This window comes from Rhodococcus sp. NPDC003348 (genome assembly GCF_053589375.1).
Window position 1 is genome coordinate 1 of record NZ_JBSFRT010000033.1, and the last position, 56553, is coordinate 56553.

Below are 56553 nucleotides of genomic sequence, written 5' to 3' on the forward strand. Positions count from 1 at the left end.
GGCGTGTTCGTCGGCTCCGGGATCTTCAAGTCCGGCAACCCGGCCGAGCGGGCCGCGGCGATCGTGAAGGCCACCACCTTCTACGACGACCCGGAAGTGCTCGCGAAGGTCTCGCGTGGCCTGGGCGAGGCGATGGTCGGCATCAACGTCGACGAGATCCCGCAGCCGCACCGGCTCGCCGAGCGCGGTTGGTGACCCGGCTGCATCGCACGCCGGGTCCGGGTCAGAGCATCAGCCTGATCAGGTCGGCCGTACGCACAAGTCCGGGCAGCGCCTCCGCCGTGGACCGGGGATGCAGGGCGTGCACGGCGAGCCGGAACATCAACGCCCGCAACAACATCTGCGGCCATTCGGGCAGTTCCTCCCAGCGCCCGATCAGTTCCTCGTCCGCCCCGCCCCAGGAGAGCGCGTCGACGACGACCACACCGGCCGCCCACGCCGCCGGTCTCCAGTAGGGGGTGATGTCGGTGATGCCCGGCGCTTCCGACCCCGAGAACAGCACGGTGCCGAACAGGTCGCCGTGCACCAACTGATCGGGGCCGTGCACCGGCTTGCGCAGGGTCGCGAGCTGCCCGATCAGCTCCACACTGGTGCGTCCGTCCGTCGATGCCGGCTCGAACTGCCCCTTGACGCCACGGAGCGGGACCTGCTCCCACGCGGCCCGGTCGGCCGCGACGAACACGTCGACGTCCTGCCACGGCGGCACCGGCGGCTGCACCAGGAACCGGGGCCGCTCCAGCGCAGCGGTCGCCGCATGCAGCCGCAGCGACAGCGACACCACCTCGTCGTGCCGCGGTTCCGGCGAACCCTCGATGTAGGTGTCGGCGCGCCACCCGGAGACCACGTACCGCCCGTCCGTCGCTCGCACCGGACGCGCCAACCGGACGCTGTCGGGGTTGAGGGTCTCGCGCACCTTCGCCGACCACGCCGCGCGCGCGTGATCCGCGACCGGCGAGAGCACGACGTCGCCGCAACGCCAGCCACCCTCCCAGTCCGGACCGAGCGCGACGGGGCTGGTCTCGCGCAGACCGAAAGTGGACCGCACGTGGGCGGGAGGTTCGACGGAGCTCACGCTCGTCACGCTACCGCCGAGGCCGGTCCCGACCGGCGCTGACGCGCCCTGAGGGTGATCTCTTTACCCCGGTAGAGGTGCGGATCACCCACAGGCGCTCCAGGCGCTAGTAGGTCGGAAGGCTCGGATCGACCTGGTTCGCCCAGGCGATGATGCCGCCGTGCAGGTGGGTCGCGTCGGCGAACCCGGCGCGCTTGAGCGCGGCGAGCACCTCGGCGGAGCGGATACCGGTCTTGCAGTAGAGCGTGATCGGGCGGTCCTGCGGCAGCTCCGCGAGGGCGTCGCCGGACAGGATGCGATCCTTGGGAATCAGCGTCGCGCCGGGCAGGTGCACGATGTCCCACTCGACGGGCTCCCGGACATCGATCAGCGCGACGTCCTTGCCCGCGTCCAGCAGGTCGGCGAGTTCCCTTGCGGTGACCGTCGACCCGGCCGCGGCACTCTGCGCGTCCCCATCGGCCCGGGACGGGTCGACCGGATCCTCAGCGACGACCCCGCAGAACGCGTCGTAGTCGATCAGTTCGGTGACCGGCTCCCGGCCGGGATCGCGCCGCAGCCGAATGGTGCGGTAGTTCATGGCGAGGGCGTCGTAGATCATCAGCCGCCCGAGCAGCGGCTCCCCGATGCCGGTGATCAGCTTGATCGCCTCGGTCGCCATGATCGAGCCGATCGACGCGCACAGCACGCCGAGCACGCCGCCCTCCGCGCAGGACGGCACCATGCCCGGTGGCGGCGCCTCCGGGTACAGGTCCCGGTAGTTCAGTCCGCGCCCGTCGGGTGCCGCCTCCCAGAACACCGACACCTGCCCCTCGAACCGGTAGATCGATCCCCACACGTACGGCTTGCCCGCCAGGATCGCCGCGTCGTTGACGAGGTAGCGGGTGGCGAAGTTGTCGGTGCCGTCGAGGATCAGGTCGTACTGCGCGAACAGATCCACCGCGTTGGTGTTGTCGAGCCGGTACTCGTGCAGCCGCACGTCGATGCGGTCGTTGATCTCGAGGACGGAGTCGCGGGCGCTGTGCGCCTTCGGCCTGCCGACATCGGAACGGCCGTGGATGACCTGACGCTGCAGGTTCGACTCCTCGACGTCATCGAATTCGACGATGCCGATCGTCCCGACCCCGGCGGCCGCGAGGTACAGCAGGGTCGGCGACCCGAGGCCACCGGCGCCGATCACCAGAACCTTCGCGTTCTTGATCCGCTTCTGCCCGACCATGCCGACGTTCGGGATGATCAGGTGGCGGCTGTAGCGCGCCACCTCCTCACGGCTCAACTCGGCGGCCGGCTCCACCAGCGGCGGCAGCGCACCCGTCGGTGTGGCGGAGGGCTGTACGGATGTCGACATGCCTCCCATTCTCCCCGTCGGTGCCGAACGGGTGTCGAGGACCCGGCATCGCACGGCCGCCATCGGCTACGGTCCTGGTCGCCGGTCCCTCAACATCTCGACGCCGACCTCCAGGAGCACGATGACCACGTCCGCCACGCCCGACGACGCCGTCCACCGGACGCGGATCTCCGTCCGATGGTCCGACATGGACGCGTTCAAACACATCAACCACGCCCGGATGGTGACGCTGCTCGAGGAGTCCCGGATCGACTGGCTGGCGTCCGTGGACCCGGAGGTGTCGGCGCTGCTGCAGAACTCGGTCGTGGCCCACCTGGAGGTCCGTTACCGCACTCCGCTCACCCACGCGGACACGCCGCTGCAGGTGTCGATGTGGCTCGAGCGGCTGCGCAGCGCGGACCTCACCGTGCGCTACGAGGTCCGGGCGGCCGACGCGGATCCCGGGTCGCGGCCCGCGGTGGAGGCCTCGACGCAGCTGGCACTCGGCGACCCGTACACGCAGACGTTGCGTCGGCTGACCGCAGAGCAGCGCGCACAGCTGGCACCGTGGGTGCGCCCGGACTGACGACCGGGCAGCCCGTGCCGGCTCAGCCGCGCGGCGCCTCAGCCGCGCGGGTACGGCCAGGGGTTGAACCGGCAGGTCTTGCCGTCCATCGGCACGACGCCCTCCGGGTCGAGCTTGGCGATGTCGTTGTTCGCCGTTCCGAAGGTCTGCTGCATCATCACCGGTGCCAGCCCGCCGTCCGCCTCGCACGGCTGGTGCGCCTGGTATCCGATGGCGTGTCCGACCTCGTGGTTGATCTGGTACTGCCGGTACGACCCGATGTCGCCCTGATACGCGACGGCACCGCGCACCCACCGCGGCTCGTTCAGCACGACGCGGTCGATGCCCGGGTTGTAGCAGGAAACCTCCAGCTGGATGTCGTACCCGCATGCCTCGCGGATCGTCATCTGCGAGGTCAGTGAGATCCGGAAGGTCGGGTCGCCGGTGTCGATGCGCTGGAACGCGAATCGCGGGTCGTGGGTCCAGCTCTTCGGATTCGCGAGGGTCTGGTCGACCATCCGGGCGAAGGACTCGTCTCCCCCGAATCCCGCGGTGTCGACGCCGTCCTCGACCTCGACCGTGTAGGTGAACACCTGCTCGGTGCCCTGCCCCGCCTTCGGGCCGGTGCCCGGGATCACCCGCCAGGTTCCCGCACCGGTCGCGGTGAACGGTCCCCCCTCGGGCAACGCACCGGACGGGATCGTCTCGGCGAAGTTGCCGTCGGCCAGCGGCGGAACCCCGATAACTCCAGTGCCCTCGCTGGTGCTGCGGGCACCGAACCCGGGATCGCCGTACGGGAGGGACTCGGGTTCCCCGACGCCCCGTAGCGCGTCGACGAGGACGAGGACGGTGACGACCGCCAGAACCGGGATGGCGTAGGCACGCCACCCGTAGGTGGCGACGAACTTGCCGAGTCGGCTCTGCTTGCGCACCTGCCGTTCGGGGCGGGAACTGCGCGGCCGACCGCGGTCCTCGCCGATCGGATCCCACTGCGCTCGCAGCGGCTGGTGTGACCCGACCTGGGTGCGGCTCCACCGGTCCGACGCGCTGTCCGCCTCGGGCCGGTCGGGGTTCGTGGTGTCCTCGCGCTCGCCGGGACGCGGGCCGTCCGGGTGACCTGTGCGCGCATCCGTCGAGTCGTCTGGACTCCAGGGGTGTCCACCCCGCAGTCGCGGTCCGCCTCCATCCGTCACCGGTCCAGCGTCTCACAACCGCGAACGTCCTCCGCCCGGGCACGCCGATCGGCGATCACCCGCCGCGGCCGACCGGAACCCGCTGCGACCTGCAGCGGGACCACCCCAGGCACACTGGACACCTATCGGCAACAGTGACCTGGAATACTCGGGGCAGGAGCATTCGCCATTCCGCGGATGGCCGGGCACAGGTCCGGTATCGTTCGATCACTTTGTGCACCCGGTGCCGTGAGCAACCTCACCCGCGCAGCACGAGGCACGGATGGTGACAACGCAAGATTGGGAGCACGATGACTGAACTCGCGGATCGTTCCGCAACGTCGACCGGGCGTCAGGGCGCCAAGCGCAGCACCCGACTGCCCCGGGACGCTCGCCGGCTCCAGCTGCTGCAGGCCGCCAGCGAAGTGTTCGTCAGCCGTGGCTACCACTCGGCAGGCATGGACGAGATCGCCGAGTGCGCCGGGGTCAGCAAGCCCGTGCTCTACCAGCACTTTCCCGGCAAGCTCGACCTGTACCTCGCGGTGCTGCAGAGCTACGTGGACAGCCTGATCTCCGGTGTCCGCCAGGCGCTGCGCTCGACCACCGACAACCGGCAGCGCGTCCGCGCCGCCGTGCAGGCGTTCTTCGACTTCGTCGACAACGACAACCAGGGCTACCGGCTGGTGTTCGAGTCGGACTTCATGGGCGACCCTCAGGTCCTCGCCCGCGTCGACCGCGCGACGGAGGCGTGTGTGGACGCCGTCTTCGACCTTGTCGCCCACGACTCCGGACTCGACCCGTACCGGGCGCGCATCCTCGCCGTTGGACTCGTCGGGACCAGCCAGTTCACCGCCCGCTACTGGCTGCAGGCGAACCGGCCGATCCCCAAGGAGGAAGCGGTGGACATCACCGTCCAGCTCGCCTGGGGCGGCCTCTCCCACGTGCCCATGCACAACTGAACGACCCGAACGCAAGAAAACGGGGCGCGCGGATCATTCTGCGCGCCCCGTTTCCGATTCGATGTCAGCTCGCGAAACCGACCTTGCGGCTGTCCGGCTGCCCGATCTCGACGTAGGCGACCTTCGAAGCCTGGATCAGGAACTTGCGACCCTTGTCGTCGGTGAGGGCGAGAACTCCCGATGCGTCGCCACCGATCGCCGCTGAGACGAGCTCGGTCACCTCTTCCGGGGTCTGCGCGCTGCTGAGGATCAGCTCGCGCGGGCTGTCAGAAATGCCGATCTTGACCTCCACGGCCAACCTCCGAACTCTCGTGCCATCACTACCTGATGCCAGGCTAATGCAGCCCGCCTCCACCCCACCCGCTGCCGGCGTGTGCTGAGAGCGAACACCTCCGGCGTGGCCGCACCCTGACCGTTGGCGCCGGACTCAGACGAGCCCGAGCACCGCCATCCGCTCCGAGTGCCGCTGCTGCATCCGGTCGAACAGCGCCGCGACGCCGTTGAGGTCCCCGCTCGCCGAGAGCATCAGATCCGTCAGCGCCTCCCGTTGCGCCATCACGTACTGCGCCTGCGTGATCGCCTCGCCGAGCAGGCGCCGGCCCCACAGCATGAGTCGGTCCTTCTCCTTCTTCGATGCCTGCACGGCGGCGCTGACCTCCTGCACCACGAACTCGGAGTGCCCGGTCTCCGCCAGCACCTCGCGCACCACAGCGCCGACGGACGGATCCAGCGAGCCCGCGATCTCGAGGTAGAAGTCGGCGGCGATCCCGTCGCCGACATGCGCCTTGACCAGGGACTCGAGCCACGTCGCCGGGTGGGTCGACGCGTGGTAGTCGTCGAGCGGCTTCACGAAGGGCGCCATCGCGGAGTACACCTCGAGGCCGCGGTCGGTGAGCGCCGACTCCAGCGTCTCGAAATGCCCCATCTCGGCGCCGGCCATGCGGGCCAGCGCCACCCTGCCCGCCATGGTCGGCGCCATCCGGGCGTCCTCGGCGAGGCGGTAGAAGGCGGAGATCTCACCGTAGGCCAGTACGGCGAACAGTTCGCTCACACCGGGGTGGTCGGCGGCGATCGAGGACGACAGCGAATCGGCAGAATTGGCTCCCATGCGGGACAGCGTAGACCGCGCCTACCTGCGAACTCGGCCACGGCAGTTACCATGGTTGCGGGTCGCCGCCCGATCGTCCGACCAATCGGACACATCGCATGGACGCGGCGACCCACAGATAATGTGCGCGCACCTGATCCGCAGGTCCTCCTCCCGCGCCGCGCCGAGACACCCGTCTTGCGCGCAGGGCAGCAGGAACAGTGACCATCGGACAAGGGCACCGGCGTCAGTCGGAAAAGGGCATCGCCCGGAGTTCGACTCGGGCACCGCCCGGGGTTTCGACTCGGGCACCGCCCGGGAGTTGGACACGGGCAGCACCCGGTGGCCGACCCCCGGCCCCGCCCAGCTCGTGCGCGCGTGCCGACGAGGAAGGCCAGAGCACTGAGCAAGATCACGATCGACCACGAAGACGACGCAAGCGAGACGACCCTGTCCGCCCAGCTCGACGAGACCCACACCGCCCCCACGTTCGCCGAACTCGGCGTCCGCGACGAGATCGTCCGGGCCCTGACGGAGATCGGCATCGAACGCACCTTCGCCATCCAGGAGTTGACGCTGCCGCTCGCCCTGGCCGGCGACGACCTGATCGGCCAGGCCCGAACGGGCATGGGCAAGACCTTCGGCTTCGGCGTGCCGCTGCTGCACCGGGTCTCGAGCACCGATTCCGGCACCGCGCCGCTCGACGGCACCCCGCGAGCGCTGGTGATCGTGCCGACCCGCGAGCTGTGCATCCAGGTGACCGACGACCTGGTCAACGCCGCCAAGCACCTGAAGGCCGGGAACCGCAGGCTCGAGGTCCTCTCGATCTACGGCGGCCGCCCGTACGAGACCCAGATCGAGGCGCTGCAGAAGGGCGTCGACGTCGTCGTCGGCACCCCCGGACGACTGCTGGACCTCGCCAAGCAGGGTCACCTGATCCTCGGCAAGGTCGGCGTGCTGGTCCTGGACGAGGCCGACGAGATGCTCGACCTGGGCTTCCTGCCCGACATCGAACGCATCCTGGGGATGGTGCCCGACGCCCGGCAGACGATGCTGTTCTCGGCGACGATGCCCGGACCGATCATCACCCTGGCGCGCACGTTCCTGACCCGGCCGACGCACATTCGCGCCGAAGAGCCGGAGTCGTCCGCGGTGCACGACCGCACCACCCAGCACATCTACCGGGCGCACGCCCTGGACAAGGCCGAGATGGTCGCGCGGATCCTGCAGGCCGAGGGCCGCGGCGCGACGATGATCTTCACGCGGACCAAGCGCACCGCGCAGAAGGTCGCGGACGAGCTGAACGAACGCGGCTTCTCGGTGGGCGCCGTGCACGGCGACCTCGGCCAGATCGCCCGCGAGAAGGCCCTCAAGAGCTTCCGCACCGGCAAGGTGGACGTCCTGGTCGCCACCGATGTGGCCGCCCGCGGCATCGACATCGACGACGTCACGCACGTGATCAACTACCAGTGCCCGGACGACGAGAAGACCTACGTGCACCGCATCGGCCGCACCGGCCGCGCCGGGCGCACCGGCACCGCGGTCACGCTCGTCGACTGGGACGACGTGCCGCGCTGGCAGCTGATCGACAAGGCCCTGAACCTGGGGGTCGCCGAGCCGGTCGAGACCTACTCCAGCTCCGAGCACCTGTACTCGGACCTGAGCATCCCCACCGACGCGAAGGGCTCGATCCGCAAGCCGAAGCCCGCCCGCACGCACGAGGTGTCCGCCGACGCCGAGCAGTCCTCGGATCGTCCCCGCCGCACCCGTACCCGCAAGCGCACCCGCGGCGGCCGGACCGCCGACACGGCGAGCACCGCACCCGCCGACACGTCGTCGGAAACCGTTGCGCCGGAACCCACCTCCCCCAGCGGTGAGGCGACCCCGGCACGTCGACGTCGGCGTCGCCGTCGTCCGGCCTCCGGCTCGACCGCCACCTCCACGGCGTCGACCACGGAGTAGCCACCCACCGTGCTCGCACCCGAGCGGCGCACTCGCGCCGACGTTCTGGCCGCCTGCGCGATCGCGGTGCTCGTGCTGGTCGCAGCCGCGGCGGTCTGGTTGACCAGCGACGCCGAGGGCACCGAGTCGGTGACCGCGACGACGCCGGCGCCGCCCGCGGAGACCGCACTGGCGGTTCCCGAGACGCTCACCGAGATCTGGCGCGCCGACAGTGACGCCACCCGCACCCCTGTGGTCGCGGGTGGCGCCGCCGTCAGCGGAGACGGCGACACCGTCGTCGGGCACGACCCGGCGACCGGCGACCCGATCTGGCACTACCGGCGCGACCGGACGCTGTGCGGGGTCATCGGAGCCTGGAACACCGCGGTCGCGGTCTACCCGGACGACCGCGGATGCGGTCAGGTCACCCAACTGGACGGGTCCACCGGGGTCCGGAAGGCGCAGCGGGCGAGCGACGCCGACCCCGCCGTGACCCTGTCGGAGGACGGGACGTACCTGACCTCACGCGGCGCGACCCGGATGGAGGTGTGGCGTTCGGACCTGGTGCGCACCCTCGAGTTCGGGCGGGTCGACGCGCCGGTCAATCCCGCCGCGCAACCCCGGACCGGGTGCACGCTGCTCTCCTCCGCGTCGAGCAGCAGCCGGGTCTCGGTGCTGGAGTCGTGTCCGGGCGAGGACGCGGTCCGGCTCAGCGTCCTCAACCCTGCACCGAAGGACAACTCCGAGCCCGAGGAGTACGGGTCCCGGGTTCTCGACGAGGCCGGACCGTCCGACACCGGCGCCCGCGTGCTCGCCGTCTCCGGCGAGCGGACGGCCGTCTACCTACCCGCCACCGGGACCGCGGGGGCGACGGTCGCCGTTTTCGACGGGACCGGAAACGAGACGTCCCGGTACCCCGCCCCCGCGGACGTCTCCCCCACCACCGTCGTGGAGCGCACCGGATCCTTCCTGAGCTGGTGGACCGGATCGAGCGTGATCGCCCTGCGGACAACGGATTTCACCCCCGCCTGGTCGGTCGGCGGCGCACTCGGCCCTGGCACCGCGATGGCGGGCCTGTTCCTCGTCCCGGTCGAAGGCGGCGTCGCGGTGATCGACGCGGCCACCGGCGCCGAAACCCGGCGCATCCCGATCGACCGGCCGGGCCTCGCACCCGCACAGCTCGGCGGCCGCCCGATCACGTCCGCGGTTCTCGGCTCCGTCCTCCTGGAACAGCGCGGCGACGAACTGGTGGCCCTGCGTTAGACGTCACTCACCGAAGGTGTTCAGTTCGGCACCCTCGTCCCAGTGCGCGACCAGGTTCGCGGCCAGCTCGCGGTACGCCTGCGCGCCCTTGTTGGCGCGACCGGACAGCACGGTGGCACCCGACGCGCTCGCCTCGGCGAACCGGACGGTGCGCGGGATCGGCGGCGCCAGAACCGGCAGGTCGTAGCGGTCCGCGACGTCGGCGAGCACGTCGCGGCTGTGCGTGGTGCGCGCGTCGTACAGCGTCGGCAACGCGCCGAGCAGGGCCAGGTCCGGGTTGGTGATCTCCCTGACCTCGGAGACGGTACGCAGCAACTGCCCGACGCCTCGGTGCGCGAGTGTCTCGCACTGCAGTGGCACCAGCACGGAGTCGGCCGCGGTGAGCCCGTTGAGGGTCAGCACGCCCAGCGACGGCGGGCAGTCGACGATCACGACGTCGAAGTCGTCACCGAGCGTCGCCAGCGCCCGCTTGAGCGTGAACTCGCGCCCCGGCCGCATCAGCAGCACCGCTTCCGCCCCGGCCAGGTCGATCGTCGCGGGCACCAGCGCGAACCCCTCCTCCGTGTCGAGGATCACGTCCCGGATCTGCATCTGCCCGGTGAGCACCTCGTGCACCGACGACTCGAGCCGATCGGGATTGTGCCCCAACGAGAACGTCAGACAGCCCTGCGGATCGAGATCGACCACCAGGACCTTCCGCCCGAGCGCCGCCAGCGCCGCGCCGAGCGAGGCCACCGTCGTGGTCTTCGCGACCCCACCCTTTTGATTCGCCACCGCGAGCACCGTCGTCACGGAGGTGATCTTTGCGTACTCGGAACGCTCCCGCGACCGACCGGCCTGAGATGATGCACAGGTGCCTCCCGCCGACCCGTCCATACCCGTCCCACCTCGCGACACCGGACGCATCGTGTTGCTGCGGCACGGGTCGACCGAGTGGGCGGCGACCGGCCGGCACACCGGCCGCACGGACGTGCCGCTGACGCCCGAGGGCGAGGAGCAGGCCCGTGGTGCGGGCCGCCGCCTCGAGTCGCTGGCCCTGCGGGACCCGGCCGTCCTGTCCAGCCCGCGCATCCGTGCGGCCCACACCGCCGAACTGGCGGGCCTGAGTGCCCGCGTGTGGGACGAACTCGTCGAGTGGGACTACGGAGACTACGAAGGTCTGACGAGCGCGCAGATCCACCACCAGGTGCCGCACTGGACGGTGTGGACGCATCCCTGCCCCGGCGGCGAGGAGGCCGACTCCGTGGAGTCGCGGGCGGACCTGGTGCTCGCCGTCGCCGAGTCCACCCTGCCGGGGCGGGACGTGGTGCTGGTCGGGCACGGGCACTTCTCCCGGGCGCTGATCGCCCGCTGGGCCGGCCTGCCACTCGTCGAGGGCCGCCGGTTCGCGTTGTCGCCCGGGGCGATCACCGTGCTCGGCTACGACCACGGCGTCCGGCTGATCGTCACCCACAACGCGTCCTGACCCGCCCCACGGACCCGCAACGTTCGACGAAAACGAAAGAGGTATCGCATGATTCGCCGCGTCTCCACCGCGGACGTGCCGGCCGTCACCGGCCTGGTGTACGAACTGGCCGAGTACGAGAAGGCCCGCCAGGAGTGCACCGTCACCGCCGAGCAGATGACGGCCGCGCTGTTCGGCCCGAACCCGGCCGTGTTCGGCCACGTCGCCGAGGAGGACGGTGTCGTGGTGGGGACCGCGCTGTGGTTCCGCAACTTCTCCACGTGGGACGGGGTGCACGGGATCTACCTGGAGGATCTGTACGTGCAGCCGGCCTTCCGCGGCCGCGGGTACGGCAAGGCCTTGTTGGCGACCCTCGCGCGCGAGTGCGTCGACCACGGGTACACGCGACTGGCGTGGTCGGTGCTGAAGTGGAACACGCCGTCGATCGAGTTCTACGACTCGCTCGGCGCGCAGGCCCAGGACGAGTGGACCGGCTACCGGCTCAGCGGCGACCCTCTGGCCCGCCTGGCGGCGACGGTCTGACGACCGCGGTCACTCCGGCTGTGCGGTGTCCCCGCCGTACTCCTCGGCCATCCAGCGCGACGTGGGCGCCGAGAACAGGCACACCAGCGCCGGCACCACGACCACTCCGAGGAGCACGCCGAGCACCGGCCGGTGCGAGTCGGTGAGCAGCGACCACACCACCGGCAACAGCAGCAGCTGCGCGACGACGGCGATGGCCCGGCCCCAGCGGCGGCCGCGCAGCAGCCCGAGGCCGGCGGCGAGCACGGCACCGCCGAGGATGACGAACCACGCCGCCGTGCCGTACGGGTTGGCGGCGTCCTGGTCGTGTCCGAGCAGACCCCGGATCACCAGGACGAGTGCGACGACGACCGCGACCGCCCCTTCGAAGGTGACCAGCCCTCCCGCCCATCGAACCGTGGCGGGGGTGGACAGGGGCGCAGCAGACTCGGGCACGGCGCCAGCCTATAGAACGCCGCGCCCGGGTCGGCGCGAACTCCCCGGCGCCCGGTCCCCGCTAGGCTGACGATCCGTGCGTGCGCTGCTGATCGTCAACCCGAATGCGACCTCGACCACCCCCGCGGCTCGCGACCTGCTCGCGCACGCGCTGTCGAGCCGGGTGCAGGTACGGGTGGTGCACACCACGCACCGCGGGCACGCCGCCGAGTTGGCCCGTCGCGCGGTCCTCGAGGGCATCGGGCTGATCATCGTGCACGGCGGCGACGGCACCGTGAACGAAGTCGTCAACGGTCTGCTCGGCGCCCCGGAGCCGGAGTCGATGAAGGCGCTGCCCATCGGACCGCCCCCCCTCGTGGCCGTGGTGCCGGGCGGATCCGCGAACGTCTTCGCCCGCTCGCTCGGCATCGACCCGGACCCCGTCGTGGCGACGAACCAGTTGATCGAACTGCTGGAGCTGCGGGAGAGGCGGAGGATCGGGCTGGCGCACTGCGACGGCCGCTGGTTCACCTTCAACGCCGGCCTCGGGCTGGACGCGCAGGTGTGCGAGGCGATCGACCTCGCCCGCGCGAAGGGCCACGCGGCGACCCCCTCCCGCTACGTCCGCACGGCGATCCGCGCGTTCCTGAGGAACCGGCGCCTGGAGCCCACGCTGACCGTCGAGATTCCGGGGCACGATCCGGTGGACGGCGTGCACTACGCGTTCGTGTCGAACTCGAGCCCGTGGACCTATCTGAACCACCGGCCGATCTCGGTGAACCCGGAGACGGGGTTCGAGACCGGTCTCGGGGTGTTCGCGATGCGCACGATGAGCGTCGCGGCCAGCCTGCCCGTCGTCCGACAACTCCTCACCCCCGGATCGAACCCCAAGTCGCGCAAGCTTTTTCGAGTCGACGACGCATCCAAGGTGCGAATCACGTCGAGCGCACCGATCGGACTGCAGGTGGATGGCGACTACCTCGGCAAGCGCACAGAGGTGGAGTTCGTCGCGGTGCGCGACGCGCTGACGCTGGTGGCGCCGAGCCTCGGTTGACGGGCCCGATCGAGCGAGGTCCCGGCGAGGGGCGGCGGGCGAACCGGCGGCTAATGGCTTATACACCGTTTCGGCGCCTGCCGAGGGTCAGTTCAGAACAGAACCGTACACCCATAGTGCATAAGTGCCGCGAGCGGGGTACAAAGTAATGCAGACCACACCGGGTGATTCGAAAGAGTGAGTTACCCCACGGACGGGCCATTTTCTATTGACTTCCTGCGCGTTCGTGAAAGCATTCACAAGCAACAGCGAGGAAACAATTCGCTCCCCGCGCATGAACGACGCGATACGACGCGGTGCATTCGCACCGAAAATACGACACGGTGCGACGCACCCGGTGAAGGAGTAGAAGGATGGACTGGCGCCACAAGGCAATCTGTCGGGACGAGGACCCGGAGTTGTTCTTCCCGGTGGGAAACAGTGGACCGGCCATCGCGCAGATCGCGGACGCCAAGCTGGTGTGCAACCGCTGCCCCGTGACCGCCGACTGCCTGTCGTGGGCCCTCGAGTCGGGCCAGGACGCGGGCGTCTGGGGCGGCATGAGCGAGGACGAGCGGCGCGCGCTCAAGCGTCGGAACGCGCGCACCCGTGCCCGCAGCGCGGTCTGACACCGTAATACTTCTCGTGAGGCCCGGCACCGAAAGGTGCCGGGCCTCACGCGTATTCGGCACCGATCACACGCGGGACGCGGCGCGCCGGCCCAGCGGAACCCGCAGCGCGGCCTCCGTGCCCCCACCCTGGGCGGGCCGCAGCCCCAGCGAGCCGTTCAGTTCCGCGGACACCAGGGTGCGGACGATCTGCAAACCGAGACTGTCCGACCGCTCGAGGCTGAACCCGTCCGGCAGGCCCGCGCCGTCGTCGTGGATCACCACGTCCAGCCAGCGCGCGGACCGGGTCGCGCGCAGCGTCACCGTTCCGCCCTGGCCGGGCTCGTAGCCGTGCTCGATGGCGTTCTGCACCAGCTCCGTCAGGACCATGACCAGCGGCGTGGCACGCTCGGCAGGGAACACCCCGAAACTGCCCTCACGGCGGATCTGCACGGTGCTGTTGACCACCGCGACGTCCGCCATGATCGGCACCAGCCGGTCCACGACCTCGTCGAGGTTGACCTCCTCGTCGACGGACATCGACAGGATGTCGTGCACGAGCGCGATCGACGTGACGCGACGCACCGACTCGGCCAGGGCCTGCCGCGCCTCGTCGTGCTGGGTACGCCGGGCCTGCAACCGCAGCAGCGCCGCCACCGTCTGCAGGTTGTTCTTCACCCGGTGATGGATCTCCCGGATCGTCGCGTCCTTGCTCAGCAGCGCCCGGTCGCGGCGCTTGACCTCGGTGACGTCCCGGATGAGCACCACCGCGCCGGCGGGCTGACCACCCGGCCGCAGGACCAGCGTGCGCATCAGCACCGTCGCCCCGCGCGCCTCGACCTCCATCCGCTTGCCCGCCTTGCCCGCCAGGGCCGCGCGGATGTCGGTGGCCACGTCCTGCGCGTCGAACGGGTCGGTGATCAGGGTGCGGGTCACCGACGCCAGGTCCCGCCCCTTGAGCGTCGTCGTGGTCAGACCCATCCGGTGATACGCCGACAGGGCGTTCGGGCTGGCGTAGACGACGGTGCCGTCGGAGTCGAGCCGGATGAAGCCGTCCCCCGCACGCGGGCTGGACAGGATCTCGCTGTGCTCCTCGGGGGTCGGGAAGGTGCCCTCGCTGATCATCTGGCACAGCTCGGCGGCGCAGTCCAGGTACGCGACCTCCAGCGGGCTCGACTGCCGCTGCTGCGTCGGGTTGGTGTCCCGGCTGAGCACCGCGATCACATCCCCGCTGCAACGCACCGGAATCGCCTCCCGCCGCACCGGGGCTCCCTCGGCGGGCGGGCCGTCCGGAACCCGCACGATCCGCCACTCGGCCAGTGCCTGGCGCACGTGCGGGTGTTCGACGTCCGAGGCAACCCAGCCGACCGCGTCCTCCGCGAAGGCTGTCGGCGCGGTCGTCGGCCGGCACTGCGCGACGCACACCAACTGGGGACCACCGGCCGGCTCGGCGACGCCGGCGTCGGTCGGCACCCACAGCAGGACGTCGGCGAACGACAGGTCCGCCAGCAACTGCCACTCCCCGACCACCCGCTGCAGGTGGTCGACGCCCTCCCCGGGCAGGTCGGTGTGTTCGGCGAGCAGATCGCTGAGCGTCGACATCGGACGGTCGGGTCAGGCGATGACGGCGATCAGGTCGCCCTGCTGGATGACGTCGCCGACGGTGACGTCGACGGAGGTGACGGTGCCGTCGATCTCCGCGATCACCGGAATCTCCATCTTCATCGACTCCAGGATCACGAGGGTGTCCCCCTCCTTCACCTCGTCGCCTGCTGACACCACCACCTGGAAGACGGTGGAGACCATCTCGGCGCGCACGTCTTCGGCCATCGAGCACCTCGCTTGTGTTGGAGACCTACCAGTGGAAGTACAGCCAACCACACGTGGAAGAATGTCCCCGAGCGAGATCGGATAGAAGGGAGACAACCATGGGTAAGCGTGGTCGCAAGAAGCGCAGCCGTAAGGGCAGTGCCGCCAACCACGGCAAGCGTCCCAACGCCTGAGCGCGTAGACGAAGCCTCACACAGGGCCGGATTCCTTCGGGGGTCCGGCCCTGTGTCGTACGCGGACCATTTCCACGGTTCGCCCCCACGACATGCCCTTCGCCCCTACGATTGCGCGCACGCGGTCGGGGGACCACTCGGTATGTTTCGGCTTGGTCGGGCACCGGCGCAGCTCGACCTCCGCCGCGGACACTCACCCAGCGGCACGAGGGACACCCGCCGATGCCGCCCCGACAGGAGGCTCATGCCCCACACACGCACGCCACTCCGGACAGTCTTCCGGCACACTCACCACCGCACACTCGCCCGCCTCGCCACCGCAACGGCCACCACCCTGATCGCGGGCGCGTTCGTCACCGGTGCCGCGACCGGCACCGCGGCCGCGGCACCGCTCGAGGACGATCGCAGCGTCACCGTCACGACCGACGAGTACCGCGTCGACAAGGAGGTCGTCGGCAGCAACGAGAAAGTCCCCGGATCGACTGTCACGTATCGGACGAGCTTCTCACCTACCGACGCGCCCGAGTACTTCAACTGGGTGAGTGATGAGTACGCTCCCGGTCTCACCTTCGTCACGGGCACCCTTTACCTGTCCGACACGAACGGCACGAAGACCGCGCTCGACACCTCCCCGTACGTCTCACCCGAAGGCGACACCCCACACGTGAGTTTCCGCCCGGGCGACATCTGGGTGGGCCCAGGTTGGGCCCTCGTATACGAGGTGACCTACATCATCCGGGCAGACAGATTCGAACCGGGTGACGTCATAGCGAGCGGCATCAGCGCGGGTGGATGGAACGACACTGCGGACTTCGATCGAAATCCGATCGGAGTGAACGTCCACGTGGTCTCACCCTTCGCCTCCGGCTCCGCAAGCTGAATCGAAAGGACGGTTACTCCGATGAATCGCGATACGCGCAACGCTTTTCGGCGACTCGCCCGTACCGTCGCCGGCGTCGGCCTGATGGTCGGCACACTCGCCACCGGTGGCGGCACCGCGGCAGCCGACGAGTTCGGCCCCGGGAGGTCGGTCACCGTGACCGCCGACAACGTACAGGTCGAAGGGGCTGTGGGCGGGTTGGGTACATCGACCAACGTCGTCACGAACTCCTCCATGGTGACCTATTACGCATCGCTGACGACCACAGACCGGACCGAGCGCCGCATCAACAGCGTCGCCTTCCATGTGCCACCCGAACTCCAGTACTTCACGGACAGCGCGGCGGTGACGCGGTTCACCCAGCCCTATGTCGAGGAGCACTGGAAGCTCACCCCTGTGTTCGACGCAGCGGCCAACACCGTCACTTTCGCCGATCCCGGCTTCTACATACCCGCTACCGAACACGGCCGTCTCTCGGTCTCGGTGTCCTTCTTCATCCCGCCGGACAGCTACGAAATCGGCTCGTCCGTCGACAGCGGGCTGACGGTCGACATCGACGGACTCGGCAAACAGACCTGGAATCCGATCGGGCTGCAGTTTCACATCCGCAGCTACGAGGCTGAGCCCTGCTTCCTCTGCGTCGACTACGGTGGCGGTGACTGGGACAACGGCTTCTGGGGCTTCGGTAGCGCCGACCTCGGGCGGGGAGACAACGAGACACTCAATCTCGTTTCAATGATGCTGGGCAGCTGACCCGTCCGGGTCGTTCGTGCAGCTCGACGACACCCGCTCGAACGCTTTCCGACAACCGTCGACAGGTCCCGTCCCGAACAGGCAGGGAGCGACCCCGAGGCTTCCTCGGGGTCGCTCGCTGTGTCGGTCCTACTGCCCCGGGTCGACCCGGGTGATGATCGTGGTCTGGCTCAGCTGGATGCGCAGGCGCTGGCGCAGGCTGTCCGGCGCGTGCTCCCCACCGCACTTGCGGGCGAGCAACGACTTCACCTTCGCCTCGATGCCGTACGCCTCGAAGCAGGAGCCGCAGTCCTCCATGTGCTGCTGCAGCCGGGCGCGGGTCCGGTCGTCGCATTCGTTGTCGAGCATCAGCCATACATCGGCAATCACGGCGGAGCAGTCGAGCCGCTCGAATTCGTTCTGCTCGCTCACCGGGACGCCTCCTGCTCCTGGCCTGTCGCGGCCGCGGCGGCGGCCCCTCGATTGAATCCTCGTTCGCGGGCCACGTCGGCGAGCAGTCCACGCAGTTGCTTGCGGCCGCGGTGCAGCCGCGACATCACGGTCCCGATCGGGGTGCCCATGATCTCGGCGATCTCCTTGTACGGGAAGCCCTCGACGTCCGCGTAGTACACCGCCATCCGGAACTCCTCCGGCAGTTGCTGCAGCGCGTTCTTGATGTCGTCGTCGGGCAGCGCGTCGAGCGCCTCGACCTCCGCGGAGCGCAGACCCTGCGAGGTGTGCTCGGCGGTCGCGGCGAGCTGCCAGTCGGTGATCTCGTCCGTCGGGTACTGCGCCGGCTGCCGCTGCTTCTTGCGGTACGAGTTGATGTAGGTGTTCGTCAGAATCCGGTACAGCCACGCCTTGAGGTTGGTGCCCTCCTTGAAGGACCGGAACGCGGAGTACGCCTTGACATACGTCTCCTGCACGAGGTCCTCGGCGTCGGCCGGGTTGCGCGTCATCCGCAGTGCGGCGCCGTACAGCTGATCGATCAGCGGCAGGGCGTCGCGCTCGAAGCGCTGCGTCAGCTCCGCCTCGGACTCGACGACCGGATCGGAGGCCAAGGGCTCCGGCGGGTCGATGTCGTGGGGTTCGCTCAGGTCGTTGGGCACGGTGATCCCTTCGCTCTTGTCAGAGATCCAGGCTACCGCCACACGGTTCCCCTCACGGCGACCAGCGGGACGCTCCAGGCACTTCACCGACACGGGCGGCTCCTTTCCAACACGGACCAACGTGCACGGTGCAACACCCACGAGGCGCCGAGTGTTCCCGCCGACAGCCGGCACGAGGCGCGGTTCTACAGTGTCGAGACATGGCAGGTTCCGCGACACCGGCAACACAGGCCCTGGTCAAGGCGAAGGTTGCGCATCGGGTCCACAGCTACGACCACGACCCCTCCAGCGCCTCCTACGGCACCGAAGCGGTCGACGCCCTCGCCGGCGAACTCGGTCTCGACGCCTCGCAGATATTCAAGACGCTGGTGATCAAGACCTCCGACGGCAAGCTCGCGGTCGCGGTCCTGCCGGTGCCGGCGAAGCTCTCGCTGAAGGCTGCCGCGGCGGCGTTGGGCGCAGGCAAGGCCGTGATGGCGGACCAGGCCGAGGCTCAGCGCTCCACCGGATACGTGCTGGGCGGCATCTCCCCGCTCGGCCAGCGCAAGAAGTTGCCGACGGTGATCGACGCATCGGCCACCGACTGGGACCGGGTGCTGTGCAGCGCGGGCCGGCGTGGACTGGAGATCGACCTCGATCCGCGGGACCTGGTGCGACTGACGGGTGCGGTTCTCGCCCCGATCACCGCCGGCTGAGGCACCCGGGGAACAATCAGCTCCGCGACGACTGTTGCACCTCACAACAAAGTCTGTTCGTGTCAGAAAGCGGGTACCTCGTGACCGTCCCCCTCTCCATTCTCGACCTCGCCCAGATCGGCGAGGGCGAGAGCGCCCGGGACAGCTTCCGCGCCAGCGTGCAGATGGCGCAGGCCGCGGAACGGCAGGGCTACCAACGGATCTGGTACGCCGAGCACCACAACATGCCGTCCATCGCGTCGTCCGCGACGAGTGTGCTGATCGCGCACATCGCCGCGAACACCGAGACCATCCGCCTCGGTTCCGGCGGCGTGATGCTGCCGAACCACTCCCCGCTGACCATCGCCGAACAGTTCGGCACCCTGGCCGAACTGCACCCGGGCCGCATCGACCTCGGCCTCGGCCGCGCACCGGGCAGCGACCAGCAGACGATGCGGGCGCTGCGCCGCGACCCGGCGTCCGCCGACTCGTTCCCCCAGGACGTGCTCGAACTGCAGGGCTACCTGACCGGGCCCTCCCGCATCCCGGGGATCGAGGCCACCCCCGGTAAGGGCACGAACGTGCCGCTGTACATCCTCGGCTCGTCACTGTTCGGCGCGAAGCTGGCCGCGATGCTCGGCCTGCCGTACGCGTTCGCCTCACACTTCGCGCCGAACGCCCTCGACGACGCGATCGCGATCTACCGTCGCGAGTTCCGGCCCTCCGCGCGGCTCGCGGAACCGTACGTGATCGCCGCCGTCAACGTCATCGCCGCCGACACCGAGGACGAGGCGCAGCGACTGTTCACCGCAACGAAGCGCAAGCGGGTCCAGTTGTTCGTCGGTCGCGGCCGCACCTTCACGCCCGAGGAGACGGACCTGGTGCTCGAGTCCCCCGCCGGTCAGCAGGTGCTGCAGATGTTGCGCTTCACCGCCGTCGGCACACCTACGCGGGTGCGCGAGTATCTGGACACCTTCACCGAACGAACCGGCGCCGACGAGCTGATGGTCGTCTCCTCCGCGACGGAGCGTGCGGCCTGGCTGCGGTCCCTGGAGCTGGTCGCCGAGGTCAGCGACCTCGCCGCCCTCGCCCGCTGACCCTGCTCGCAGGCCCGCCCCTGTCCTTCCCTCGTCTTCTTCCCGAATGGCCCATTCGGTCTGTTCAACCGACCGAATGGGCCATTCGGGACAACGGGCAGGGGTCGGACAGGGTGGCACCGGGCGGTTCGGGGTCAGAGCAGGCTGATCTGCTCCCCGACCGCCGAGCCGGGCGGCCCGGCAGGAGCGATCAGGTCGGGGCCGTCGTTGCGGACGCTGTTCACGCGATCCGAGACGAGTCGGATCTCGATGCCCGCGGCGACCTGCTCGTCAACACCGGCGAGCAGCTCGACCGGGACGTCGACATCGGGATCGAGCCACCGGTCCCAGTGCTCCGGAGTCACGATCAGCGGCATCCGGTCGTGCACCGACTGGAGGTCCCCGACCGCATCGGTCGTCAGGATCGTGCAGCTCAGCAGCGGCGCGGCGCGGGAGCCGGGCGCGTGCCACACCGACCACAGGCCGGCCATGAAGAACCGCGACCCGTCCGCGGGCGTCATGAAGTGCGGCACCTTGGCGACCTTGCCGCCGGGGCGTGGTTCGCTGGTCCACTCGTACCAGCCGTCCATCGGCACCAGTGCGCGCTTGGTCTTGAGCGCGGCCCGGAACGCCGGCTTCGTGGAGGCGGTGTCGGCGCGGGCATTGAACAGCGGCGCCGACCGCACCGGCGCACCGTCGTCGCCGGCCTTCGTCCACGGCGGCAGCAGTCCCCACCGCATCCGGCGGATCCGCCGGGTCGCCAAGTCCTCCGGATGTTCGCGATCGTGGCGGGCGACCACGGCCAGCACCGGGTCGGTCGGCGCGACGTTGTAGCGCTCCGACGGTTGGGGTGGCGCCGACCCCGTCTCGTCGATCGCGTCCAGCTCGACCGCGAGCAGGGCCGGGTCGACGGTCGTCGCGTATCTGCCGCACATGCCACCCATTGTGGGCGTGCCCACCGACATGCGCAGTGGGCGTGCCCACCGACAGGCATGCGTGCCCACCGACATGCGCTGTGTGCCCCTGCACCGGCTCGCGGCGCGATGCGGGAAGATGGAGCCCGTGAGTCTGTGGAGAGCGCCCCTCGCCGAATCGCCCGTGCACGCGACCGTGACCCTGCCCGGGTCGAAGTCGATCACCAACCGGGCCCTGATCCTCGCGGCGCTCGCGAGCGGGCCGTCCACCGTCACCGGGACCCTGCGCAGCCGCGACACCGATCTGATGATCGACGGCCTGCGGTCCCTGGGAGTCGACATCACCGAGGTCGGCTCCCCCACCACTCTGCGTGTGACTCCCGGCCCGTTGCACGGCGGGGCGGTCGACTGCGGGCTGGCGGGAACGGTGATGCGGTTTCTGCCGCCGGTGGCCGCCCTCGCGGACGGCGTCGTCGCTTTCGACGGGGACGAGCAGGCCCGCACCCGCCCGCTGGCCACGATCCTCGACGGGCTTCGCGGACTCGGGGTGGCGATCGACGGTGACGGTCTGCCGTTCACCGTCACCGGCCGCGGTTCCGTCGCCGGCGGTGAGGTGACGATCGACGCGTCCGGGTCGTCGCAGTTCGTGTCGGGCTTGCTGCTCTCGGCCGCCAGATTCAGCGACGGCGTGACCGTGCACCACGACGGCGCGTCGGTGCCGTCGATGCCGCACATCGACATGACGGTCGAGATGCTCCGCCGGGCCGGGGTCCGGGTGCACACGCCGGGCGCCGGTCAGCCGGCCACCTGGCGGGTCGAGCCGGGCCCTGTCGCGGCGGTCGACTGGGTCGTGGAGCCGGACCTGTCGAACGCGACCTCGTTCCTCGCCGCGGCGGCGGTGACCGGAGGCTCCGTGAGTGTGCCGCTGTGGCCTTCGGTGACCACCCAGCCGGGCGACGCGATCCGCGGCATCCTCACCGACATGGGGGCGACCGTGTCCCTGCGGGATTCCTTGCTGACGGTGGCCGGGCCGGAACGCCTGCGCGGCATCGACATCGACCTGCACGACATCGGCGAGCTGACGCCGACGGTGGCGGCACTGGCCGCCCTCGCCGACTCCCCGTCGACCCTGCGGGGCATCGCGCACCTGCGCGGTCACGAAACCGACCGGCTCGCGGCGCTGTCCACCGAGATCAACAATCTCGGCGGCGCGGTCACCGAGACCCCGGACGGCCTGCACATCGATCCCTGCCCCCTGCACGGCGGCGTGTGGCGTTCGTATGCCGACCACCGGATGGCCACCGCAGGCGCGATCCTCGGTCTGGTCGTGCCCGGTGTCGACGTCGACGACGTGGGCACCACGGCGAAAACCCTGCCAGGCTTCGAGAACCTTTGGGAGACAATGCTCCAGGACCAGATCGGGGCGCGCTCCTGAGCGCGCGCCGGTACGACGAGTCCGACGTCCGGATCCGCCCGGGCAAGGGCTCCCGGCCGCGCACCAAGACCCGGCCCGAGCACAAAGCCGCCGAGATCGCGATGGTCGTCTCGGTGGACCGCGGACGCTGGGGATGCGTGCTGGACGGCGACCCCGACCGGCCGGTGGTGGCGATGCGGGCACGCGAACTCGGCCGCACCCCGATCGTCGTCGGGGACCGGGTCGGCGTGGTCGGCGACGTCTCCGGCCGGGTCGACACCCTGGCCCGGATCGTGCGGGTCGAGGACCGGTCGACGGTGCTGCGCCGGACCGCGGACGACACGGATCCGTACGAGCGCGTGGTGGTCGCGAACGCCTCCCAGCTGCTGATCGTCGTCGCGCTGGCCGACCCGCCGCCGCGGACGGGATTCGTCGAGCGGGCACTGGTCGCCGCCTACGTCGGCGGGTTGGAGCCGATCCTGTGCCTGACGAAGGGCGATCTCGCGGATCACCGTGAATTCGCCGCCGCCTTCGAGGACCTCGACGTGCCGGTGGTGCTGGCGGGCACGTCCGAACCCCTCACCGCCGTGAAACACATTCTCGCAGGGAAGCTCACCGCCCTGATCGGCCACTCCGGAGTGGGCAAGTCGACGCTCGTCAATCGGCTTGTCCCCGAGGCGGATCGGGCCACCGGAGTGGTGTCGGGCGTCGGCAAGGGCCGGCACACGTCCACGCAGTCGGTGGCGCTGCCGTTGCCGAGCGCGGCCGACGCGCCGCGCGGCTGGGTCGTCGACACTCCGGGTATCCGCTCGTTCGGCCTCGCACACATCTCCCCCGACGACGTGATGGGGGCGTTCACCGATCTGGCGGCCGCGATCGAGGACTGCCCGCGCGGGTGCACGCACCTCGGACCTCCCGCGGACCCGGAGTGCGCGCTCGACCATCTCGAGGGGCAGGCGGCCCGCCGGGCGGGCGCGGTGCGGCAGCTGCTGGTGGCACTGTCGTCCAACGAGGCCTGGTGACCCTCGACCAGCGCCTTCGGGTCACGATTGGGTCAATTCGCTCGAGAACTCCTTGATCGTTACTCCACCGGTCTTACGCTGTACGGGCTCAACTCTGATTCGAATCAGCCCGCAAGTCACGACACAGGTGGGAGCCCTCCCACCGTCACGACCCAAGGAGTACTGATGAGTGATGCGTTTCTCGAAGCCGGTTCCGCCCTTCTCGGCAACTTCACCGACAGCATCAAGATCCTGCTGAACCTCGGTTCGTCGATCGTCGGATCCGACGAGTAGCAGCCCGAAACGCCGTTGGGCCCCGCCGTTTCCGGCGGGGCCCAACGAGGGTGACTCGACCCACAGAACACTCAGCGAGGCAGCAGTTTCCGGATGCCGCGCCGCTTCCGCGATTCCCGGATGGCGGTCTTCAGTCCGCGCGCGCGTCCGGTCGTGGGATCCACGGTGAGAACGGCCTCGCGCCCCTCCCACCTGCGTTCGGACGCCGTTTCCGGCGCATCGTCGACGGTGTCGTGGAGGTACTTGTTCGGCAGCGACAGCTTGGCGATCGTGCGCCACGCCTTGCCGTACTGCACCAGCAGCGGACCCGTGGTGTACGGCAGGTCGTACTTGTCACACAGTTCGCGCACCCGCACCGCGATCTCCGCGTAACGGTTCGACGGCAGATCCGGGAAGATGTGGTGCTCGATCTGGTAGCTGAGGTTGCCGGTCATGAAGTCCATCACCCGGCCGCCCGAGATGTTGGCGCTGCCCAGCATCTGCCGCAGGTACCACTGGGCCTGCGTCTCCTTGTCGACGTCCTCCTTGGTGAACTTCTCGGCACCGTCCGGGAAGTGGCCACAGAAGATGACGGCGTTGGTCCACACGTTGCGGATCACGTTGGCGGTCAGGTTCGCGGTCATGGTGGACTTCCATGCCTTGCCGGTCAGCGCCGGGAACACCACGTAGTCCTTGACGACCTGCTTGCCGATCTTCTCGCCGACCTCGCGCAGCTTGCGCTTGGTCTCCTCTCGGTCGTCGCGCCCCTTGGCCACCTTGCCGAGCTCGAGGTGCTGCGCCGCGACGCCGTACTGGAACGCCAGGGCGAGAACCGTGTTGTAGACCACGTTGCCGGCATTGAACGGCTTCCAGCGCTGGTCGCGGGTCACGCGCAGCAGGCCGTATCCCACATCGTCGTCCATGCCGAGGATGTTGGTGTACTTGTGATGCAGGTAGTTGTGGGTCTGCTTCCAGTGCGCCGACGGCCCGGCGTTGTCCCACTCCCAGTTCGCGGAGTGCACCTCGGGGTCGTTCATCCAGTCCCACTGCCCGTGCATCACGTTGTGCCCGAGCTCCATGTTCTCGATGATCTTGGCGACGCCGAGCATGCCCGCGCCGAGCAGCCACAGCGGGCGCTTCCGGCTGCCGAACAACACGGCCCGGCCGCCGATCTCGAGGGAACGCTGCAGCCGGATGGTGTTGCGCAGATACCGGGCGTCACGCTCGCCGCGGGACTCCTCGACGTCACGGCGGATCGCGTCCAGTTCCCGACCGAGGGCCTCGATGTCGGCCTCGGTCAGGTGCGCGTACTCCTTGATGTCTGAAATAGCCATGGCTCTCCCGGTCCTGAACTTCGAATTACCGGCTTACCGTACCGTAGGTTACGCCTGCGTAGGTTACCGATCCATTGCTGTGAGGTGAATCACAAACCGCGAAGTCGCCGCAACGCCGACCGCAACCCCGACCGCCGTCCGGTCACCGGATCGACGCGCGCCGAGCCGGAATCGCGGAACTTCCGTTCCGAGGAGGTCTCCGGCGCGTCGTCGGAGGTCGCCTTCAGAAGCCGGTCGGGTAGTGCCAGCTTGAGCACGGTCCGCAGGGACAACAGGTACTGACGCGAGAGCGGCCCGGTCGTGTACGGCAGGTCGTACTTGTCGCACAGCGCCCGAACGCGCACCGACACCTCACGCAACCGGTTGCTCGGCAGGTCGGGGAAGAGGTGGTGTTCGATCTGGTAGCTGAGGTTGCCGGTCATGAAGTCCATCACCCGGCCCCCGGAGATGTTGGCGCTGCCCAGCAACTGGCGCAGGTACCACTGAGGTTTCGTCTCCCGCTCGTGCTCCTCGATCGTGAACTTCTCGGCACCGTCCGGGAAGTGCCCACAGAAGATCACCGCGTGTGCCCACACGTTGCGGATCACATTCGCCGCCGCGTTCGCCGTCAGGGTGGTGCGCCAGGCGGGCCCGGTCAACGCCGGGAAGATGACGAAGTCCTTGACCACCTGCCGGGTCGCCTTGCGGGCGAACTCCCGATCCACCTCGCGGCGATGATCGTCGCCGCGGGCGGCCTCGGCCTCGCGGGTGATGTGCCAGTCGTGCAGCGCGATGCCCCACTCGAAGCCCACCGCGAGGACGACGTTCGCCACTGGCTGCAGCAGATTGACCGGCCGCCACGGCACGTCCCGGGTGATCCGGATGATTCCGAACTGGACGTCCTCGTCCATCCCGACGACGTTCGTGTACGTGTGGTGCGAGTAGTTGTGCGCCCGCTTCCACTGCGACGACGGACCGGTCTGGTCCCATTCCCAGGTGGTCGAGTGGATCTCCGGATCGTTCATCCAGTCCCACTGCCCGTGCACGATGTTGTGCCCGAGCTCCATGTTCTCGACGATCTTCGCGACGCCGAGCATCGCGGTCCCCGCCAGCCAGGCCGGCCGGTACCGGCTGCCGAACAGGATCGCCCGGCCGCCGATCTCCAGGGCCCGCTGCAGGCGGATCACATTGTGGACGTACCGCGCGTCGGCGGCGCCGCGCGAGTTCTCCACGTCCCGCCGGATCGCATCCATCTCCCGCCCGAGCGCCTCGATGTCGGCCTCGGTCAGGTGCGAAAATTCCTTGATGTCCGTGATGGCCATGATCGGCGCTACAGGTCGATGGTGCAGTCGCCGGCAGCGACCGAGATACAGGTCTGCACCCGTTCACCCTCGCCGTGCTCCCGACCGGACCGCAGATCCCGCACATGCCCGGACAGCAGCGGGGCAACACACGTCTGGCAGATTCCCATCCGGCAGCCGAACGGCATCTGCACACCAAGGTTCTCTCCGGCCTCCAGCACGGTCGTGGCGCCGTCGACCTCGGCGGAGCGCTCCGACTTGGCGAAGGTCACAGTGCCGCCCTGGCCTGACAAGTCGGCACGCGAGATCGTGAACCGCTCGGTGTGCAGCCGGTCCGCGATCCCGGCCTCGGCCCACACCTTCTCGACCTCGTCGAGCATCTTCACCGGACCGCACGCCCAGGTCTGCCGCTCCCGCCAGTCCGGGTACATCTCGTCGAGGTCGGCCAGCTTGAACCGGCCGCCGGTGCGGGTGTGCTGGACGTGCGAGACGAAGGTCGGGTGCGAGTCGTGCAGCGCCGCCAACTCCTCGCCGAACATCACATCCTGTTCCGTCGGCGCGGAGTGCACGTGCACCACGTCCGGCACCGTGCCCCGGCGCACCATCGACCGCAGCATCGCCATCACCGGCGTGACGCCGCTGCCCGCGGTGATGAAGAGGATCTTCTCCGGCGGCGGTTCCGGCAGCGAGAAGTTGCCCTGCGGCGCGGCCAGGCGCACCACGGTGCCCGCAGGCACGCCGTTGATCAGATGGCTTGACAGCCGGCCCTCGGGCATCGCCTTGACCGCGATCGTGATCAGCTTCCGGTCCCGGCTCGGCGGCGACGTGAGCGAGTACGAGCGCCAGTGGAAGCGGCCGTCGACGAGAAGGCCGATGCCGATGTACTGGCCGGGCTGGTAGTCGAAGTCGAATCCCCAGCCCGGCCTGATGACGAGGGTCGCCGAGTCGCACGTCTCCTTGCGAACCTCGACGATCTTGCCGCGGAGTTCGCGCGCCGACCACAACGGATTCGCCAGATGCAGGAAGTCGTCCGGCAACAGCGGGGTCGTGACTCGGGTCACCGCCCCGCGCAGCATGTTCACACTCGGCCGTCGCGGTGCCGACACATCTGCCGCCGGCGCCTCGAGCCACTTCCTCAAGCCCATCAAACTTCCGTCCACTCGGATAGGTTACGGGTCCGTAGGTTACCCGCAGGTGGCGCGGCCTGTCACGCAGTCCGCGGCTCTGTCAGAGCAGTTCGAGCAGGAAGGGCAGTTCCTGGGTGGCATACCAGGCCAGATCGTGGTCCTCCGCGTCACCGAGGACGAACTCGGCATCCGCGTCGCCGAGGTCCGCCGCGTCCACGACCGACGCGGCCCGCTCGATCGCCTGCTCGGCCTCCGACAGGTCCACGTGCACCGATGCCACCGCCGACAGCGGCAGCGGTGCCGCGAGCCGCACCACGGCGTCGTCGAGGTCCGGTCGCAGCGTCACCTCGTCCACATCGGCCGCGATCACGGCCCGCCGGTACACTACCGCCCCCGGCTCGGCGGAACCCGCCTCACCGGCCTCCACGTCGCCGGCCTCCGTCGCGATCAACCGCAGCGACGCCCGTGCGGCCTCGTTCATCGCGACCTCGGCAAGCTCGTCGTCGTCCCCGGCGGCGTATGCCTCGCGCAGTGTCGGCGTCACCGCGAACGCCGTCCGGCTGATCGGGTTCAGCTCCTCCTCGGCGACCAGCCGCTGCAGCATCGCGATCGTGGCGGGCACGTAAACCCTCATGCATTCCCCTTCACCGGCAGGCTTCAAGCAACTCGTCGAGCGCTTCGTACAGCAACCCGGTCAGCACGTCGACATCGGACATCGCATCCCGGTCACCGTTCAAACCGTAGTAGACGTGCCCGTCGTACGACGTCAGGCCGATGCTCACCGCCTGGTTTCGGATCAGCGGCGACACCGGATAGGTCTCGAGCAACTCGGCGCCGCCGAGGCACAGCGTCGACTGCGGCCCGGGCGCGTTGGTGATCATCACGTTGAACATCCGCTGCGACAGCCCACTCGCCATTCGCAGTCCCATCGCGTGCAGTGTCGCCGGCGCGGTCCCGGACACCCGCACCAGCGTCTGCGCCGCCACCGTCCGGTTCTGACGGGTGTGCGCCTCCGTTGCGTGCGCGATGTGCGACAGTCGCACAACGGGATTCGGCTCCCCCACCGGCAGGTCGATCAGCAACGACGAGGCGCGGCGCTCGTCACCGCGCGGCTCGTCGCCCGCGAGCCGCTCCGCCCCGCCCTCGACGTCGGTGGTCGGCGCTCCACGCTCGGTGTCGGTGATCGGCGCTCCGACGGCGCTGTCGGGCGACGACACGTCGATCGCGATCGGCACCATCGCTCGTACCGTGGAGAACGCGGTGACCGGCTCACCGCGCGAGAGCAGCCAGTTCCGCAACGCCCCGGTCAGCACCGCCAGAATCACGTCGTTCACCGTGCACCCGAACCGGCGGCGCACGGTCCGGTACTCCTCGAGCGAGGTCTTCGCGGTGGCGAATCGGCGATTACGCGAGATCGTCGCGTTCAACGGTGACGCCGGTGCGGCGGTCGCCGCGGTCCGCAACAACGCAGCGACGTTCCCGACCGCGCTGGTCGCGGTCCCGACCACGTCCCCGACGAGCGCCTTCACCGTCGCCGCCCCCTCGGCCGGCCGCGCGATCATCTCCGCGAGCGCACCGAGCACCAACTCGGCCTCCCGGGGTTCGCGCCCGGGCATCCACAGTTCCTCCGGCACCTCCCGCGGTTGGTCGCACCGGTCGAAGATCACTTGGCCGATCTCGAGCGCGTCGACACCGTCGACCAGCGCCGAGTGCGACTTGGTGAAGATCGCGATGCGGTCCTCCGCCAGTCCTTCCACCAGGTACATCTCCCACAGCGGCCGGCTGCGGTCCAGTGGCCGCGACGTCAGGCGCGCGACCAGGTCGTGCAACTGTTCGTCGGAGCCCGGCTTGGGCAGTGCCGAACGCCGCACGTGGTAGGTGATGTCGAAGTCGCGGTCGTCGACCCACACCGGCCGCGCCAACCCGAACACCACCTCGCGCACCCGTTGCCGATAGCGCGGGACCAGGGGCAACCGCTTCTCGACGTGCGTGAGCAGGTCCTCGTAGTCCAGGCCGCCCTCCGGTGCGCGCAGGATCGCCAACGATCCGAGATGCATCGGAGTGCTGCTCGCCTCCAAGAAGTAGAAGGACGCGTCCTGCGTGCTCAGCCTGCTGTCCATGCCACCCCCGTGTTCATGTGTCCCCCGTACCGGAGTTCGCGCTGTCGCCCGGCACGCCGGTGTCAGGGTCGAACAGTATCCGCAGTTCCGCCACCGTGACGTCCACGTCCACATGATGGACTCCGACCATGCCCGCCGCGACCGCACCGCGAACGTTGACCGTCAGGTCGTCGACGAACACACACTGCCCGGGCTCGATGTCGAGCAGTCGGGCCGCGTGCCGGTAGATCCGGGGATCGGGTTTGGCCAGGCCGACGTCACCGGACAGGACGACCTCGTCGACGAACCGCCCGCCGCCGAGATTCCGGAGCGCCGCGCCACCCGGACCACCCGGGTCGTTGCTGAGCAGCACGGTCCGCACCCCCCGCGCACGGAGCTCGTCGACCAGCCCGCGCAGCGGGTCCGGGTCGGGCTGTGCGCCGTCGAGGACGCCTCCGAAGTCGAGTACCAGACCCCTCATTGGGCCAACCCTAGGGCGTGTCTCCCGATCCCAGGCACCACCGCCCCCTCGTTCCGCGGAAACCGTGCGGTCGAGGACGATTCGTGCGATTCTCTCCCCGCCCGGACTCTCCCCGGGCTCGACCCACTCCCGCGCCTGTGGCGCACCCGTCGAGCGCGCCCCGGCACATCGGATCAGGCGCGAAGAGGAGAGCACGCATGAGGACCTATGTCACCGCCGCACCCCACGCGGAACCGCCGACCGCGCCCGAACCGGCAACCCGACCGCAGGCGCAGTGCGCGCGACGACCGGACCTGCACGCACCTCGTCGCGTCCCGCACACTGCCCGCACGGGGCACCGCACCACCGGCGATCCCGCCGGTGCCTGCGTCGGCCCGGACCGCCCGGCCGCGACCGGGGCGGACCGCCCGGACCTCGAGTGCCGACGATTCGCCGAGGTCACCCTGCGGATGATCCTCGAGGTACTCGACCACCGCCGCCAAGCGTCGGCACTGCGACCACTCCTGGCATCCACACCGTTCGACCTCGTGACCGCACTGACCCGTGCCGGCGCACCGGGGCGCCGGCTGGGCGCGGCCCGACTGAGACGGGTGCACCTGCACCCCGGTGGACCCGACCGTGCCGAGGTGTTCGGCAGCTACGCCCGCGGCGAACGCACCTTCGCGATCGCGGGTCGCCTCGAACGCACACCAGCCGCCCGCCGGCATTCCGAGGAAGCCGGGGGCGGCTGGGTGTTCACAGCACTACAGGTGGGCTGACACCGGCCCGACGGCACCGGGCGTGACGTCGGGCCGAGGTTTGGTCAGCGATTCTTCTTCGGCCGCGACTTCTTGCCGTCCCGCTCGGCCTGCCTGCGTTCCCGTCGGGTGGGGCCGACGGTGGACGCGGCGGAGCCGCCACTGGTCCGCACCGCCGCGGTGCCGTCCTCGGCCGGGCCCGAGAAGGTCAGCGGGCTCTCGTTCTGCTCGTCGAGACCCTTCGCCCGCAGCGCGGCGGGCGCGGCAGGCTGAGGCGCCGCCTGCTCGGCCCGCGCGGTCTGCTCGGCCGGTGCGGTCGCGGTCGCGGTCTGCGCCGCGGCGACCTCGCTGCGCGCGGCGGCGGCAGCGGTGGTCCACCCCGACTGCTGCGGCGCCGGAGCGGCCTCGACCTGCAGGTTGAACAGGAAGCCGACCGACTCCTCCTTCAGACCCTCGAGCATCGCGGTGAACATGTCGTAGCCCTCCCGCTGGTACTCGACGAGCGGGTCACGCTGCGCCATCGCCCGCAGGCCGATGCCCTCCTTGAGGTAGTCCATCTCGTAGAGGTGTTCACGCCACTTGCGGTCGAGGACGGACAGCAGCACCCGGCGCTCGAGTTCACGCATGCCGTTCTCGCCGGCGATCGCGTCGATCTGCTGCTCCCGCTGTGCGTAGGCGGAACGGACGTCGGCGAGCAGCGCGTCACGCAGCTCGTCGCGGGACAGGTCGCCCCGCTCGCCGTCCTCGGTCTCGCCGGTGAGCGCATGGTGATCGATGCCGACCGGGTACAGCGTCTTCAGTGCGGTCCACAGCTGGTCGAGATCCCAGTCCTCGACGTAGCCCTCGGAGGTGGCGCCGTCCACGTAGGCGGTGACCACGTCGGTGATCATCTTTTCGACCTGGCCCTCCATGTCCTCGCCCGCGAGGATCCGGCGACGCTCGTCGTAGATGACCGTGCGCTGCTGGTTCATCACCTCGTCGTACTTGAGGACGTTCTTGCGGATCTCGAAGTTCTGCTGCTCAACCTGCGTCTGCGCGCTCTTGATCGCCTTCGAGACCATCTTCGCCTCGATCGGCACGTCGTCCGGCAGGTTGAGCCGGGTCATGATCGACTCGAGCGCCGCACCGTTGAACCGGCGCATCAACTCGTCACCGAGCGAGAGGTAGAAACGCGATTCACCCGGATCGCCCTGACGGCCGGAGCGACCGCGCAACTGGTTGTCGATGCGGCGCGACTCGTGCCGCTCGGTGCCGAGCACGTACAGTCCGCCGGCCTCCCGAACCTGGTCTGCGTCCGCCTTGACCTGTGCCTGCACCTGCGCGAGCGCGTCGTCCCAGGCCGCCTCGTACTCGTCCGGCGTCTCGACCGGGTCCAGGCCCTGCTTGCGCAGCAGCACGTCGGCGATGATGTCCGGGTTGCCACCGAGGACGACGTCGGTGCCACGGCCCGCCATGTTGGTGGCGACGGTGACCGCACCGGTCCGGCCGGCCTCCGCGACGATCTGTGCTTCCTTCTCGTGGAACTTCGCGTTGAGCACGTTGTGCGCGATCCCGCGCTTGGTGAACTGCTTCGACAGGTACTCGGAGCGCTCGACGCTGGTGGTGCCGATCAGCACCGGCTGCCCATTGGCGTGCCGCTCGGCGACGTCGTCGACGACGGCGTCGAACTTCGCCTCCTCCGTCTTGTAGATCAGGTCGCCCTGATCGACGCGGATCATCGGCTTGTTCGTCGGGATCGGGATGACGCCGAGCTCGTAGGTTTGGTGCAGCTCGGCCGCCTCCGTCTCGGCGGTACCGGTCATGCCGGACAGCTTGTCGTAGAGCCGGAAATAGTTCTGCAGCGTGATCGTGGCGAGGGTCTGGTTCTCGGCCTTGATCTCGACCTTCTCCTTGGCCTCGATCGCCTGGTGCATGCCCTCGTTGTAGCGCCGGCCGACAAGGATGCGACCGGTGAACTCGTCGACGATGATGACCTCGCCGTCGCGGACGATGTAGTCCTTGTCCCGCTGGTAGAGCTCCTTGGCCTTGATCGCGTTGTTCAGGTAGCTGACCAGCGGCGAGTTGGCGGCCTCGTAGAGGTTGTCGATGCCCAGCTGGTCCTCGACGAACTCGACGCCCGCCTCGTGCACGCCGACGGTCCGCTTCTTGATGTCGACCTCGTAGTGGACGTCCCGCTTGAGCAGCGGCACGATGCGCGCGAACTCGCCGTACCACTTGCTGGAGGCGTCCGCCGGGCCCGAGATGATCAGCGGGGTCCGCGCCTCGTCGATGAGGATCGAGTCGACCTCGTCGACGATGGCGAAGCTGTGCCCGCGCTGCACCAGGTCGTCGAGGGTGTGCGTCATGTTGTCACGCAGGTAGTCGAACCCGAACTCGTTGTTGGTGCCGTAGGTGATGTCCGCGGCATAGGCGTCACGTCGCTGCGCCGGGGTCATCCCGGACAGGATCACGTTGGTCTCGAGACCGAGGGAGCGGTGCACACGGCCCATCCACTCGGAGTCACGCTTGGCCAGGTAGTCGTTGACGGTGACGACGTGCACGCCGTTGCCCGCGATGGCGTTGAGGTAGGCGGGGAGCACGCAGGTCAGGGTCTTGCCCTCACCGGTCTTCATCTCCGCCACGTTGCCGAAGTGCAGGGCCGCACCGCCCATGATCTGCACGATGTAGTGCTTCTGGCCGAGCACCCGCGAGGACGCCTCCCGAGCGGTCGCGAACGCCTCCGGCAGCAGGTCGTCGAGCGACTCCCCCTTCGCGTACCGGTCCCTGAACTCGGCGGTCTTGTCCCGCAACTGCTGGTCGGACAGGGCCTCGTAGTCGGGCGAGAGGGTATCGACGTGCTCGGCGATGTGCTTGAGCCGCTTGACCATGCGACCTTCACCAACACGGAGCAGCTTGGACAGTGACAGCGAGGGCACGGGCTTGAACGTCCTAGGGTCTCGGCGGGCAGGTGGCGATCCTGCCGTCACAGCAGGATCCGGTCGAGTGGAGTGAACCCCTCGACCGGATCCCATGGTAGGCGCTGTGGCGGCTGATCGAGTCGATCGACCGCTCATTCTTGTCTGTTACTCAGGCTTCCCCGGCATCTCCCGGGCCATTTTGTTGCCCGAATGTTGCCGAGTGCGCCGATTCAGGCGAGCCGGATCAGTCCGTAGTCGAAGGCGTGTCGCCGGTAGACGACGGACGGTCGGTCCGTCTCCTTGTCGTGGAACAGGAAGAAGTCGTGTCCGACCAGTTCCATCTCGTACAGGGCGTCGTCGACGGTCATCGGCGCCGCGGAGTGCACCTTCGTGCGGACTATCTGTCCCGGACCCTCCGGCTGCTCGGGCTCGAGGGACAGATCGGGCGAGATCCCGAGGGAGTCGTCCTCGGCCAGCGTCGCTGTCGCCTCTGCGACCGACACCGGCGTCTTGTCGCCGTAATGGACGCGACGACGATCCTTTGTGCGACGCAACCTGGCCTCCAGCTTGGAGGTCACGCTCTCGAAGGCGGCGTAGAAACTGTCGGCGGCGGCTTCCGCTCGAACGACGGGGCCCTTGCCGCGCGCCGTGATTTCCACCCGCTGGCAGTTCTTGGCCTGCCGGCGATTGCGTTCGTGTTGGAGTTCGACGTCGAAGTGGTAGATCGTCGGATCGAAGCGCTCGAGGCGAGCGAGCTTCTCGGATACGTAGACCCGGAAATGGTCCGGGACCTCGACATTGCGGCCCTTGACCACGATCTCGGAGCGTGGGGCTTCGGATTGCCCGGTGGATTCTGCAGCGTCCTGAACGAAGACAGATGCTGTCGAAGGGGTCGTCACGCGTACCTCCCGAATACGGCCGAGCCAAGAAATTGACCTGCGGCGGATGAGCTACGCCGGGAAGGGGACCGCCCGGCGTCAGGGTCTGGAACTATCACCTCCCACCCGTTTCGTCGGCTGTGTTGGCGACGGTAGTACGAGTTCGACCCGAGTGCCAGCATTGGCGCCGAACGCGTCATGCGGCGGTGATCACAAGGGCCGCATCGACCCGCACGCCCCCTGCCGTCAGCGCGCGAACCGACTCGGCCGCGGTCGCTCCGGTGGTGAGGACGTCGTCGATCAGCAGCACGCAATCAGACCTCCCGATCGCCGGTGTCGGGGCCACGCGGATGCGCCCTGCGAGGTTCTCCACCCGCTCCCGCGCCGACAGACCCACCGAATCCCTGACTCCCGCAGAGAATTTCAGGGACCGATCGACACGCACCGCTTCGGGCGCCAGGGCGGCGGCCGCCGCCCGTGCCGCCGCGTGCACAGGATCACCACCGCGAGCACGCGCCGCACGCGGCCGACTTGGCGCCGGAACCAGCACCAGACTCGCCAATTCGGGAGGGTCGATCTCGCCGCACGCACGCAGGCGCCGGACCGCGGCCGCCAGTCCCGCACCGAGTGGCCGCGCGAGGTCGCGCCGGCCGCGCTCCTTCGCGGCGATCACCGCTGCCCGGCGGGGCCCGCTGTGCGACCCGAGCGCCCACACCGGAACCCCCGGATCCACCCGGGGCGTCACCGCAACCGGCTCACCCGACAGCAGCGTCGAACATCGCGGACACCACAGGGTGCCTGCCGCACCGCAGCCGCCGCATTCGCGGGGCAGGACCAGATCCAGCAACGCACGCATACCGGCAGTGTGCGCGGGACCACCGACACGCGGCGCCGTCGCTGCCCGGCGGACGGCCTCCGGTCAGCCGGGCAGCACCGGGACGGCCTTCACCCCGGTCAGGCCGGGCACCTCGCGCCAGTAGCGGTCGCCGGTCGGGTCGGTGCTGTTCAGCTGGAAGACCGCCCGCGTGTCCGCGACGAACGTCGTCGTCGGACTCGCGTCCACCGCCGTCACCGGCGGGGTGAGGTTGCGGCTCGGCAGCGCGTCCATCCGGGAGCCGTCGACAGCGACGGTGACGACCGGGATGTCCGACGCCGCCCGTGCCACCACGACCGCGTCACTGCTGGACCAGTCCAGCGCCACCGCCGGGCTCCCGAGCCCGACCGCGATCGGCACCCCCGAGGACAGGCGGTAGCTGCCGTCCTCCCTGGGCACGACCGTCAGCATGAACACCTTGCCGTCGATGATCGCCGCGGCCCGGACCCCGTCCCGGGAGAGCCGCAACTCGGTGATCGTGGTGCCGAGAGCGGCGATGTCGGCGGTGTCCACCGGCTGCGCGGACATCTCCCCCGACGGCGCACGCGACACACGCACCACCTTCGACCCGTCCACGACCGTCCACACCGCCGAGTCCTCGAACGCCCACGTCGGCCGCGTGAGGGTCGCACCTTCGAGGACGGAGGTCGCGAGCCCGTCGATCGGTCCGATCATCAGTGCCGAGAGCTGGTCCGGCGCCGGGCGCAGGGGTGCGGCGACCGCGGCCGCGGAGTCGCCGTCCCGGGACACCGCGATCGACCGCAGGCCCGGACTGGTCCCGAAGTAGCCCGGGATGGATTCGACGCCGGAGTCGGAGACCCGGACCAGCGAACCGTCACGCAGGGCGTGCAGCCCGACCGTGTCCGCAGCCGAAGCCGCCGGATTCGTCGAGGACACGTCCGCCGTCGTCCACCCGTTCGGCAGTCGGTCGTCGAGTGGCTTCCCGTCGCCCATCAGAACGTACGGTCCCGGGATCTCGGCGTTCGCCAGCGTCCACACCACCTGGGCGGCCATCCGGTCCCGACTGACCACGTCCAGCGCGTCGGTGCCCTCGAACTCGATCCGCAGGCCACCGAACCCGACACCGACGCCCGCGCTGCGCCCGTCCGCCTTCGTGACCGGTTCCTTCAGCCGAACCTCGTCGAGCTGGTTCGACACCGCTCCCTTCAGCGTGGGCTTCGGCCCGGCGATCAGCATTTCGATCAGGGTGTCGGCCAGGTCCTGCGGAGTCGACGTGATCCACCGAAGGTCCGGGACGGCGGTCGACCCGGTCGGGTCCAGGAAGTAGAGCGACTTGCGCTGATAGGTCTTGAGGAACTGCGGGCGGTCGAGGGTGACACCCGGGGGCAGTTCGTTGATCCGCCATTCACCGGCGTCCAGGACCAGCCGGATCGTGGCCTCGTACGTCCCGTCCACCGCCTGATAGACGCCCTCCGGGTCGAGTTGCCCAACCCGGTTCGCCCGGATCGTGTAGTTGGCCTTGTCGCCGGACCGCGATTCCTCGAGCACGTCGACCTTGTCGACGATCGACGTACTGGCGGTGTCGTCCCACGCTGCGGCGGCGCCGGCGGTCATGAACTGCCGTGCCGCGGCGTGCTCGTCGGTCGGATCGGTGCTGGCCGCGAAGAAGTCCCGCAGCAGCAGGTTCGGATCTCGCCCGGGGATCGGTGCGGGCACCGTCGGGTTCGCCGGTTCCTGTGCGATCGTGCCGATCGCCTGCGGAGTGGACGAATCCGGCAGGCTGGCGCAGCCGCCGAGCAGTACGGCGACCGCTCCCGCCGCTGCACACACTCCGTACCGCCGCCTCATGTCCGTCGCTCCCGCAGAACCGGAATGCTGCTCGTCTCGTCGGGATCGAGCGGCTCGCTCTTCGCTCCGTCGGCGACGGGCGGCTCCGGGTGCTCGCCGGGGGCCCGGCCCTGGACGCGCTTGATCGTCGGCGGGCGCAGCGGCAGCGGACTGCTGGTCACCTTGTGCCCCCGCACCAGCGGCAAGGTCAACCGGAAGCAGGCTCCGACGCCGGGCTCACCCCACGCTTCGAGCCTGCCGTCGTGCAGTCGGGCATCCTCGACGCTGATCGCCAGCCCCAGACCGGTGCCGCCGGACCGGCGCACCCGCGACGGATCGGATCGCCAGAACCGGTTGAACACCAGCTTCTCCTCCCCCGGATGCAGGCCGATGCCCTGGTCGCGCACGATGAAGGCGGCCGCATCGTCGTCGGCGCGCAACCGCAGCAGCACCGGTTTGCCCTCGCCGTGGTCGATCGCGTTCGCGAGCAGGTTACGCAGGATCCGCTCGACCCGCCGCGGGTCGACGGTCGCGAACACCGGTTCCTCCGGCAGGTCGAGGATCAGTTCGGTGCCGGTTTCCCGGGCGAGGTGCCGGATCGTGGACACCGCCGCACGGGCACTCATCCGCAGGTCCAGCCTCTCGGCGGCGAGCTCGGCGACGCCGGCGTCGTGCCGGCTGATCTCCAGGAGGTCGTTCAGCAGCGACTCGAACCGGTCGAGCTCCGCAACCAGCAGTTCCGACGACCGCCGCAGCGCGGGGTCGAGGTCGGCGCTGCCGTCGTGGATCAGGTCGGCCGCCATCCGGACGGTGGTCAGCGGGGTGCGCAGCTCGTGGCTGACGTCGGAGGTGAACCGCTTCTGCAGGTTGCCGAACTCCTCGAGCTGGGCGATCTGCTTCGACAGCGATTCGGCCATGTCGTTGAACCACATCGCGAGCCGGGCCATGTCGTCCTCGCCTCGCACGGGCATGCGTTCGCGCAGCTTGCCCTCCGCGAACCGTTCGGCGATCCGGGACGCGGACCGGATCGGGAGCACCACCTGCCGCGCGACGATCAACGAGATCGCGGCCAGCAACACCAACAGCACCGCGCCGCCGATCAGCAGGGTGCTGCGCATCAGCGACAGGCTGCGGTCCTCGCCGGCCAGGGGGAACACCAGGTACAGCTCGAGGTCGGGGATGTCGGTGACCACCGGGCTGCCGACGATGAGAGCGGGCCCGGAGTAGCCGTCGGGATCGTTCACCGTCGAGAACTGGTAGCTGATCTGCCCGTTGTGCACGAACTCGCGCAGGTTCCGCGGGATCTGGTCGAACGGTCCCGCCGTGGGTTCCGCGGCCACCGGCTCGGTGTTGGCGATCAGCACCGGGTCGAACGTACCCGCCGCACCCGACGCCGGACCGGCGTCCACGTTGCGGTTCGTCAGCGACGCGCGCGCACCCTCCAACCGGGTGCCCACCGCCGTCGTCTCGTCCGTGCCGGCGAGGTAACTCTGCACCGCGCCACGGGCACGGTCCATCTCCTCGGTGGCCGCGGAGATCTTCGCCTCCAGCAGACGATCGGTGATCTGACTCGTCAGGACGACACCGAGGATGGTGATGACGACCAGCGACAGGGTCAGCGTGGAGACGACGACTCGCAGCTGCAGCGAACGACGCCACAGGTGCGCGAGAGATCGACTCAGATTTCGGAACCGGCGGAGCAGCGGTGTGAAGGTTCCGTTGATCCGCCGGCGCATACGGGTGGAACGGATCACGGCGGTCCGGCCTTGTAGCCGACCCCCCTGACCGTGAGTACCACCTGCGGATTCTCCGGGTCTCGCTCCACCTTCGCGCGCAGTCGCTGCACGTGCACGTTGACCAGGCGGGTGTCGGCCGCATGCCGGTAGCCCCACACCTGTTCGAGCAGCACCTCACGGGTGAACACCTGCCGCGGCTTGCGGGCCAGGGCCACCAGCAGGTCGAACTCGAGCGGGGTCAGTGCGATCAGCTGCCCGTCCCGGGTCACCTTGTGCGCGGGAACGTCGATGTCGATGTCGGCGATCGACAGCAGTTCCGCCGGCTCCTCCTCGGTGCGGCGCAGGCGGGCGCGCACCCGCGCGACGAGTTCCTTCGGTTTGAAGGGCTTCATCACGTAGTCGTCGGCACCGGACTCGAGTCCGAGCACCACGTCGACGGTGTCGGTCTTCGCGGTCAACATCACGATCGGCACCCCGGAGTCGGCGCGCAGCACCCGGCAGACGTCGATGCCGTTCATCCCGGGCAGCATCAGGTCGAGCAACACCAGGTCCGGACGGATCTCCCGCACCGCGGTCAGCGCCTGGGTTCCGTCACCCACCACGAAGGGCTCGAATCCCTCCCCCCGCAGCACGATGGTGAGCATCTCGGCGAGCGCCGTGTCGTCGTCGACAACCAGAATGCGTGGCTTCATGTCTCTATCGTGTCACTCCGGACGCCGCGTGACACTGATTAGTGACATCGGCGGCGAGTTGTGTGGGATCGACGTCGGGGCCGACGACCGTCCACGGCGCGATCCAACCGCGCGCGGCGAGCCCGTCGTACACCTCCCCCGTGCGGGCCTGCAGCCCCCCGTCGCGCTCGTAGGCGTCACGCTTCCGGTCCGCCTCGACTCCGGCGCGATCCTTCGCACGCTGGGCGGCCAGCTCGACGGGAACCCTCAGCAGCACCTGCCGGTCCGGCCGGGGTAGCCCGAAGCGACCGAACTCGAGTTCCTCGATCCAGGCGACCTCGGGACCGTCGGCGCCCTGGTGTTTGCGGGCCGCCGTGTAGGCAGCGTTCGACGCGACGTAGCGGTCGAGCAGCACGATGTCGTGGGTGGCGATCAGTTCCCGCAGTTCGTCGGCGGCCTCGCGGCGGTCGAGCGCCCACAGCAACGCCATCGCGTTGACGCTCTCGGCGGTGTCCCCGTGGCCGCCGTGCAGAGCCTCGGCGCCGAGGTCGGCGCAGGCGGAGACGCCGTAGCGAGGAAAGGCCAGCGTGGCGACCGTGCAACCGTCCGCTCGCCACGCGGCAACGAGGGCATTCGACAGCGTCCGCTTCCCGGCACCGTCGAGCCCTTCCAAAGCGATCAGGATTCCCACGATCGCCACAATATGCGCTGCCGCGCCGGTGAGTGAATTTCTCCCCCGGAGGGGACCCGGTCGGGGTGAAACTCACTCACCGGGCGCCAGGCGCGAAGCGCAGCGGAGCCGCCCCTCCGCGCAGGCGCGAAGCGCAGCGGAGCCGCCCCTCGGTACAGGCGGCGGAGCCGCTAGTACCGGTAGTGCTCGGGCTTGTACGGGCCCTCGACGTCGACGCCGATGTACTCGGCCTGATCCTTGGTCAGCTTGGTGATCGAGCCGCCGAGCGCCTCGACGTGGATCCGCGCGACCTTCTCGTCGAGGTGCTTGGGCAGGCGGTACACCTCGTTGTCGTACTCGTCCGGCTTGGTCCACAGCTCGATCTGGGCGATGACCTGGTTCGAGAAGCTGTTGCTCATCACGAACGACGGGTGGCCGGTGGCGTTGCCGAGGTTCAGCAGCCGACCCTCGGACAGCACGATGATCGACTTGCCGGACTCGAAGGTCCACTGGTCGACCTGCGGCTTGATGTTCAGCCGCGTCGCGCCCGAACGCTCCAGGCCGGCCATGTCGATCTCGTTGTCGAAGTGACCGATGTTGCCCAGGATCGCCTGGTCCTTCATCGCCTTCATGTGGTCGAGCAGGATGATGTCCTTGTTGCCCGTCGAGGTGATGACGATGTCGGCGTTGCCGATCGCCTCCTCGACGGTGACGACGTCGAAGCCGTCCATCAACGCCTGCAGGGCGTTGATCGGGTCGATCTCCGTGACCTGCACGCGCGCACCCTGACCGGCGAGCGACTCGGCACAGCCCTTACCGACGTCACCGTAGCCGCAGATCAGCGCCTTCTTGCCGCCGATCAGCACGTCGGTACCGCGGTTGATGCCGTCGAGCAGCGAGTGCCGGGTGCCGTACTTGTTGTCGAACTTGCTCTTGGTGACCGAGTCGTTGACGTTGATGGCGGGGAACGACAGCTCACCGGCCGCGGCGACCTGGTACAGGCGCAGCACGCCGGTGGTGGTCTCCTCGGTGACGCCCTTCACGGACTCCGCGATCGCGGTCCACTTCGACTTGTCGGCCTCGAGGGACTTGCGCAGCAGCGCGAGGAACACCTTGTACTCGTCGGAGTCGTGCTCGTCGTCGGTCGGCGGGACAACGCCTGCCTTCTCGAACTGCGCACCCTTGAGCACGAGCATGGTGGCGTCGCCGCCGTCGTCGAGGATCATGTTCGCGGGCTCGCCCGGCCACGTGAGCATCTGCTCGGCCGCCCACCAGTACTCCTCGAGGGTCTCGCCCTTCCACGCGAAGACCGGGGTGCCCTTGGGCTCCTCCGGCGTGCCGTGCGGGCCGACGACGATCGCCGCGGCCGCGTGGTCCTGGGTGGAGAAGATGTTGCACGACGCCCAGCGCACCTCGGCGCCGAGCGCGGTGAGGGTCTCGATCAGGACGGCGGTCTGGATGGTCATGTGCAGCGACCCGGAGATCCGGGCGCCCTTGAGCGGGAGAACCTCGGCGTACTCGCGGCGCAGCGCCATCAGGCCCGGCATCTCGTGCTCCGCGAGGCGGATCTCCTTGCGGCCGAACTCGGCGAGCGAGAGGTCCGCCACCTTGAAGTCGATACCGTTGCGGCTGTCCGCCACGAGCTTGTTCTCAGACACGCTGGTCGTCATCTGCCTCTCCTGGTTGGCAATATCTCCGATAGAGGCTATCGGTAGGTGCCGGACTACTGGTACTGCGAGGCAGGCATGATCGCCTCGACGAACGGCGTGAACACCCGGGCCAGCTCGTCGGCGACGTCGCGGTCCGATTCCGGTGGCATCGAGATGTAGCTGATCGCCAGCCGCGCGATCCCCCGCCCGAGGATCGCCGCGTCCGCCTCCGACGCCTGCACCCAGCTGCGCCGGAAGGTCTCCGCGAGCCGTGTGGCGGCGCGATCGATCAACGGCGCGCTGTCGGTGGTGATCAGGCGGAGCAGGTCCGGCTTGGCCTCTCCGGTGAGCAGTGACCGCACCAGCGGGTCGGCTGCGGACTGCCGGAAGAAGTTCGTGAAGCCCATGATCAGTGCCTCACGGGGCCGGCCGACGTTCGAGTACACGGCGTCGTCTACGGCGCCGACGAAGGTGTCGGCGAGCGCGAGTGCATAGGCCGCGGCGAGGCCCTGACGGGACTTGAACTCGTTGTAGAGCGTCTGCCGGCTCACCCCCGCCGCCGCGGCGACGTCGGTCATGGTGATCTCCGGCCAGTCCTTCGCGGTGAGCAGCTCCCGCATCGACCCGAGCACCGATTCCCGCAGGAGGGTGCGGGTGGCCTGCTGGTACGGGATTCGGGACGACGGCGCCATGGTGGCGAGGGTGGCATTCGGCCGGTGGCGCGTCAACGAGGCGCACCCGGCCGTGACGGGCGCCACAGCCACCTCGGCCGGATCCGGGCGGATCCGGCCCCCGGCCGGGTGTTCCGCACCGACGCCGGGACACTCACGGCCGGGCGACCTCCTCCATGTAGAAGTCGGCCTTGGCCGCGCCGCAGTCGGGGCAGCTCCAGTCGTCGGGAATGTCCTCCCACCGGGTGCCGGGCGCGATGCCGTCCTCGGGCCAGCCCAGTTCCTCGTCGTACTCGAATCCGCACTGGACGCAGCGGTACAGCTTCATGGCAGCTTCCCCTTCACGACGTCTTCCTCTCGAAGTCGATCTTCTCGCGTACACCACAGTCGGGGCAGCACCAGTCGTCAGGCACGTCGCCCCAAACCGTTCCCGCCGGGAACCCCTCCCGCGCAGCACCTTTCACCTCGTCGTAGACGTAGTCGCAGACGGGACACACGTAGGCGGCCATCTCACGCCACCCCGTATCGGGCGTGAACCTTCGCGCGCTTGGACGGCTGGACGTTCACCCTGGCGATGTCACCGTCGTAGTGGGAGAGCACACGATGATCCATGACGCGCCGCCAGACGGGCGGAAAGTAGGCGAGGGTGATCATGCTCGCGTAGCCGCTGGGCAGGTTCGGTGCACCGTCCATGCTGCGCAGCGTCTGGTAGCGCCGCGTGGGATTCGCGTGATGGTCACTGTGGCGCTGCAGGTGGTACAGGAAGATGTTGGTGCAGATGTGGTCCGAGTTCCAGCTGTGTTCCGGGGTGCACCGCTCGTAGCGTCCACTCGCGGTCCTCTGACGCAGAAGTCCGTAGTGCTCCAGGTAGTTGACCGTCTCGAGCAGCGAGAAGCCGTACACGCCCTGAATCACCAGGAACGGCAGCACCTCCCAGCCGAAGCCGGCGACCAGGCCACCCCAGAGCGCCACCGACATCAGCCAGGCGTTGAGCACGTCGTTACGAATCGTCCACGGCCCCTTGCCGAGTCGATGCAGTCGCGCCTTCTCCAGCTCCCAGGACGATCGCAGGCTGCCCCACACGCTGCGCGGCAGGAAGGCCCAGAAGGTCTCGCCGAATCGCGCACTGGCCGGATCCTCGGGCGTGGACACCCGCACGTGGTGGCCGCGGTTGTGCTCGATGTAGAAGTGCCCGTAGAAGGTCTGCGCGAGAGTGATCTTCGACAGCCACCGCTCCAGGTCGTCCTTCTTGTGACCGAGTTCGTGGGCGGTGTTGATGCCGATGCCACCCATCACGCCGATGCTCAGCGCGAGGCCGATCTTCGACACCAGCCCGAGCCCGCCCTCGATGCCGAGCCAGCCCAGGTTCTCGGACGTCCACAGGTAGCAGGCGAACACCAGGCTGGCGAGCTGGAAGGGGATGTAGACGTAGGTGCAGTACCGGTAGTAGCGGTCGTTCTCGAGCCGCTCCATGACCTCTTCGGGCGGATTCTGTCCGTCCGGACCGAAGAAGATGTCGAGCACCGGCAGCAGCCCGTACACGAGGATCGGCCCGATCCACCACCAGACCGGGGACACCGCCGTCCAGCCGAGTTCGTTGAAACCCCACACCAGCGCGGCCGCCAGGAAGACGGCGGTCGGCGGGACGAGACCCAGCAACCACAGGTGACGCTTCTTGTCCCGCCACTGCGCGGGGGCCTGCTCCCCCGCTTCGGATTGCACCCTCACGACTTCCTCCCGTTCACCACGCCACCCTGTGAGTCACACCACCTTTCGTTGGACAATATGCGCCATATTGTCCCGTGTCTAGACATTTGGATCGTTTTGTAAACGCACCTGGGCCGCACAGACCTGGACAGCGGGGCGCAGCACAGCGCCACGAAGCGACAGGAAGCCAACCGTCGTGACACACCGGTGTCCCGATCGCGCAGCCCGCGATCCGAGCCCGCGACGCAGCCGGCCCCGGAGACGTGCGGCTATCGGCCCCGATGCCTCGGTTCGTCCGGACCGCCGAGGTGGTCGAGCGCCTCCGCTTCCAGCCCGGGCTGCGGCCGCTGGCGCTTCCCGACCAGCGAGTGCCGGTAGCCGTAGCCGAAGTACACGACCACGCCGATCGCCATCCAGACCACGAACCGGATCCACGTCTCGACGGACAGGTTCAGCATCAGCCACAGGCAGGCGAGCACGGCCAGGATCGGGATCAGCGGGACGAACGGCACCCGGAACCCGCGCGGCAGGTCGGGCCGGGTCCGGCGAAGGATGACGACACCGATGCAGACGAGCACGAAGGCGAACAGGGTGCCGATGTTGACCATCTCCTCGAGGGTGCCCATCGGGAAGAACGCCGCGAGCGCGCCGGAGATCACACCGACGATGACGGTGATGCGGACCGGGGTGCCGTGCTTGCCGGTATGGGAGAGCGGCCGCGGCAGCAACCCGTCGCGCGACATCGCGAACGCCACCCGGGTCTGGCCGAGCAGCATCACCATCACCACGGTGGTCAGTCCGGCGAGGGCGCCGAGGTTGATCACCCACTGCGCCCACGTGATGCCGTGGGCCTCGAATGCCGTCGCCAGTGTCGAACTGTCACCGGCCAGTGCCGTGTAGGGCACCATGCCCGTCAGGACCAGCGTCACCGCCACGTACAGGACGGTGACGATCGCCAGCGAGCCGAGAATGCCGCGCGGCAATGCCTTTTGCGGGTTCTTCGTCTCCTCGGCCGTGGTGGCGACCACGTCGAACCCGATGAAGGCGAAGAACACCAGCGACGCGGCGGCGAGCAGGCCGTACCAGCCGAAGGTGCTGCCACCCGCTCCGGTGATGAACGAGAACAGGGACTGGTGGATGCCCTCCCCCGTCTCACCGGGCTGCGACGGCGGAATGTACGGCGAGTAGTTCGAGCCGGTGATGAAGAACGCGCCGACGATGATCACCAGCAGCACCACGCCGACCTTGATCGCGGTGATCGCGGCGGAAACCCGCGAGGACAGTTTGGTGCCGGTCACGAGCAGTCCGGTCAGCGCCGCGATCAGCAGGACCGCGCCCCAGTCGAATTTGACGGCGCCGATCTTCACCACGGTCGACTCGACACCGAGGACGTCCGCGAGGTACAGCGACCACCCCTTCGCCACCACCGACGCGGCGAGGGCGAACTCGAGGATCAGGTCCCAGCCGATGATCCAGGCGATGAACTCCCCGAACGTCGCGTACGAGAACGTGTACGCGCTGCCCGCGACCGGGAGCGTCGACGCGAACTCCGCGTAGCAGAGGGCGGCGAGACCGCAGGTGATCGCTGCGAGCACGAACGCGAGCGACACCGACGGCCCCGCGACGTTGCCCGCGGTCCGCGCGGTGAGCGTGAAGATGCCGGCACCGACCACGACGGCCACACCGAACACGGTCAGGTCCCACGCCGTCAGATCCTTGCGGAGTTTGCTGTCCGGCTCGTCGGTGTCGGCGATCGACTGCTCCACCGACTTCGTCCGGAACAGGCCGGCGCGCCGGCCTCCGCTGCCGCCCGATCCCTCGTGCACTGTCATCGCTGCCTCCTCGACAGGGGTACCGAGTGAGCCTATTGCGCCCGCGGGCCCGGGCCGCGAATTTCGCGGGCGCCGGTCGGCGTCGATTCGGCATCGCCCGTCGCGACCGCGCCCGCGGCCGACGCCGACGCGACTACTGCGTGACGACCCGGTACAGGTCCGGCTGCAGGTGAATCATCCGCACAATGGGCACGCCGCGCGCACGCGCGCCTCGACCTCTTCGATCGCCCATGACATCACCGGCGTCGGCACCGGGCAGCGGTGTCCTCCAGCAGCGCCGGTCAGCCGACGGTGGCGCCGAACACCTGCGCCGGTGCTCCCGCGTCCGTCGACCGCACCGTGACCGTCGGATCCGATGCGGCGATCCAGGCCGACTCGCCCCGGTCGAGAACCAGGGACTCACCACCGCAGCGGAGTGCGACGGATCCGGACGTGCACAGCAGGATTCGAGGCCCGGCCTGTTTCAGATCGACGCTCGGCGCCTCCGGCGTCAACTCGATCCGAGCCAGGGCGAACTCGGGAGCAGGCGTGTCGTAGACCAGCACGGGCTCCGCCGGGTCCACGGTGGAGGCGGTGCGGGCCGGGCCGGTCAGCGGCTCGAAGTCCAGCACCCGCAACAACTCGGGCACGTCGACGTGTTTCGGGGTCAGCCCGCCACGCAGCACGTTGTCGGAGTTGGCCATCACCTCGACGCCGAGTCCGTGCAGGTAGGCGTGCAGGTTGCCGGCGGCCAGGTACAACCCCTCCCCGGGTTCGAGGGTGATCCGGTTCAGCAGCATCGACGCGAGCACCCCGGCGTCGCCGGGATACGACTCGCCGAGCTCGAGCACCGTCTGCACTTCACGCGCGTACACCCGCGGGGCCGACGGGTCGGACAGGTACCGCACGCAGCCCTCGAGGATCTGCGGCAGCAACGCACCCAGGGCCGGCGGCGGCAGGGTGATCCACGTGGTGAACAGCGCCCGCAGTCCCGACGAATCCGGTTGCCCCTCGAGCAGTGCGATGTAGTGCTCGAGCGCGGGCACGTCGAGCGCCCGCAACAGGTCGACCGTGCGGTGCGGGTCCCGGAACCCGGCGAGTGCCTCGAACCGGGTCAGGGCCACAACGAGTTCCGGCTTGTGGCTGTCGTCGCGGTAGTTCCGCACCGGCGAGTCCAGCGGAATCCCGGCGGCCTCCTCACGGCTGAACCCCTCCTTCGCCTGCGCGGCGCTCGGATGCGCCTGCAACGACAGTGGCTCCTCCGCGGCGAGCAGTTTGAGCAGGAACGGCAGCCGGTCCCCGAATCCTGCCCTGGCCCGGTCCCCGAGCTGGCCGTCCGGGTCGTCGGCGATGGCGTCGAGCAACGACACCGTGCCGTCACCGACCCTCAGGCGGGACGGATTCGCGGGATGGGCACCGAGCCACAGCTCGGCTTCCGGATGGTTGGACGGGACCGGCCGGCCGCACAGTTCGGCGATCGCGGTGCGCGATCCCCAGGCGTAGGTGCGGAGCGCGCCCTGCAGGAGATGCACTTATCGCCCGCCGATCAGCCGCAGGTACACAGCCGCCATTTCCAGCCGGACGGCCAACACCGCCAGCTGCTCCGTCTCGGTACGGTCCCCCTGAGCGGAACCACTCGCGGCCCGACCCGTCATCTCACGATCACCCGTTCCGATTTCATCGACTTCCTCCGCAGTCGACAGCACCTCCGCGTCGGGAAGCACCGCGACTCTCCGCATCGTCACGTTCCGCGACTGCGATGTGGCCAGGACGAACACCCGTGCCGGGGTCACCGGAGACGGGCCGTCCAGCTCCTCGTCATGGAAGAGCGGGTCGTATCCGGGCGGCACGTCGCCGGTCCCGGACAGCAGCGCCGCGGACGCCACCACGTCCGCCAGGTCGGCGGCGGTCGCGGTCACCCCCGCCGTGCCGAGCAACATGTCGGTGCCGTGGCCGGCGAATGCGGTCGTCGCAGGCCCGTCGCCCGCGAGCACCACGCGGCGGCCCTGAAAACGCACCGCGAGCGACTTCGCCGGGTTGTGGAACACCTCCGCCGACGGATGGTTGCGGGCGGCCTCCGCGTCGAGGCGGTCGGCGAGGTCCGCGAGATCCGGCAGCTGCGCACCCCGGCCGGTGTCGAGGGCTCCGAGAACCCCGAGACCGCCCGCCAGGTACCGGAGGAAGCCGTGCCGGTCGGGCACGGGCACGCGCGGCGCGAGGATCGTTCCCCGCCCGGCCGCCGCACCGAGCGGTCCCTCCGCGCGGGCCACCACCACCAGTTCCGCCCCGCGGCGCAGGGCGGAATCGGCGGCGGCGACCAGGCGTGGATCGGCGGCGTCGTCACCGGCCACGACCACGACGTCCAGCGATCCGACCCACGGCGGGACCGTGGACAACTGCACGATCGGCAGCCCGAACTGCGGCCCGACGGAAGCGACGAGCACGGACGCGGCCCGGGCCGCGCGCCCACCCGAGGTCACCAGCACGACGCTGCGCGGACGCAGATCCCGGAGCCGGTCGAGGACCCCCTCGGTCACGGATTCGGCCACCGACCTGACCTGGGCTCCGCCCAGTGCCGCGGCGCGCATCGCACCCTCGGTGTCGGCGGCGGCGAGACCCGCGGCGTCATCGAGATCGAGAAGGGGTGACGGAGCCGTCATGGCAACCTTCCTTTCTCGCAACCGCTCAGGACTCTCGCAACCGCAGGGGACTCGGCCCATGAGCATTGCCCGACCCGACCATTCTCGCACTGCCGGGACCGCAGGTGTGTCCTCCTCAACGCGTACTCGTCTCGCTCGCCTCGCTCAGGCGCGCACCACCGCGAGCACCTCGGCGACGATGGCGTCGACCTCGGCACCGGTGCGGGCCTCGACGTTCAGGCGCAGTAGCGGCTCGGTGTTCGACGCGCGCAGGTTGAACCAGGCACCGTCGCCGAGTTCCACCGTCACGCCGTCGAGGTGGTCGACGGATGTGGTGCGGTCGGCGAACGCCGCGAGCACGGCCTCGGTGCGCTCGCCGGCATCGGCGACGGTCGAGTTGATCTCCCCGGATGCCGCGTACCGGTTGTAGCCGGCCATCAGCTCCGACAGTGGCTTGTCCTGCTCGCCGAGCGCGGCCAGCACGTGCAGTGCGGCGAGCATGCCGGAGTCGGCGCCCCAGAAGTCACGGAAGTAGTAGTGCGCGGAGTGCTCGCCGCCGAACACCGCGCCGGTCTCGGCCATCTGCTGCTTGATGAACGAGTGGCCGACGCGCGTGCGGACCGGGGTGCCACCGAGTTCGGTCACCAGTTCGGGCACCGCACGCGACGTGATCAGGTTGTGAATGACGGTGGCGCCCGGCTCCTTTGCCAGTTCGCGTTCGGCGACGAGCGCCGTGACCGCGGACGGCGACACCGGGTTGCCCAGTTCGTCGACGACGAAGCAGCGGTCGGCGTCCCCGTCGAACGCCAGCCCGATGTCGGCGCCGGTCGCGAGCACGTGCGCCTGCAGGTCGACCAGGTTCTTCGGGTCGAGCGGGTTGGCCTCGTGGTTGGGGAAGGTGCCGTCGAGCTCGAAGTACAGCGGCTCGATCGTCAGGGGAAGCGAGCCGAGGACGGCCGGGACGGTGTGCCCGCCCATGCCGTTGCCTGCGTCGGCGGCCACGGTCAGTGGACGGATCGCCGACAGGTTCACCAGGCCGCGCAGGAACTCGGCATAGTCGCCGAGCACGTCACGTTCGGTGACCGTGCCCGGCGTTCCGTCGTAGCCGGGCACTCCGGCGATGACCTCGTCCGAGATGGTGCCGAGCCCGGTGTCCTGGCCGACGGGCTTCGCTCCGGCGCGGCACAACTTGATTCCGTTGTAGCGGGCGGGATTGTGGCTGGCGGTGAACATCGCACCCGGGCAGTCGAGCAGTCCCGACGCGAAGTACAGCTCGTCGGTGGACGCGAGCCCGATGAGTACCACGTCGAGCCCCTGGGCGTTGACCCCCTCGGCGAACACCTTTGCCAGGTCCGGCGAGGACGCCCGCATGTCGTGTCCGATCACGATTCGGGTGGCCTGCTGGGTCGGGTCGTTGCGCATCAGGCGAGCGAACGCACCGGCCACGTCCCGCACGAAGTCGCTGTCGAGTTGTTCCCCGACGACACCGCGGACGTCGTATGCCTTGATGAGGGCATGGACGGTTTCGGCGCTTCGTGCCACTGCAGATTCTCCTCGGTTCTTCGACTCGGCTCGGTCATCGCGGTACGCGGTCGCGCGCGGGTTGCCGAGGGCGTACCCCGATCACCCTAGTGCCACGCGGCCCGCTTCCGCCCCACCGTCGATCACGACCGTGGGTGCGCGACAGCGATCCGCAGGATCGTCAGTTACCCGGGTCGGGCAATACTCGCAGGTGACCGCGACGACCGGTGCGGGTCGTGGTCGGTGCCGGAGCGGACCGATCGCCGGAGACCGAGTCACCACGTTCGCCGCGGCCGGCCTCCCGAACCGCCTCGGCGAGCGCCGTCAGGTCGTCCTCGTCGGGGGTCGAACTGGAGAACCCGCCCTCGTACCGGACCAGTTCCCAGCCCTTCGGTGCGGTGATCCTGGACGCGTGCGACTCGCACAGGTCCCAGGAGTGCGGCTCGTCGACGGTGGCGAGCGGCCCGACGACGGCGGTGGAATCGGAATAGACGTACGTCAGGGTCGCAACGGCGGGGTTCTTGCACCCGGGCCGGCAGCATCGACGCAGTCCTCTCACGAATGAGAGGGTAGCGCCCCCGTCCCGCCGCGCCTACTCGGACACACCGAAGACACCCGGACGTCGGTAGCATCGACAGTTATGCGCAGAGCCCGACCACTGACTTCCCGTTCCGCGGCTCGGCGTGGTCGCGGGATTCGCGGGCCCGTGCTCCCACCCGGAGTGCCGGCCTGGCGCACCCGCGCGGAACAGTTCGACATGCTTGTCCTCGAGGCGTTCGCGCCGATCGATGCGCGCTGGCGCGAGCGCATGACGAAACTCGACATCGCCGTCGACGAGGTACCGAAAATCCGTGCACTGGACCCGGATTCGGTCACCTGGCCGCCGGAGGTGGTGGCGGAGGGCCCCGTGCCGCTGTCCCGCCTCGTACCGGCAGGCGTCGACCGGCACGGCAATGCGACGCGGGCGCGACTGGTGCTGTTCCGCCGACCGCTGGAACTGCGGGCCAAGCGTCCGGACGACCTCGTCGACCTGCTCAACGAGGTCCTCGTGCGGCAGGTCGCGACCTACCTCGGGGTGGACCCCGAGGTCATCGATCCCGACCTGTCCGACGACCAAGGCGATTGACGGTCGTCGGGTCGACGGTCGCGGGAAGCGAACGGCCGACCGAACGACGACGGCGCCAAGCACAACGACGGTGTCGAATCGGTGACGGCGCCGAAAAACACACGCGCCGAACCTCTTCGAGATCCGGCGCGCTAGATGATGCCCTTCTTGAGACGGCGGCGTTCTCTCTCCGAGAGTCCGCCCCAGATGCCGAAGCGCTCGTCGTTTGCCAGCGCGTACTCGAGGCATTCGTCGCGCACCTCGCAGCCGAGGCAGATGCGCTTCGCCTCCCGCGTCGATCCACCCTTCTCCGGGAAGAACGCCTCGGGATCGGTCTGCGCACACAGTGCGCGGTCCTGCCACTGATCCTCGACGGCATCGAACATCTCGTCGAAGCCGCCCACGATCAGGCTGAGCATCGGGCGATCGTGATTCCCTTCGCCCTCGGATCGGCGGACGTCCCCCATTACGTCTGCCATGGAATCGGTCTGCGGTTCGTCGCCAAGCGCGCTCAATCGAGTCATCGATCCTCCGTGCTGGTTGGCCATCCGTTCCGCCTCCTTCACCTTATTGTTAGCGCACTGTTATCTGCGCTGTTGAATTTTCCTCCCCGGCACAGCCTTTCCGCAGCTCCCGAACCACCCCTACACCAGCAGGAACAAATGTTCGAAAGCGGTTGACCACAATCCTTCTCGGATGGTCACCGCGAAATGACATACACGTGATTACACACGGACCATTCGGTCGGGTCAAGCCGAAAGATGATTTGCTAGCGACAACGCATCCGATCGCAACCTTCGGCAGATTCCCGCCCGTCAACAGCGTGTCGCCGCATATTCCCCGCCATCCCGCGGCCACCCGGAAAAATAACTGGACGCTTGTGTGGGGTGCGCCGCCCCCGCCCCGGGCCTCGACGCCTAGGCTCGTGGACTGTGAAGGTCACAGTTTTGGTGGGTGGAGTCGGCGGGGCACGCTTCCTGATGGGGGTGCGCAGCCTGCTCGGCCAATCGGTTGGCAATTCTGCAGCAAATGAGATCACCGCGGTCGTCAATGTGGGCGACGACGTGTGGATGCACGGACTGCGCATCTGCCCCGATCTCGACACCTGCATGTACACCCTCGGTGGTGGAATCGACCCCGAGCGGGGATGGGGTCACGTCGGCGAGACCTGGAACGCCAAGGAAGAACTCGCCGCCTACGGCGCGAAACCGGATTGGTTCGGCCTCGGCGACCGGGACATCGCCACCCACCTGATCCGGTCCCAGATGCTCCGCACCGGATACCCGCTGTCCGCGGTCACCGAGGCACTGTGCAACCGCTGGCAACCCGGCGTTCGACTGCTCCCGGTGACCGACGACCGCAGCGAGACCCATGTGGTGATCACCGATCCCGCCGACGGCGAGCAGCGGGCGATCCACTTCCAGGAGTGGTGGGTGCGGCACCGCGCCCAGGTCCCCACGCACAGCTTCGCCCACGTCGGCGCGGACGCCGCCACGCCGGCACCCGGGGTGCTCGAGGCACTCGAGGACGCCGACGTCGTGCTGCTGGCCCCGTCCAACCCGGTGGTGAGCATCGGCGCGATCCTCGCGGTGCCCGGTATCCGCGGCGCGCTGCGCACGGGCCGCGCGAAGGTCGTCGGCCTCTCCCCCGTGATCGACGGCAAGCCGCTGCGAGGCATGGCAGACGAGTGCCTCGACGTGATCGGGGTCGAGACCTCCGCCGAGGCGGTGGGCCGGTACTACGGCGCGCGTTCGTCGACCGGCATCCTGGACGGCTGGCTGATCCACGACACCGACACCGCCGAGGTGCCGGGTGTCGAGGTTCGGGCCGTGCCGCTGCTGATGACCGACCCTGAGGCGACGGCCGAGATGGCGCGCGCAGCACTGAAGCTGGCCGGAGTGGACCTGTGAGCACCGACCACGGCACCAACGGAATGGTCGCCGACCACGGCGTGAACGGGGCGATCGACGACCACGGGGCGAGCGCGGGAATCGAGATCCTGCCCGTGCCGGGGCTGCCGGAGTTCCGGCCCGGCGACGACCTCGCGACCGCCCTTGCGGGCGCGGCGCCGTGGCTCGTGGACGGCGATGTGCTGGTGGTCACCAGCAAGATCGTCTCGAAGGTCGAGGGCCGAATCGTGGCCTCTCCCACCGACCCCGAGGAGCGCGACGCCGCGAGGCGCCTGCTGGTCGATCAGGAGGCGGTGCGGGTGCTGGCCCGCAAGGGCCGCACGCTGATCACCGAGAACCGCCTCGGCATCGTGCAGGCCGCCTCGGGCATCGACGGCTCCAACGTGCACCCGGCCGAACTCGCCCTGCTCCCGGAGGACCCGGACGCCAGCGCGCGGGCGTTGCGCGCGCGACTGGGCGAGCTGCTCGGGGTTCGGGTCGCGGTCGTGATCACCGACACGATGGGCCGGGCGTGGCGCAACGGGCAGACCGACGCGGCGATCGGATCGGCAGGCGTGCCCGTACTGCACGGGTACGCGGGATCGGTCGATGCCCAGGGCAACGAACTGATGGTCACCTCGGTCGCCGTCGCCGACGAACTCGCCGCCGCAGGTGATCTGGTGAAGGGCAAGACCGGCAGCATGCCGGTCGCGGTGGTGCGCGGACTGTCGCTGGGCGACGACGGGTCGAGCGCGTCGGACCTGATCCGGCGGGGCGAGGAGGACCTGTTCTGGCTCGGTGCGAACGAGGCGATCGAACGCGGCCGCGGCGAGGCCCTGCTGCTGCGTCGCTCGGTGCGCACCTTCGGTCCGGATCCCGTTGCACCCGAGCTGATCCAGGACTCCATCGCGGAGGCCTTGACGGCACCCGCCCCGCACCACACCCGGCCGGTGCGGTTCGTCTGGATACGCACCGGCGAGGTGCGGCTGCGGCTGCTGAACGCGATGCGCGAGAGATGGCGCGCGGACCTCACAGCGGACGGGTTGAGCGAGCAGGCGATCAGCACACGGCTCGACCGCGGCAAGATCCTGTTCGACGCCCCGGAGCTGGTGATCCCGTTCTGCGTTCCGGACGGTGCGCACAGCTACCCGGACGCCGCGCGCACCGCGGCCGAGCAGACGATGTTCACCGTCGCCGCCGGCGCCGCTGTGCAGGGACTACTGGTTGCGTTGGCCACCAGGGGAATCGGCAGCTGCTGGATCGGGTCGACGATCTTCGCACCGGACCTGGTTCGTACCGAGCTGGGACTGGCCGACGACTGGCAGCCGCTCGGTTCGGTCGCGATCGGGCACCCGAACGAACCGCTGTCGCCGCGGCCTCCGGTCGTTCCCGGCGAGCTGCTGGTGGAGCTGTGACCGCACAGTCGCTGCACCGGTCGGCGCACGCGGCGCTGTCGCACTGGCAGACGCCGAACGAGGCCGACGAGTCGCTGCGGCACACGATGCTCGCGTTCCTCGACGCCGCCCCGTTGGGGTGTCTGCGCGAACACGAGCCGGGTCACATCACCGCGTCGTCGCTGGTGCTCTCCGAGGACGGCACTCAGGTGCTGCTGACGCTGCATCCCAAGGTGGGCAGGTGGATTCAGCTCGGTGGGCACTGTGAGCCCGGCGACGAGACGGTGGTCGACGCGGCGCTGCGCGAGGCCACCGAGGAGTCCGGGATCGACGGCCTGCGCATCGAACCGGCGTTGTTGTCCGCGCACACCCATCCGATCACCTGCTCGCTCGGCAAGCCGACCCGGCACCTGGATCTGCGATTCCTGGTGTGGGCGCCGGTCGGCGCCGAGCCGGTGCGCAGCGAGGAGTCCGACGACCTGCGCTGGTGGCCCGTCGACGCCCTGCCCGACTCCGCCGAGCACGAGACGATCGACCACCTCGTCACGCTCGCCCGATCGCGGAGATAGACGCTCAGGCGTCGAGGCGCGCCTCGAGCCCGCGGCGAACGACGGGCCAGTCCTCGGCGATCACCGCGAACATGACGGAGTCGCGGATCGTGCCGTCCTCACGGCGGAAGTGCCGCCGCAGGGTTCCTTCGTAGCGGGCGCCGAGACGCGCGATGGCCTGCTGCGAGCGCTGGTTACGGGTGTCCGTCTTGAGCTGGACGCGGCCGGCGCCCAGGGTGTCGAACGCGTATCCCAGCAGGAGCAGCTTGGCTTCCGGGTTGACCACCCCGGCCCACACCGCCGGCGTGTAGAGGGTGTAGCCGATCTCGATCCTGGCGTCGTGCTGGTTCGCGTCGAGGTAGCCGCTCACACCGACGACCGCGCCGGCGGGTGTGTCGCCGACGGGAACTCGGGTGCGGACGGTCCACAGGTGCCAGTCCGCGCCGGCACTGCGGGCGGTGAGTATCTCCGCGAAGTGCTCGGCGTCGCGCGGTCGCCCCGGGACGTGGGCCCACACCGCGTCGTGGTCGAGCGCGCGGAACAACTCCGCCGCATCCGCCACCGGGTCCAGCGGCGCCAGCTCCACGGCCTTCCCGATCAAGGCGGTTCCGGGATCGACCGGCCACGTCATCTGCGGCCAGGGACCCTCTTCCGGGCGCGGGTCCGAGATCGGGACGAATCGGTCCGGCACTGAATTCTCCTGCACCCAACCACCTTACGGCTCCGAAACTCGACGGCGGCCGCCACCCCACCGGCAGAACCCCCGGTACACAACCCGGTTGCCGCACCCACACAACCCCTGGACGCCGAACACCCACGTGCGCACCGCAACACCCGTGTGCACACGCCCGTCCACCGACCGCCCCGCAGGGAATCGTCAGTCGGTGACGGAGATCGGAGCGAGAGCGGGCCTGCGCGGGGTCACCTCGTCGCCGGACGACTTGCCGGTGAGCCGGCGTCCGATCCACGGCATCAGGAATTCCCGGCGCCAGGTCGACTTGATCTTCTTCTCCTCGGCCGCGCTGCGGACCGGCGCGGGTCCGAGGTCCGGAACCACCAGACCGTGCGGGACCCGGAGCGCGTCGAGCACCTCGACGGCCATCCGCTGGTGCCCGTGGGTCGACATGTGGAGCCGGTCCCAGTCCCACATCCGGTCGTCGTCGTAGCCGTCGAACCGCCAGAAGTCGATCAGCGTGGCGCCGTGCCTGTCGGCGACACCACGAACGAGTTCGTTGTAGATCGCGGTCCGGCCGCGGAACATCTTGAACACCGAGTCCCAGCCGGCGTCGTAGGCCGTCCAGATCGCGACGGTCGCGCCGGCGGCGGTGAGCCTGCCGACCGCGTCGTCGTACCGGGCGACGAGTGCGTCGATGTCCACGGACGGGCGCATCAGGTCGTTGCCGCCCGCGTACATCGTCACGAGGTCGGGCGACATCGTCAGCGCCGCATCGAGTTGGTCGTCGAGCACCTGCCCGAGCAGCTTGCCGCGCACCGCGAGGTTTGCGTAGGCGAAGTCGTCGGTCCGGTCGGCGAGCTGCTCGGCGAC

General features: G+C 69.3%; 58 protein-coding genes and 1 pseudogene (1 of these 59 only partly in view). 21 read left to right on the forward strand and 38 right to left on the reverse strand.

Going from position 1 to position 56553, the window contains the following annotated elements; translation table 11 throughout:
- Nucleotides 1–195 (forward strand): annotated as a pseudogene (locus ACWDU4_RS20160) (pyridoxal 5'-phosphate synthase lyase subunit PdxS); the annotation flags it as partial.
- 28 nt (nt 196–223) lie between these two features.
- Here the strand turns inward: ACWDU4_RS20160 and ACWDU4_RS20165 are convergent.
- Both ACWDU4_RS20165 and moeZ read right to left on the reverse strand, forming a co-directional pair.
- Nucleotides 224–1072 (reverse strand): TIGR02569 family protein, encoded by an 849-nt coding sequence (locus tag ACWDU4_RS20165; RefSeq protein WP_450115696.1) that lies wholly within the window; start codon nt 1070–1072, stop codon nt 224–226.
- Between the two features lie 106 nt (nt 1073–1178).
- Nucleotides 1179–2417: an adenylyltransferase/sulfurtransferase MoeZ gene (moeZ, locus tag ACWDU4_RS20170; protein ID WP_450115697.1), complete on the reverse strand. Its 1239-nt coding sequence runs from the start codon at nt 2415–2417 to the stop codon at nt 1179–1181.
- 121 nt (nt 2418–2538) lie between these two features.
- Between moeZ and ACWDU4_RS20175 the strand changes: the two genes are divergently transcribed.
- Nucleotides 2539–2982, forward strand: coding sequence for an acyl-CoA thioesterase (locus ACWDU4_RS20175; protein WP_450115698.1), 444 nt, complete (start codon nt 2539–2541; stop codon nt 2980–2982).
- Between the two features lie 38 nt (nt 2983–3020).
- Here the strand turns inward: ACWDU4_RS20175 and ACWDU4_RS20180 are convergent, their stop codons facing one another.
- A complete protein-coding gene (locus tag ACWDU4_RS20180) occupies nt 3021–4154 on the reverse strand; it encodes a DUF3152 domain-containing protein (RefSeq protein WP_450115699.1) in 1134 nt (377 codons plus the stop codon).
- Between the two features lie 290 nt (nt 4155–4444).
- On the opposite strand from ACWDU4_RS20180, the gene ACWDU4_RS20185 reads away from it, so the two are divergent.
- On the forward strand, nt 4445–5092 hold the full coding sequence (locus ACWDU4_RS20185) for a TetR/AcrR family transcriptional regulator (protein ID WP_450115700.1): 648 nt from the start codon (nt 4445–4447) through the stop codon (nt 5090–5092).
- Between the two features lie 64 nt (nt 5093–5156).
- Here ACWDU4_RS20185 and ACWDU4_RS20190 read toward each other — a convergent pair whose 3' ends face one another.
- Both ACWDU4_RS20190 and ACWDU4_RS20195 read right to left on the reverse strand, forming a co-directional pair.
- A complete protein-coding gene (locus tag ACWDU4_RS20190; protein WP_450115701.1) occupies nt 5157–5384 on the reverse strand; it encodes a DUF3107 domain-containing protein in 228 nt (75 codons plus the stop codon).
- Nucleotides 5385–5519: 135 nt separating this feature from the next.
- Nucleotides 5520–6200, reverse strand: a complete 681-nt coding sequence (locus ACWDU4_RS20195; protein WP_450115702.1) for a ferritin-like fold-containing protein — start codon at nt 6198–6200, stop codon at nt 5520–5522.
- A 357-nt stretch (nt 6201–6557) separates the two neighbouring features.
- On the opposite strand from ACWDU4_RS20195, the gene ACWDU4_RS20200 reads away from it, so the two are divergent.
- Complete coding sequence (locus ACWDU4_RS20200) at nt 6558–8141, forward strand: DEAD/DEAH box helicase (protein WP_450115703.1); 1584 nt, start codon at nt 6558–6560, stop codon at nt 8139–8141.
- Nucleotides 8142–8150: 9 nt separating this feature from the next.
- Nucleotides 8151–9383: an Rv3212 family protein gene (locus ACWDU4_RS20205; protein ID WP_450115704.1), complete on the forward strand. Its 1233-nt coding sequence runs from the start codon at nt 8151–8153 to the stop codon at nt 9381–9383.
- 3 nt (nt 9384–9386) lie between these two features.
- On the opposite strand, the gene ACWDU4_RS20210 is transcribed toward ACWDU4_RS20205, so the two are convergent.
- Complete coding sequence (locus ACWDU4_RS20210; protein WP_450115705.1) at nt 9387–10175, reverse strand: ParA family protein; 789 nt, start codon at nt 10173–10175, stop codon at nt 9387–9389.
- 61 nt (nt 10176–10236) lie between these two features.
- On the opposite strand from ACWDU4_RS20210, the gene ACWDU4_RS20215 reads away from it, so the two are divergent.
- Together ACWDU4_RS20215 and ACWDU4_RS20220 are read left to right on the forward strand one after the other, a co-directional pair.
- Entirely contained in the window at nt 10237–10848 is a 612-nt protein-coding gene (locus tag ACWDU4_RS20215) for an acid phosphatase (protein WP_450115706.1), read from the forward strand.
- Between the two features lie 48 nt (nt 10849–10896).
- A complete protein-coding gene (locus tag ACWDU4_RS20220; protein WP_450115707.1) occupies nt 10897–11370 on the forward strand; it encodes an N-acetyltransferase family protein in 474 nt (157 codons plus the stop codon).
- A gap of 9 nt (nt 11371–11379) precedes the next feature.
- On the opposite strand, the gene ACWDU4_RS20225 is transcribed toward ACWDU4_RS20220, so the two are convergent.
- Nucleotides 11380–11805, reverse strand: a complete 426-nt coding sequence (locus ACWDU4_RS20225) for a hypothetical protein (protein WP_450115708.1) — start codon at nt 11803–11805, stop codon at nt 11380–11382.
- A 76-nt stretch (nt 11806–11881) separates the two neighbouring features.
- Between ACWDU4_RS20225 and ACWDU4_RS20230 the strand changes: the two genes are divergently transcribed.
- The gene (locus ACWDU4_RS20230; protein ID WP_450115709.1) at nt 11882–12838 is read left to right on the forward strand and encodes a diacylglycerol/lipid kinase family protein; all 957 of its coding nucleotides are present in this window, start codon (nt 11882–11884) and stop codon (nt 12836–12838) included.
- Between the two features lie 353 nt (nt 12839–13191).
- The gene (locus ACWDU4_RS20235; RefSeq protein ID WP_007537924.1) at nt 13192–13446 is read left to right on the forward strand and encodes a WhiB family transcriptional regulator; all 255 of its coding nucleotides are present in this window, start codon (nt 13192–13194) and stop codon (nt 13444–13446) included.
- A 66-nt stretch (nt 13447–13512) separates the two neighbouring features.
- On the opposite strand, the gene ACWDU4_RS20240 is transcribed toward ACWDU4_RS20235, so the two are convergent.
- Both ACWDU4_RS20240 and ACWDU4_RS20245 read right to left on the reverse strand, forming a co-directional pair.
- Complete coding sequence (locus ACWDU4_RS20240) at nt 13513–15027, reverse strand: sensor histidine kinase (RefSeq protein WP_450115710.1); 1515 nt, start codon at nt 15025–15027, stop codon at nt 13513–13515.
- Nucleotides 15028–15039: 12 nt separating this feature from the next.
- Nucleotides 15040–15255: a biotin/lipoyl-binding carrier protein gene (locus tag ACWDU4_RS20245; protein ID WP_450115711.1), complete on the reverse strand. Its 216-nt coding sequence runs from the start codon at nt 15253–15255 to the stop codon at nt 15040–15042.
- Between the two features lie 98 nt (nt 15256–15353).
- Here ACWDU4_RS20245 and ACWDU4_RS20250 point away from each other — a divergent pair, with 98 nt between their 5' ends.
- The 3 genes from ACWDU4_RS20250 (at nt 15354) to ACWDU4_RS20260 (ending at nt 17061) form a co-directional block, all read left to right on the forward strand.
- The gene (locus tag ACWDU4_RS20250) at nt 15354–15428 is read left to right on the forward strand and encodes a 50S ribosomal protein bL37 (RefSeq protein ID WP_095887907.1); all 75 of its coding nucleotides are present in this window, start codon (nt 15354–15356) and stop codon (nt 15426–15428) included.
- A gap of 244 nt (nt 15429–15672) precedes the next feature.
- The gene (locus ACWDU4_RS20255; protein ID WP_450115712.1) at nt 15673–16308 is read left to right on the forward strand and encodes a hypothetical protein; all 636 of its coding nucleotides are present in this window, start codon (nt 15673–15675) and stop codon (nt 16306–16308) included.
- A 21-nt stretch (nt 16309–16329) separates the two neighbouring features.
- Nucleotides 16330–17061 carry a hypothetical protein gene (locus ACWDU4_RS20260; protein ID WP_450115713.1) on the forward strand — a complete coding sequence of 244 codons (732 nt, stop codon included), beginning with the start codon at nt 16330–16332 and terminating at the stop codon, nt 17059–17061.
- Nucleotides 17062–17190: 129 nt separating this feature from the next.
- Here the strand turns inward: ACWDU4_RS20260 and rsrA are convergent, their stop codons facing one another.
- Both rsrA and ACWDU4_RS20270 read right to left on the reverse strand, forming a co-directional pair.
- Nucleotides 17191–17472 carry a mycothiol system anti-sigma-R factor gene (gene rsrA / locus ACWDU4_RS20265; protein WP_450115714.1) on the reverse strand — a complete coding sequence of 94 codons (282 nt, stop codon included), beginning with the start codon at nt 17470–17472 and terminating at the stop codon, nt 17191–17193.
- Nucleotides 17469–18119: a sigma-70 family RNA polymerase sigma factor gene (locus ACWDU4_RS20270; RefSeq protein ID WP_450115756.1), complete on the reverse strand. Its 651-nt coding sequence runs from the start codon at nt 18117–18119 to the stop codon at nt 17469–17471. Before ACWDU4_RS20270 ends, rsrA begins: the two co-directional genes overlap by 4 nt.
- A gap of 230 nt (nt 18120–18349) precedes the next feature.
- On the opposite strand from ACWDU4_RS20270, the gene ybaK reads away from it, so the two are divergent.
- Both ybaK and ACWDU4_RS20280 read left to right on the forward strand, forming a co-directional pair.
- Nucleotides 18350–18844, forward strand: coding sequence for a Cys-tRNA(Pro) deacylase (gene ybaK, locus ACWDU4_RS20275; protein ID WP_450115715.1), 495 nt, complete (start codon nt 18350–18352; stop codon nt 18842–18844).
- An 80-nt stretch (nt 18845–18924) separates the two neighbouring features.
- The gene (locus ACWDU4_RS20280; protein ID WP_450115757.1) at nt 18925–19920 is read left to right on the forward strand and encodes an LLM class flavin-dependent oxidoreductase; all 996 of its coding nucleotides are present in this window, start codon (nt 18925–18927) and stop codon (nt 19918–19920) included.
- Nucleotides 19921–20054: 134 nt separating this feature from the next.
- On the opposite strand, the gene ACWDU4_RS20285 is transcribed toward ACWDU4_RS20280, so the two are convergent.
- Nucleotides 20055–20834 (reverse strand): SOS response-associated peptidase, encoded by a 780-nt coding sequence (locus ACWDU4_RS20285; RefSeq protein WP_450115716.1) that lies wholly within the window; start codon nt 20832–20834, stop codon nt 20055–20057.
- A 118-nt stretch (nt 20835–20952) separates the two neighbouring features.
- Between ACWDU4_RS20285 and aroA the strand changes: the two genes are divergently transcribed.
- Nucleotides 20953–22248: a 3-phosphoshikimate 1-carboxyvinyltransferase gene (aroA, locus tag ACWDU4_RS20290; RefSeq protein ID WP_450115717.1), complete on the forward strand. Its 1296-nt coding sequence runs from the start codon at nt 20953–20955 to the stop codon at nt 22246–22248.
- On the forward strand, nt 22206–23249 hold the full coding sequence (gene rsgA, locus ACWDU4_RS20295; protein WP_450115718.1) for a ribosome small subunit-dependent GTPase A: 1044 nt from the start codon (nt 22206–22208) through the stop codon (nt 23247–23249). Before aroA ends, rsgA begins: the two co-directional genes overlap by 43 nt.
- Nucleotides 23250–23593: 344 nt before the next feature.
- Here rsgA and ACWDU4_RS20300 read toward each other — a convergent pair whose 3' ends face one another.
- The 6 genes from ACWDU4_RS20300 to ACWDU4_RS20325 all read right to left on the reverse strand — a co-directional run bounded on the left by ACWDU4_RS20300 (nt 23594) and on the right by ACWDU4_RS20325 (nt 29822).
- The gene (locus tag ACWDU4_RS20300) at nt 23594–24835 is read right to left on the reverse strand and encodes a fatty acid desaturase family protein (protein ID WP_450115719.1); all 1242 of its coding nucleotides are present in this window, start codon (nt 24833–24835) and stop codon (nt 23594–23596) included.
- Nucleotides 24836–24924: 89 nt separating this feature from the next.
- Nucleotides 24925–26136: a fatty acid desaturase family protein gene (locus ACWDU4_RS20305; RefSeq protein WP_450115720.1), complete on the reverse strand. Its 1212-nt coding sequence runs from the start codon at nt 26134–26136 to the stop codon at nt 24925–24927.
- 8 nt (nt 26137–26144) lie between these two features.
- Complete coding sequence (locus ACWDU4_RS20310; RefSeq protein ID WP_450115721.1) at nt 26145–27260, reverse strand: ferredoxin reductase; 1116 nt, start codon at nt 27258–27260, stop codon at nt 26145–26147.
- Nucleotides 27261–27342: 82 nt separating this feature from the next.
- On the reverse strand, nt 27343–27876 hold the full coding sequence (locus tag ACWDU4_RS20315) for a DUF6912 family protein (RefSeq protein ID WP_450115722.1): 534 nt from the start codon (nt 27874–27876) through the stop codon (nt 27343–27345).
- A 10-nt stretch (nt 27877–27886) separates the two neighbouring features.
- Nucleotides 27887–29362, reverse strand: coding sequence for a WS/DGAT/MGAT family O-acyltransferase (locus tag ACWDU4_RS20320; RefSeq protein ID WP_450115723.1), 1476 nt, complete (start codon nt 29360–29362; stop codon nt 27887–27889).
- Nucleotides 29363–29375: 13 nt separating this feature from the next.
- Complete coding sequence (locus ACWDU4_RS20325) at nt 29376–29822, reverse strand: HAD family hydrolase (protein WP_450115724.1); 447 nt, start codon at nt 29820–29822, stop codon at nt 29376–29378.
- Nucleotides 29823–30019: 197 nt separating this feature from the next.
- Between ACWDU4_RS20325 and ACWDU4_RS20330 the strand changes: the two genes are divergently transcribed.
- Entirely contained in the window at nt 30020–30580 is a 561-nt protein-coding gene (locus ACWDU4_RS20330) for an Rv3235 family protein (protein WP_450115725.1), read from the forward strand.
- A 44-nt stretch (nt 30581–30624) separates the two neighbouring features.
- Here the strand turns inward: ACWDU4_RS20330 and secA are convergent, their stop codons facing one another.
- The 17 genes from secA to ACWDU4_RS20415 all read right to left on the reverse strand — a co-directional run bounded on the left by secA (nt 30625) and on the right by ACWDU4_RS20415 (nt 50630).
- Nucleotides 30625–33426, reverse strand: a complete 2802-nt coding sequence (gene secA / locus ACWDU4_RS20335; protein WP_450115758.1) for a preprotein translocase subunit SecA — start codon at nt 33424–33426, stop codon at nt 30625–30627.
- A gap of 260 nt (nt 33427–33686) precedes the next feature.
- Nucleotides 33687–34355 (reverse strand): ribosome hibernation-promoting factor, HPF/YfiA family, encoded by a 669-nt coding sequence (hpf, locus tag ACWDU4_RS20340; RefSeq protein WP_450115726.1) that lies wholly within the window; start codon nt 34353–34355, stop codon nt 33687–33689.
- Nucleotides 34356–34530: 175 nt separating this feature from the next.
- Nucleotides 34531–35190 carry a ComF family protein gene (locus tag ACWDU4_RS20345; RefSeq protein ID WP_450115727.1) on the reverse strand — a complete coding sequence of 220 codons (660 nt, stop codon included), beginning with the start codon at nt 35188–35190 and terminating at the stop codon, nt 34531–34533.
- 63 nt (nt 35191–35253) lie between these two features.
- On the reverse strand, nt 35254–37017 hold the full coding sequence (gene lpqB, locus ACWDU4_RS20350; RefSeq protein WP_450115728.1) for an MtrAB system accessory lipoprotein LpqB: 1764 nt from the start codon (nt 37015–37017) through the stop codon (nt 35254–35256).
- Complete coding sequence (gene mtrB, locus ACWDU4_RS20355) at nt 37014–38732, reverse strand: MtrAB system histidine kinase MtrB (protein WP_450115759.1); 1719 nt, start codon at nt 38730–38732, stop codon at nt 37014–37016. Before mtrB ends, lpqB begins: the two co-directional genes overlap by 4 nt.
- A gap of 14 nt (nt 38733–38746) precedes the next feature.
- A complete protein-coding gene (mtrA, locus tag ACWDU4_RS20360; RefSeq protein WP_450115729.1) occupies nt 38747–39424 on the reverse strand; it encodes an MtrAB system response regulator MtrA in 678 nt (225 codons plus the stop codon).
- Nucleotides 39425–39428: 4 nt separating this feature from the next.
- On the reverse strand, nt 39429–40094 hold the full coding sequence (locus tag ACWDU4_RS20365) for a dTMP kinase (protein ID WP_450115730.1): 666 nt from the start codon (nt 40092–40094) through the stop codon (nt 39429–39431).
- Between the two features lie 170 nt (nt 40095–40264).
- Nucleotides 40265–41743, reverse strand: a complete 1479-nt coding sequence (gene ahcY, locus ACWDU4_RS20370; RefSeq protein ID WP_450115731.1) for an adenosylhomocysteinase — start codon at nt 41741–41743, stop codon at nt 40265–40267.
- A gap of 53 nt (nt 41744–41796) precedes the next feature.
- Nucleotides 41797–42414: a TetR family transcriptional regulator gene (locus tag ACWDU4_RS20375; protein WP_450115732.1), complete on the reverse strand. Its 618-nt coding sequence runs from the start codon at nt 42412–42414 to the stop codon at nt 41797–41799.
- Between the two features lie 133 nt (nt 42415–42547).
- Nucleotides 42548–42721 (reverse strand): rubredoxin, encoded by a 174-nt coding sequence (locus tag ACWDU4_RS20380; protein ID WP_387474511.1) that lies wholly within the window; start codon nt 42719–42721, stop codon nt 42548–42550.
- Between the two features lie 13 nt (nt 42722–42734).
- The gene (locus ACWDU4_RS20385; protein ID WP_450115733.1) at nt 42735–42902 is read right to left on the reverse strand and encodes a rubredoxin; all 168 of its coding nucleotides are present in this window, start codon (nt 42900–42902) and stop codon (nt 42735–42737) included.
- 1 nt (nt 42903) lies between these two features.
- Nucleotides 42904–44115 carry an alkane 1-monooxygenase gene (locus ACWDU4_RS20390; RefSeq protein ID WP_450115760.1) on the reverse strand — a complete coding sequence of 404 codons (1212 nt, stop codon included), beginning with the start codon at nt 44113–44115 and terminating at the stop codon, nt 42904–42906.
- Nucleotides 44116–44369: 254 nt separating this feature from the next.
- Nucleotides 44370–45932, reverse strand: coding sequence for an amino acid permease (locus ACWDU4_RS20395; protein WP_450115734.1), 1563 nt, complete (start codon nt 45930–45932; stop codon nt 44370–44372).
- Between the two features lie 281 nt (nt 45933–46213).
- Nucleotides 46214–47443, reverse strand: a complete 1230-nt coding sequence (gene manA, locus ACWDU4_RS20400) for a mannose-6-phosphate isomerase, class I (protein ID WP_450115735.1) — start codon at nt 47441–47443, stop codon at nt 46214–46216.
- Nucleotides 47444–48571 carry a tobH protein gene (locus ACWDU4_RS20405; RefSeq protein WP_450115736.1) on the reverse strand — a complete coding sequence of 376 codons (1128 nt, stop codon included), beginning with the start codon at nt 48569–48571 and terminating at the stop codon, nt 47444–47446.
- 144 nt (nt 48572–48715) lie between these two features.
- Nucleotides 48716–50092 carry a phosphomannomutase/phosphoglucomutase gene (locus tag ACWDU4_RS20410; protein WP_450115737.1) on the reverse strand — a complete coding sequence of 459 codons (1377 nt, stop codon included), beginning with the start codon at nt 50090–50092 and terminating at the stop codon, nt 48716–48718.
- 160 nt (nt 50093–50252) lie between these two features.
- Entirely contained in the window at nt 50253–50630 is a 378-nt protein-coding gene (locus tag ACWDU4_RS20415) for a DUF3499 domain-containing protein (protein ID WP_450115738.1), read from the reverse strand.
- Between the two features lie 81 nt (nt 50631–50711).
- Between ACWDU4_RS20415 and ACWDU4_RS20420 the strand changes: the two genes are divergently transcribed.
- Complete coding sequence (locus ACWDU4_RS20420) at nt 50712–51197, forward strand: metallopeptidase family protein (RefSeq protein WP_450115739.1); 486 nt, start codon at nt 50712–50714, stop codon at nt 51195–51197.
- A 131-nt stretch (nt 51198–51328) separates the two neighbouring features.
- Here the strand turns inward: ACWDU4_RS20420 and ACWDU4_RS20425 are convergent, their stop codons facing one another.
- The gene (locus tag ACWDU4_RS20425) at nt 51329–51595 is read right to left on the reverse strand and encodes a WhiB family transcriptional regulator (protein WP_450115761.1); all 267 of its coding nucleotides are present in this window, start codon (nt 51593–51595) and stop codon (nt 51329–51331) included.
- A 513-nt stretch (nt 51596–52108) separates the two neighbouring features.
- On the opposite strand from ACWDU4_RS20425, the gene cofD reads away from it, so the two are divergent.
- The 3 genes from cofD to ACWDU4_RS20440 are packed head-to-tail and all read left to right on the forward strand — an operon-like array spanning nt 52109 to nt 55028.
- On the forward strand, nt 52109–53086 hold the full coding sequence (cofD, locus tag ACWDU4_RS20430) for a 2-phospho-L-lactate transferase (RefSeq protein ID WP_450115740.1): 978 nt from the start codon (nt 52109–52111) through the stop codon (nt 53084–53086).
- A gap of 23 nt (nt 53087–53109) precedes the next feature.
- Nucleotides 53110–54480, forward strand: coding sequence for a coenzyme F420-0:L-glutamate ligase (locus ACWDU4_RS20435; protein ID WP_450115762.1), 1371 nt, complete (start codon nt 53110–53112; stop codon nt 54478–54480).
- Complete coding sequence (locus tag ACWDU4_RS20440; RefSeq protein ID WP_450115741.1) at nt 54477–55028, forward strand: NUDIX hydrolase; 552 nt, start codon at nt 54477–54479, stop codon at nt 55026–55028. The genes ACWDU4_RS20435 and ACWDU4_RS20440 overlap by 4 nt, the downstream gene beginning before the upstream one ends.
- 4 nt (nt 55029–55032) lie before the next feature.
- Here the strand turns inward: ACWDU4_RS20440 and ACWDU4_RS20445 are convergent, their stop codons facing one another.
- Both ACWDU4_RS20445 and ACWDU4_RS20450 read right to left on the reverse strand, forming a co-directional pair.
- On the reverse strand, nt 55033–55713 hold the full coding sequence (locus tag ACWDU4_RS20445; protein WP_450115742.1) for a GNAT family N-acetyltransferase: 681 nt from the start codon (nt 55711–55713) through the stop codon (nt 55033–55035).
- 171 nt (nt 55714–55884) lie between these two features.
- Nucleotides 55885–56553, reverse strand: partial view of an SGNH/GDSL hydrolase family protein gene (locus tag ACWDU4_RS20450; protein WP_450115743.1) — the 3' portion only. The gene runs 117 nt beyond the window's last position; the window shows 669 of its 786 coding nt (coding positions 118–786); the start codon falls outside the window, past its right edge — the gene reads right to left on this strand; its stop codon occupies nt 55885–55887.

Excerpts from the sequence above, each read along its gene's own strand:
- moeZ (WP_450115697.1), bottom strand. The coding sequence starts at position 2,417 with ATGTCGACATCCGTACAGCCCTCCGCCACACCGACGGGTGCGCTGCCG.
- ACWDU4_RS20175 (WP_450115698.1), top strand. The coding sequence starts at position 2,539 with ATGACCACGTCCGCCACGCCCGACGACGCCGTCCACCGGACGCGGATC.
- ACWDU4_RS20185 (WP_450115700.1), top strand. The coding sequence starts at position 4,445 with ATGACTGAACTCGCGGATCGTTCCGCAACGTCGACCGGGCGTCAGGGC.
- ACWDU4_RS20195 (WP_450115702.1), bottom strand. The coding sequence starts at position 6,200 with ATGGGAGCCAATTCTGCCGATTCGCTGTCGTCCTCGATCGCCGCCGAC.
- ACWDU4_RS20220 (WP_450115707.1), top strand. The coding sequence starts at position 10,897 with ATGATTCGCCGCGTCTCCACCGCGGACGTGCCGGCCGTCACCGGCCTG.
- ACWDU4_RS20235 (WP_007537924.1), top strand. The coding sequence starts at position 13,192 with ATGGACTGGCGCCACAAGGCAATCTGTCGGGACGAGGACCCGGAGTTG.
- ACWDU4_RS20240 (WP_450115710.1), bottom strand. The coding sequence starts at position 15,027 with ATGTCGACGCTCAGCGATCTGCTCGCCGAACACACCGACCTGCCCGGG.
- ACWDU4_RS20245 (WP_450115711.1), bottom strand. The coding sequence starts at position 15,255 with ATGGCCGAAGACGTGCGCGCCGAGATGGTCTCCACCGTCTTCCAGGTG.
- ACWDU4_RS20255 (WP_450115712.1), top strand. The coding sequence starts at position 15,673 with ATGCCCCACACACGCACGCCACTCCGGACAGTCTTCCGGCACACTCAC.
- ACWDU4_RS20260 (WP_450115713.1), top strand. The coding sequence starts at position 16,330 with ATGAATCGCGATACGCGCAACGCTTTTCGGCGACTCGCCCGTACCGTC.
- ybaK (WP_450115715.1), top strand. The coding sequence starts at position 18,350 with ATGGCAGGTTCCGCGACACCGGCAACACAGGCCCTGGTCAAGGCGAAG.
- ACWDU4_RS20285 (WP_450115716.1), bottom strand. The coding sequence starts at position 20,834 with ATGTGCGGCAGATACGCGACGACCGTCGACCCGGCCCTGCTCGCGGTC.
- aroA (WP_450115717.1), top strand. The coding sequence starts at position 20,953 with ATGGAGCCCGTGAGTCTGTGGAGAGCGCCCCTCGCCGAATCGCCCGTG.
- ACWDU4_RS20300 (WP_450115719.1), bottom strand. The coding sequence starts at position 24,835 with ATGGCTATTTCAGACATCAAGGAGTACGCGCACCTGACCGAGGCCGAC.
- ACWDU4_RS20305 (WP_450115720.1), bottom strand. The coding sequence starts at position 26,136 with ATGGCCATCACGGACATCAAGGAATTTTCGCACCTGACCGAGGCCGAC.
- ACWDU4_RS20310 (WP_450115721.1), bottom strand. The coding sequence starts at position 27,260 with ATGGGCTTGAGGAAGTGGCTCGAGGCGCCGGCGGCAGATGTGTCGGCA.
- ACWDU4_RS20315 (WP_450115722.1), bottom strand. The coding sequence starts at position 27,876 with ATGAGGGTTTACGTGCCCGCCACGATCGCGATGCTGCAGCGGCTGGTC.
- ACWDU4_RS20320 (WP_450115723.1), bottom strand. The coding sequence starts at position 29,362 with ATGGACAGCAGGCTGAGCACGCAGGACGCGTCCTTCTACTTCTTGGAG.
- ACWDU4_RS20325 (WP_450115724.1), bottom strand. The coding sequence starts at position 29,822 with ATGAGGGGTCTGGTACTCGACTTCGGAGGCGTCCTCGACGGCGCACAG.
- ACWDU4_RS20330 (WP_450115725.1), top strand. The coding sequence starts at position 30,020 with ATGAGGACCTATGTCACCGCCGCACCCCACGCGGAACCGCCGACCGCG.
- secA (WP_450115758.1), bottom strand. The coding sequence starts at position 33,426 with ATGGTCAAGCGGCTCAAGCACATCGCCGAGCACGTCGATACCCTCTCG.
- ACWDU4_RS20345 (WP_450115727.1), bottom strand. The coding sequence starts at position 35,190 with ATGCGTGCGTTGCTGGATCTGGTCCTGCCCCGCGAATGCGGCGGCTGC.
- lpqB (WP_450115728.1), bottom strand. The coding sequence starts at position 37,017 with ATGAGGCGGCGGTACGGAGTGTGTGCAGCGGCGGGAGCGGTCGCCGTA.
- mtrB (WP_450115759.1), bottom strand. The coding sequence starts at position 38,732 with ATGCGCCGGCGGATCAACGGAACCTTCACACCGCTGCTCCGCCGGTTC.
- mtrA (WP_450115729.1), bottom strand. The coding sequence starts at position 39,424 with ATGAAGCCACGCATTCTGGTTGTCGACGACGACACGGCGCTCGCCGAG.
- ahcY (WP_450115731.1), bottom strand. The coding sequence starts at position 41,743 with ATGACGACCAGCGTGTCTGAGAACAAGCTCGTGGCGGACAGCCGCAAC.
- ACWDU4_RS20375 (WP_450115732.1), bottom strand. The coding sequence starts at position 42,414 with ATGGCGCCGTCGTCCCGAATCCCGTACCAGCAGGCCACCCGCACCCTC.
- ACWDU4_RS20380 (WP_387474511.1), bottom strand. The coding sequence starts at position 42,721 with ATGAAGCTGTACCGCTGCGTCCAGTGCGGATTCGAGTACGACGAGGAA.
- ACWDU4_RS20385 (WP_450115733.1), bottom strand. The coding sequence starts at position 42,902 with ATGGCCGCCTACGTGTGTCCCGTCTGCGACTACGTCTACGACGAGGTG.
- ACWDU4_RS20395 (WP_450115734.1), bottom strand. The coding sequence starts at position 45,932 with ATGACAGTGCACGAGGGATCGGGCGGCAGCGGAGGCCGGCGCGCCGGC.
- ACWDU4_RS20405 (WP_450115736.1), bottom strand. The coding sequence starts at position 48,571 with ATGACGGCTCCGTCACCCCTTCTCGATCTCGATGACGCCGCGGGTCTC.
- ACWDU4_RS20420 (WP_450115739.1), top strand. The coding sequence starts at position 50,712 with ATGCGCAGAGCCCGACCACTGACTTCCCGTTCCGCGGCTCGGCGTGGT.
- ACWDU4_RS20425 (WP_450115761.1), bottom strand. The coding sequence starts at position 51,595 with ATGCTCAGCCTGATCGTGGGCGGCTTCGACGAGATGTTCGATGCCGTC.
- ACWDU4_RS20435 (WP_450115762.1), top strand. The coding sequence starts at position 53,110 with ATGGTCGCCGACCACGGCGTGAACGGGGCGATCGACGACCACGGGGCG.